Raw genomic sequence first — 56,613 nt, forward strand, 5'->3', positions numbered from 1 at the left:
GATGCGTGAGATCACCCACAGCTCCGATCGGATCGCCGATATTCTCAGCGTGATCGACGGCATCGCGTTCCAGACCAACATCCTGGCGCTCAACGCCTCGGTGGAAGCGGCGCGTGCCGGTGAGCAGGGGCGCGGTTTTGCCGTGGTTGCCAACGAAGTGCGCACCCTGGCCGGGCGCAGCGCCAGCGCCGCCAAAGAGATTCGTGAGTTGATCAGCGAATCACAGACGCGGGTCAAAGAGGGCAGTGACATGGCCACGCGCGCCGGCGAAACCATGGATGAGATCTCCAGTGAAGTGATGCGGGTCACCGCGCTGATGAAGGAGATCTCCATCGCCTCGGAAGAGCAGAGCCGCGGCATTGAACAGGTTAACCAGGCGGTGACGCAGATGGATGAAGCCGCACAGCAAAACGCCGCGCTGGTGGAACAGGCCAGCGCCGCTACGCAGTCGCTGGAAGCGCAGTCGCAGCAGTTGCAGGCATCTATGGCACAGTTCCGCGTGGCGACAGCATAATCAGGGTGGGGTCAGGGATGACCGGTAACGTTGCCTGCGTTCGCCCTGATGGATGGCGACGCGGGAGAAGATAACGCGGTAATTTACGCGGTGCGTCTTATGGTGCACCGCTGTTCAGACCGGCGGGAAATGCCAGAATCATGGCGGCCAGCCGATCATCTTCCGCCAGAAAATAGGCTGCCGGCACTTCCAGTACCTGCGCCAGTAATTGCAGCGTTAATAAATCCGGTTTATGCACGCCCAGTTCATAGCGATTAATACGCGCGCTGGCAGAAAACTCTTCAATCCCTGCGGCAATACCCAATCCTTTCTGCGACAAACCTTTCGCCAGACGCGCTTGTTTCAGGCGTCGACAAAAAGTGTCTTGCAGCGAGGAGGTCGGTTTCATGACTACGAGAATCGTAGATTTAGCGCTTGTCAGATACTACGAGTAACGTAGTATCGTTACGGGAATGGATAAGCGAACTAAGGAGAGTTGCGTGAATAATGCGAAGTCAGACTGGCATCCGGCCGATATCATTGCGGCGCTGCGTAAAAAGGGAACCTCAATGGCGGCGTTATCCCGACAGGCCGGATTATGTTCCACCACGTTAGCCAACGCGCTGGCGCGTCCGTGGCCGAAAGGGGAATTAATTATTGCCGAAGCAATTGGTATTTCGCCGGCTGAGATCTGGCCGAGTCGTTATTATGCGGAGAATGGTGAATTAATTAATCGTCAGGCAAGAATCAGAAATAAAAAATAAGTAAGCCTGGGCAACGGCGTAGTGCCGATTTAATTGCAATTAATCTCTGTATGCCGGTGCGCATAAATGCGCACCCAACATAAACCGTGCCATAGACCTGTAGGGTCGCCATTAATGGCGACCGAAAATCATTTACTGGCAAACATCACACGCAGGCATTTTAAATGCCCGCTTACTTACGCCTGATGTTCGTCCGGGAACTCACGCATAAAGCGTTCAACGTCGTCGACCATCGCATCATTACCGCAGAAGAACGGGCAGCGCTGGTGCAGCGTTTCCGGCTGAATATCGAGGATACGGTTTTTACCGTCGCTGGCTTTACCGCCCGCCTGTTCGGCGAGGAAGGCCATCGGGTTGCACTCATACAGCAGGCGCAGCTTGCCTTTCGGGTGGCTGGCGGTGCTGGGATAGAGATAAATGCCGCCCTTCAGCAGGTTGCGGTGGAAATCCGCCACCAGTGAACCGATGTAGCGCGAGGTGTAAGGGCGCTTCGTTGAAACATCTTCTTCCTGGCAGAACTTCAGGTACTTTTTCACGCCCTGCGGGAAGCGGATGTAATTCCCTTCGTTGATCGAGTAGGTGTAGCCTTTTTCCGGGAAGGTCATGCGTTCGTGGCTCAGGCAGAATACACCGAGCGACGGATCGTATGTAAAGGCATGAACGCCCACGCCGGTGGTGTATACCATCATAGTTGAGGAACCGTACACCACGTAACCTGCGGCAACCTGCTTGTGGCCCGGCTGCATGAAATCGGCTTCAGTGATTGGTGTGCCTGGCTCACTAATACGATGATAAATCGAGAAAATGGTGCCGACGGAAACGTTAACGTCGATGTTCGAAGAACCATCCAGCGGGTCCATTAATACTACGTACTTACCGTTCTCCGAACCTTCAAAGATGACAAACTCATCTTCTTCTTCGGAAGCAATCCCCGCGACCACACCGCGCGCCTTCAGTGCCGCTTTCAGCTTTTCGTTAGCGAACAGATCCAGCTTCATCTGCTGCTCACCCTGCACGTTCTCTACGCCGCTGGCACCAAGAATATCCACCAGACCCGCTTTGTTGATGTCGCGGTGGATGATTTTTGCGCCCAGCTTGATGGAGGAAATCAGCGCCGTCAGTTCACCTGTGGCGTGAGGAAAGTCGTGTTGCTTCTCGACGATGAATTCGCCTAACGTTTTCATAACACATTCCCTGAATCTACGATGGAGTGGCAGCAGCTGTAACAAGCTACCAACGTATGCGTACGCAGTTTAGCCGATTGAACTTCAAAAACCATAGTCCTAATCCGTTTCTTCCCTCCGGACTCGGCGTTACACTGTGCGCCGAACTTTTGAGTAATGGATCTTTTTATGCGCATTCACATCCTTGGGATTTGTGGCACTTTTATGGGCGGACTGGCGATGCTGGCCCGCTCGCTCGGACACGAAGTGACCGGTTCAGATGCCAATGTCTATCCGCCGATGAGCACGCTGCTGCAACAGCAAGGCATTGAATTAACTGAAGGTTACGACGCCTCGCAGCTGGATCCGGCACCGGACCTGGTGATCATCGGCAACGCCATGACGCGCGGCAACCCGTGCGTGGAAGCGGTGCTGGAACGCAACATTCCTTACCTCTCCGGACCGCAATGGCTGCACGATTTCGTGCTGCGCGATCGCTGGGTGCTGGCGGTGGCCGGTACCCATGGCAAAACCACCACAGCCGGCATGGCAGCGTGGATTCTCGAGGCCTGCGGCCTGGAACCAGGCTTTATTATTGGTGGGGTGCCGGGTAACTTCGACGTATCGGCAAAATTAGGAAAAAGTCCATTCTTCGTCATTGAGGCGGATGAGTACGACTGCGCGTTTTTCGACAAGCGTTCCAAGTTTGTACATTACTGCCCGCGCACCCTGATCCTCAACAACCTTGAGTTCGATCATGCCGACATCTTCGACGATCTGCGGGCGATCCAGAAGCAGTTCCACCATCTGGTGCGCATCGTGCCGGGTCAGGGCAAGATCCTGCTGCCGGAACACGATCACAACATTAAGCAGGTGATGGCGATGGGCTGCTGGAGCGAGCAGGAGAGCGTGGGCGACAATGGTCGCTGGCAGGCGAAGAAGCTGGTGCCGGATGCCTCGCGCTGGGAAGCGTGGCTCGACGGTGAGAAAGTGGCGGAAGTGAACTGGGCGCTGGTCGGCGAACACAACATGCACAACGGCCTGATGGCGATTGCCGCCGCACGTCACGTTGGCGTGAAGCCGTGCGATGCCGGCGAGGCGCTGAACAGCTTCATTAACGCGCGTCGTCGCCTCGAGCTACGCGGCGAAGTGAACGCGATTAAGGTGTATGACGATTTTGCCCATCACCCAACGGCGATTCTCGCTACGCTGGCGGCGCTGCGCAGTAAAGTCGGCGGCACCGCACGCATTCTGGCGGTGCTTGAGCCGCGCTCTAATACCATGAAGATGGGCGTGAGCAAGAACGAACTGGCCCCTTCGTTAGGGCGTGCCGATGAGGTATTCCTGTTCCAGCCGCACCACATTCCGTGGCAGGTCGCGGACGTTGCGGACGCCTGCATTCAGCCGGCGCACTGGAGCGCGGACATTGATACGCTGGTGGAGATGGTGGCTAAAGCGGCGCAGCCGGGTGATTCGATTCTGGTGATGAGCAACGGCGGCTTTGGCGGGATTCATCAGAAACTGCTGGAGCGGTTAGGTAAGTAATGCGTGGCCGGTTCAGGCCGGCCTCTGGCAGATAAGGGGGCTACCCTCATCCCAGCCTTCTCCCGCAAGCGGGAGAAGGGGCCGCCCGGTGCGGACGTCACATCCAGCGCTCGTCCTCAGCTACCTCAGCACTCTGCTTCAGCTACCTCAGCACTGCGCTTTAGATTCCCTCTCCCGCTTGCGGGAGAGGGTTAGGGTGAGGGCAGGGCAACCGTCCGCAGCGGACTTACGCTTCAGCCAGCTCGCGCAGGTACTGGAAAATCTGACGGGCGGCTTTTGGCGGCTTACTGGCGGCTTTCTCTTTCTGCGCGTTGCGGATCATACTGCGCAGCTGCTGACGGTCGGCGTGCGGATAGAGATTCAGCACTTCCGCCACCGCGTCATCACCCTGTTCAATCAGCCGATCGCGCAGCTGCTCCAGCTTATGGAACAGCGCAACCTGCTGGTTGTGGCGGTTCTTCAGCTTATCCAGCGCCAGGCGGATTGGCTCTTCGTCGCGCTGACGCAGCATTTTACCAATCAGCTGCAGCTGGCGGCGGCGGCCTTCCTTCTTAATGCGCTGCGCCAGTTCAATGGCGTCACGCAGCTGTTCATCAAGCGGGATCTTATCCAGGGAGTTTTTCCCTAAATCCACTAACTCGGCGCCCAGGCGTTTCAGCTCCTCGGCGTCGCGTTTAATTTCACTTTTACTGACCCAGATAATCTCTTCGTCTTCTTCTTCCTGATTATCCGGCACATCGTCGAGCCAGTCTTCGGGCTGCTTCGTCATCTGTTGGCTCCCTAAAAAAAGAGGCTAATCCTACCAGTTTATCGGGCGACTGCGAAATTGTTCTCTGAGTCTGATAGACTCAATAAATTCATACTTAAGATTAGACGGCAGGTCGATGAACGTATCTACTCAGGTTGCAGAACAACGTAAAGTGTTGGAACAGGCTGTCGCGCAGGCGCTGGAACTGGCGCAAGCCAGCACCGACGGAGCAGAAGTGGCGGTCACCAAAACCACCGGAATCGGTGTCAGTACCCGCTACGGCGAAGTGGAAAACGTCGAATTCAACAGCGATGGCGCGCTTGGCATCACCGTCTATCACCAAAACCGCAAAGGCAGTGCTTCCTCGACCGATCTCAGCCCGGACGCGATTAAACGCACCGTGCAGGCGGCGATCGATATCGCGCGCTACACCTCGCCCGATCCCTGTGCTGCGCCGGCCGAGCGCGATCTGCTGGCGTTCGAGGCGCCGGATCTCGATCTCTATCACCCGTGGGAGATCGACGCCGATCGCGCCATTGAGCTGGCCGCGCAGGCCGAGCAGGCCGCGCTGCAGGCTGATAAGCGCATCACCAATACTGAAGGTGGCAGCTTTAACAGCCACGTCGGCATCAAAGTCTTTGGTAACAGCCACGGCATGCTGCAGAGCTACTGCTCGAGCCGGCATTCGCTGTCGAGCTGCGTCATTGCCGAGCACAACGGTGACATGGAGCGCGACTACGCCTACACCATCGGCCGCGCGATGGGCGATCTGCAAAGCGCCGACTGGGTGGGCGCGGAGTGCGCGCGCCGCGTGCTGTCACGTCTTTCGCCACGTAAGCTGCCGACCATGAAAGCGCCGGTGCTGTTTGCGCCGGAAGTGGCCACTGGCCTGTTCGGCCATCTGGTGGGCATGATCAGCGGCAGCAGCGTTTACCGCAAATCCACCTTCCTGCTCGACGCGCTGGGCCAGCAGATTCTGCCGTCGTGGCTGACGATTGAAGAGAAGCCGCACCTGCTGAAAGGGCTGGCCTCGACGCCGTTCGACAGCGAAGGCGTACGCACCGAAGCGCGCGAAATCGTGAAAGATGGCGTGCTGCAGAACTGGCTGCTGACCAGCTATTCGGCGCGTAAGCTTGGCCTGCAAAGCACCGGCCACGCGGGCGGCATTCATAACTGGCGCATCGCCGGTCAGGGCCACAGCTTTGACGATCTGGTGAAGCAGATGGGGCGCGGTTTGATCGTTACCGAGATGATGGGTTCCAGCGTCAGCGCCATGACCGGCGACTACTCACGCGGTGCGGCTGGCTTCTGGGTTGAAAACGGTGAAATTCAATACCCTGTGAGCGAGATCACAATTGCGGGCAACCTCAAAGATATGTGGCTCAATATGGTAACGGTCGGTAACGACATTGAAACGCGCAGCAATATACAATGCGGATCGGTGCTGCTGCCGGAGATGAAAATCGCCGGACAATAAAGACATCGCTTGATGAAAGCAGCCCACAGCGGCTGCTTTTTTTTCGCCTGATAATAATTAAAGGAAAACGTTATGCGTAAGCATGTGATTGCTATGTTGTCTTTGTCGTTGCTGTTCTCTTCAGCCAGCCTGTTCGCGGCTGACCTGGAGCAGGATATGGATACCCTGAAAGACGGGCTGAGTGTCGTGAAGAAAACCTCTGACGCGCAGGAAATGCACGCTGCACTGGGCAAGATGCGTGCCGCTGCGCAGGATGCAAAAAAATCCACGCCGGAAAAACTGGAAGGTCAGGGCGCTGACAGCGCACAGATCAAGGATTACCACGCCGGTCTGGACTCACTGATTGCCCAGATCGACGTTGTCGACCAGCTGGCGCAGGCTAACAAGCTGGACGAGGCGAAAACCGAAGCGAAGAAACTGGAAGACATCCGTAACGCCAACCATAAGAAATTCCGCTGATAAACCGGGCCAGCCTGCAGGCTGGCCTTATTCCTGCCGCGGCCTCGCGTCATTCCACCGTTTTTATCCCGCTTTTTACCTCATTTCATGCATTTCGTGAGCGAACTCGCATAGTTCGTGCATCGTGCGATCTGGCGCACAGTCGCCCGTGGGATTTCCACTTTGAGGTGGAAATGTTGCGTCTCCACACTCCCAGGCAGACAGCGTAATTTCTTCTCAACGCGAATTATCTGACATTGTCCGCTGTAAACAGGAGTAACAAGGTGAGGAGTGATGCTGTCCCGCTGAAACCGAGCACGCCGGAGGCAATCCAGGCGCTGGCGGATAAGGTGATGAATCAAATCGCGGCGCTGTATGCCGCGCACCACATTGCAGCCAATGCGGTGCAACAGCAAATGCTGGCCTCACATGTCCGCGCCATGGCGGCTCGCTCTCTCACCGGAGAGGCGCTGCCGGACGTCGAAGCCGAACTGTTTGAGGACATCTCGCCTGAGACCATGGCGCTGGCGCAGCAGGTGGTGGATCTGTTTGGCAATTTGCCTGTCGAAGAAGCCTGGCTGCTGTCGGTGCATATCGAAGTGGCGAAATCGAACGAAGCATGAATTGAGAGAGGAACGGAATATGGTAACGGTAGTGATTGGCGATCGTCTGGGTAAAGGACAGAAAGTGGCAGCTGGCGTGGAAAAAGCCGGCGGCCGGGCAGTAGTGGTGCCGGGCGTGGCGGCGGATATGAAACTGGGCGATGTGATGAAGGCGGAAAACGCTGATTTCGGCATCTCCTTCTGCGGCAGCGGCGGTGCCGGTGCCATCACCGCGCAGAACAAGTACGGCTACAAAGCCAAACACGGCATGCGTTCGGTTGACGAAGGGGTAACCGCCATCAACGAAGGTGCCACCGTGCTCGGTTTTGGCTTCATGGATAAAGAAGAGCTGGGTGAGCGTCTGGTGCAGGCCTGGAATAAAAAACACGGCAGCTAAGCATGAAACAACAGTATGAGACGCAGGTCACGGTGCAGGGCAAAGGCGACAGCAAAGCAAAAGCCTTCGCCGATGCGCTCAGCAAGGTGCAGCAGCAGGTGCTGCGCACCAGCCAGAAAATTCTGTTGCGCATTGAACCGCTCGATGTGCGGGTGCTGCGCGCGCAGGAGAGCGTGCGGAAGGAGAAATTTCTGTTCTTCTTCCTCGCGCGTGAACGGCGGAATTACAGCGTGGAGCTGGAAATTACTGTCAGCGTCACTGTGATCGACACCGAGAGCGTGACCTTCACAGCAACGTAAGAATAACGACAACAAGGGTAACAATATGTTTTTAATCATTTTGTTTAAGTCGTTGATCATCGGTGGATTAGTCGGCGTGGGCGTTGGAGCGGGCGCGGCGCGCATGTTCCACGCGCCCGTCACGCAGGGGATGGGTGCCTTCCGTACGCTGGGCGAGCTCAACTCCTGCGAGGGCGATCCGGCTTCGCACTTCTCCTTTGGTCTCGGCTTCTTCTTTAACGCCTGGGCATCCTCCGTTGCCGCGGGCTCCTTCACGCAGGATGTGGATCACCGCATTCTGCCGAACTGGGGCGCGGCCGCACTGATGGTAAAGAACCGCAACGTCGCGGAAACGCTGCATAACCCGAAGCGCATGGCGATTGCCTGCGGCATCATCGGCATGATCGTGGTGGCCTTCCTGAACAGTACCGCTTCTGCCGTACCGGCTGCGCTGCAGGTGACCGCGGTAAAAGTGCTGGTGCCGGCGGCGAATCTGCTGGTGAACACGGTGATGCCGGTGATCTTCTGGCTGGCGGCGATAGATGCCGGTAAGAAATCGGGCTTCTGGGCAACCATTTTTGGTGGTCTGGCGCAGTTGATCATGGGTAACGCCGTGCCGGGTCTGGTGCTGGGCATTCTGATCGGTAAAGGCGTGGAAGAGAGCGGCTGGAACAAAGTCACCAAAGTGATGATGGCTGCGATTGTCCTGCTGTTTGTGCTGAGCGGCTTCTTCCGTGGCTTCGATGTGAAACTGCTGCAATCCTTCCAGCTCGGCATCCCTGGCTGGCTGGACATGATCCACAACAGCCTGAGCGGCAAATAAGGAGCCTTCAGCATGAACGAGAACGAAAACAAAGGGTTCTGGTACGCCGACTGGTCTTTCCCGCTGTTTGTCGGCCTGCTCTCCTCCGGCGTATTCGCCGGGACGCACATGTACTACCTGTACGGCATCGGTGCTTTTAACGAAGTGGCATTTGTTTCGATGCTGCGCTCCGGCATGGAAACCGGCGTGTACGGCGCGGTGGCGGCGTTTGGTGCCAGCTTCCTGTTTGCGCGCATCATTGAAGGCTCGCTGGTAGGGATTCTGGATATCGGCGGCGCGATTCAGACCGGCGTCGGCCTCGGTGTGCCGGCGCTGCTGCTGGGAGCCGGTATCGTGTTTCCGGTGGCGAACTTTGCCGCCTCGCTGGCTACCGGGCTGGTGATTGGCGTGGCGATTGGCTACGTGATTATCCTCGCGCGTAAATTCACCATCAACCAGAGCGATTCCACCTACGGCGCGGACGTAATGATGGGGGCCGGGAATGCCTCCGGTCGTTTCCTTGGTCCACTGATTATTCTGTCTGCCATGGCGGCGTCAATTCCGATCGGCCTCGGTTCGCTGGTCGGTGCGCTGCTGTTTTACCTGTGGAACAAGCCGATTACCGGCGGCGCAATTCTCGGTGCCATGGTGCTCGGCGCTATCTTCCCGGTTTCGCTGTAAGCGCGAAATGGCTGCACAATCCCGTAGCGGCGCGATTTATCGCGCAATAAATTGCGCCGCTACGGCATGTGCGCTCTGTAAATGGGGGTTTTATGTTTGATCTGATTCTGCGCCGCGCGCGTCTGTGTGATGAACAGCTGGTGGATATCGCGATTCGCGCCGGCAAAATCGCGGCGGTCGGTAAGGTGGACGGCGCCGCGCAACAGGAGCGCGATCTCGGCGGCCGCTACTACGTCAGCGCGGGCTGGATTGACAGCCACGTACACTGCTATCCCAAATCACCGATTTACCACGACGAAGCCGACGCGATTGGCGTGGCGCAGGGCGTCACCACCGTGGTGGATGCGGGCAGCACCGGTGCCGATCACATCGACGACTTTTATCAGCTGACGCGCAGCGCGAAGACCGAAGTGCGCGCACTGATCAACATCTCGCGCACCGGCATCGTCACGCAGAACGAGCTGGCCGATATGGCGCAGATCGATGGCGAAGCGGTGGTGCAGGCGGTACAGCGTCGCCCGGACTTTATTGTCGGCCTGAAGGCGCGCATGAGCAGCAGCGTGGTCGGCGACAACGGCATTCAGCCGCTGGTGCGCGCCAAAGCTATTCAGCAGGCGGCGGGCAATCTGCCGCTGATGGTGCACATCGGTAACAACCCGCCGGTGCTGGAGGAGATCGCCGCGCTGCTCACTTCCGGCGACATCATCACTCACTGCTTCAACGGCAAGCCGAACCGCATTCTGTCACCGCAGGGCGAGCTGAAAGCGGCGGTTAAGCAGGCGATCGCGCGCGGCGTGAAGCTGGATATCGGCCACGGCAGCGCCAGCTTCAGTTTTGCGGTGGCGCGCGAGGCGATTGCCCAGGGCATTCTGCCGGACACCATCAGCTCCGATATCTATTGTCGCAACCGCATCAACGGCCCGGTGCACAGCCTGGCGCACGTGATGTCGAAATTTTTCTCCATCGGCATGACGCTGCCGCAGGTGATCGCCTGCGTCACCGTTAATGCCGCAGCGGGTCTGCGTCTGGCCGGTAAAGGGCATCTGACCGCCGGTTATGACGCCGATCTGACCATTTTTACCGTCAAAGAGGAAGCCCGCCCGTTCGTCGATGCTGAAGGCGAACGGGTCACGGGTGAGCAACATTTGCTGCCGCTGGCCGTGGTGATCGCGGGCCAGTGGCATCTGACTGAGGAAGGGAAAGCACATCATGTCTTCGATTTATGAGAAATATGACCTGAAACAGGTGATCAACGCCTCCGGCCGTATGACCATTCTCGGCGTGTCGACGCCGTCCGCCGACGTGGTGGATACCGTCAGCTACGGCCTTAATCACTACTTTGAGATCAAAGATCTGGTCAATAAAACCGGTGCCTACATCGCGCGCCTGCTGGAAGTCGAAAACGCGGTGGTGGTGTCCTGCGCCTCGGCCGGTATTGCCCAGTGCGTAGCGGCGGTGATCGTTAAAGATAACGACTGGCTGCTGGATAACCTGCACGCCGCGCCGCTCAGCGTGCCGCACGACATTGTGGTGCCGAAAGGCCATAACGTGAACTACGGCGCGCCGGTGGGCAGCATGGTGGCGCTGGGCGGCGGACGCCTTATTGAGGCCGGCTACAGCAATGAGTGCTCGCCAGAACAGCTGGCGGCGGCCATCACGCCGACCACCGCGGCGCTGCTGTACGTCAAGTCGCATCACTGTGTGCAGAAAAGCCATCTCAGCGTCGAACAGGCGGCAGTAGTCGCGCGCAAACACGATATTCCGCTGATTGTCGATGCGGCGGCCGAAGAGGATTTGCAGTGCTATTACCAGATGGGGGCCGACCTGGTGATCTACAGCGGTGCCAAAGCGATTGAAGGGCCAACCAGCGGCCTGGTGATTGGCCGCAGCCAGTACGTCGAGTGGGTGAAACGCCAGAGCAACGGCATTGGCCGCGCGATGAAAGTCGGCAAAGAGGGCATTCTCGGTCTGACTCAGGCGATTGAAAACTACCTGCTGCAGAGCAAAACCAGCGGCGCCGACATGGTGGCGAAGATGACGCCCTTTATCGATAACCTCAACACGCTGAACGGCGTCAGCGCGCGCGTGGTGTGGGATGCCGCTGGTCGTGATATCGCCCGCGCTGAGATCAAATTTGATGAAGCGGTGACGGGCTGGCCGACCGGCGAGCTGGTGCAGGCGCTGAAAAACGGCGACATCGCCATCTATTTCCGCGGCTATAAAGCCAACGAAGGCATTATCGAAGCGGATGTGCGCAGCGTCAGCGCGGAACAGCTGCACATCATCTTTAGCCGCATCCAGGCGCTGCTCAGCGGAGGAAAACGCGCATGAATCTTAACCCCAATTTCTATCAGGGCCGTCTGTGCCTCAACGTGCTGGCCGGTTCAAAGCAGAATGCGCAGGCGATCTGGCAGGCGGCAGAAGGGCATGTGCTGGTCGGCGTTTTGTCGAAAAACTACGCCTCGAATGAGGCCGCGATTGCCGATATGCGCGAGTACGCGGCGCTGATTGATAATGCGCTGTCGGTCGGGCTGGGCGCGGGCGACCCGAATCAGTCGGCGATGGTCAGTGAAATCTCGGCAGAACTGCAGCCGCAGCACGTTAATCAGGTCTTTACCGGCGTGGCCACCAGCCGCGCGCTGCTCGGACAGTCACACACCATCGTGAACGGTCTGGTTTCACCAACCGGCACGCCGGGCAAGGTGAAAATTTCCACCGGTCCGCGCAGTTCGCAGGCGGCGGACGGCATTGTACCGATCGCCACGGCGATCGCCATGCTGCAGGATATGGGCGGCAGTTCGGTGAAGTATTTCCCGATGGGCGGCCTGAACGCGGTGGAGGAGTATCGCGCGGTGGCGGACGCCTGTGCGCGCCATGACTTCTGGCTGGAGCCGACCGGCGGTATCGATCTCAATAATTTCGAGGAGATCGTGCGGATTGCTCTGGAGGCCGGAGTCAGTAAAGTCATCCCGCACGTTTACAGCTCGATTATTGATAGCGCCAGCGGCGACACGCGCATTGACGATGTGCGTCAGCTTCTGGCAACGTGCAAGAAACTGCTGTAACAAATGAGTAACAGGTGAGGCTCCGTGAGATTTCCCAATCAGCGTTTAGCTCAACTCTTCGCGGCGCTGCAAAGCGAAACGCTGCCACAGGATGAGCTGGCGCGGCGTTTTTCCGTTTCAACGCGCACGGTGCGCACCGACATCACCGCGCTCAATGCGCTGCTGGAACAGCACGGCGCTCAGTTCGTGCTGGCGCGCGGCGCGGGCTATCAGCTAAAAATCGACGACGCGGTGCGCTTCGGCCGCCTGCAGCAGGAGAGTGCGGCACCGCTGCGGGTGCCGCGCACCTCGCAGGATCGGGTGCGCTATTTGCTGAGCCGCTTTCTCACCGCTGCGTATTCGCTCAAGCTGGAAGATCTGTCGGAAGAGTGGTTCGTCAGCCGCGCCACGCTGCAGAGTGACATGGCGGAAGTGCGCGAGTGGCTGGGCCGCTATCATCTCAACATCGAAACCAAGCCGCGCTACGGTATGAAACTGTTTGGCAGCGAGGCGGCGATTCGCACCTGCCTGACCGATCTGCTGTGGCAAATCGACCAGCAGACGCCGGACAGCCCGCTGCTGACGGTCGAGGCGCTGCACAGCGGCATGCTGGTGCAGCTGCAACCGCTGCTGGCGCAGTGCTTTACGCAGCACGCCATCCGGCTGAGCGATGAAGGCGAGCGCTACCTGCTGATTTACTGCGCGGTGGCGGTGCGCCGCATCAGCGAAGGCTTCCCGCTCAGCGATCCCGGCGCGGAGGATGTTGGCGAGGAGATACGCGAGGCGGCGCACGATCTGGTTAATCTGATGCGTCCGCTGGTGGGCAAAGGCATCTCGCAGGCGGAAGAGAACTGGCTGCGCGTTAATATTGCGGCGCGGCAGATTCAGGCGCTGGCCCCCAGCACCATCAACGCCGATGACGCGGATGCGCTGGTGGATTACCTGCTTAACTACATCAACACCCATTACAACTACCGGCTGCAGCAGGATGAGCAGCTGCGCGCCGATCTGCTCACGCACATCAAAACCATGATCACTCGCGTGCGCTATCAAATCCACATTCCCAATCCGCTGCTGAGTAACATCAAGCAGCACTATCCGATGGCCTACGATGTAACGCTGGCGGCCGTCACCAGCTGGGGCAAATACACGCCGTATACCATCAGCGAAAACGAGATTGGCTTTCTGGTGCTGCACATCGGCGTCGGGCTGGAGCGACATTACGATGTCGGCTACCAGCGACACCCGCAGGTGTTGCTGGTCTGCGACAGCGGCAACTCCACGCTGCGCATGATCGAGGCGCTGCTGCTGCGCAAATACCCGCAGCTGGTGGTGACGGCGCGGCTGTCGCAGCGTGACTACGAAGTGCGTGCGCACATTGATGAAGATTTTGTTATTTCAACCGCGCGGCTCAGCGAGAAGAACAAGCCGGTAGTGATGATGTCGCCATTCCCTACGGAGTTTCAGCTGGAACAGCTCGGCAAGCTGGTGCTGGTGGACCGCACCCGGCCTTACATGCTGGAGAAGTACTTCGACGCGCAGCATTTCATGGTGCTCGACCGGCCGATGAGCCAGTCGGCGCTGTTCCGCCTGCTGTGCGATCGGCTCGAGACGGAGGGCTATGTCGATGCTGATTTTTATCCTTCGGTTGAAGAGCGTGAAGCGATTGTCAGTACCATGCTGGGCGAAGGGATCGCGCTGCCACACTCGCTGGGATTACTGGCTAAAAAAACCGTGGTTTATACCGTGCTGGCACCGCACGGCGTGAGCTGGGGCGATGAGACGGCTTCGGTAATTTTTCTGCTGGCGATCAGTAAGAGTGAATACGAGGAGGCGATGGCGATTTACGATCTGTTTGTCACCTTCCTGCGCGAAAGGGCGGTGACAAGACTGCGCGACTGCGCTGATTTCGTCAGCTTTAAAGCGGTGGCGATGGATTGTCTGAGCCGGTTGTGATGGGGATGGGTGCGGTTTGTCCCTCACCCTAACCCTCTCCCGCAAGCGGGCGAGGGGACCGATCCAGCGGCGTGTGAGTTCAGGCGCTGATCCTCAGCTTCCCTCTCAAATCCTGCTCAAATAATTCTTCCCCGCATGTTGGGACCGATTCAGCGGTGTGTAAGTAGATTCCCTCTTAAAACCACGTTCGGGCGGCTCCCTCTCCCGCGTGCGGGAGAGGGCTGGGGTGAGGGCTGGGGTGAGGGCGAAAGGCCCCCAGCACCCGCAATCAGCCGCGTTTCGCCAGCAATTTTGGAATCTCACGCAGGCACCAGGCTTTGGCTTCACCCATGCTATCGCGGCGCCACGCCATAATAATATCCACCTCACGGGTGTACTCGGCGCTGACAACACGCAGGCGGCCTTCGGCGATATCTTTCTCCACCATCGGATAGGGCATGGTCGCTACGCCGAGACCGGCCAGCAGCGCGCGGCGTTTATCATCCATGCTGCTTACCGTCAGGCGCTGCTGTTTGTCCAGCAGCTGCACCGTCAACACCGGACGTTCGCGCGCGGTGTCCGCCACGGCGATGCCGCGATACTTAACGCGCGTGACCTCGGACAGCGGCTCGGCTTCCTGATGAATCGGGTGATCCGGACTGGCAACATACACGCTCATAATGCTGTACAGCTTGCGCGTGTTGATTTCGGTGGAGGCGCGAAAATGCAAATCCGGCGCGATCACGATGTCGGCGCGCCCCTGTTCCAGTCGTTCCCACGCGCCCGCCAGCACTTCGGTGACCAGCGAAATCTGCGTATTGGCTTTCTCGGCCAGCTTCTCTACCAGCGGGAACAGCAGCTCGGTCGGGATCAGCGCTTCGGCCACGATGGTCAGATGGGTTTCCCAGCCGCGCGCCAGCGCTTCGGCATCGGTGGTGAGTTTATCGGCGGCTTCCAGCAGCACGCGGCCGCGTTCCAGCAGCATTCGCCCGACGTTGGTGAATTTGGTGCGATGGCCGGAGCGGTCAAACAGCACCACATCCAGCTCCTCTTCCAGCTTCTGCATGGTGTAGCTCAGCGCCGATGGCACGCGTCCCAGCTCGTCGGCCGCAGCGGCGAAGCTGCCGCGACGGTCAATAGCATCCATCACACGTAAAGCTTCCAGGGTTAACGCGCGCTCTTTAGCCATGCCGACTCTCTGTCAGTAAATTTGAATATGCCAGGCAGATTAACTGGCTAACAATCCGGCGTCCAGCCTTTTACCATTGACGTATAAAGCCTGTGGTGGATTCTCACCGCAGTGCGTCGGAGGTAAAGCATGATGACAACCCGCTGCGCGTCCGCATGTGGCCAGGCCGATTTCGGTTGGTTGCAGGCGCGCTATAGCTTCTCATTTGGCCACTATTTTGATCCCCAGCTGATGGGCTACGCCTCGCTGCGCGTGCTAAATCAGGAAGTGCTGGCGCCCGGTGCGGCATTTCAGCCGCGCACCTATCCGCAGGTGGATGTGCTCAACCTGGTGTTGCAGGGTGAAGCCGAATACCGCGACAGCGAAGGCAATCACCTGGTGGCGCGCGAGGGCGAAGCGATGCTGCTGTCGGCCCGCCAGGGCGTCAATTACAGCGAACACAATATCAGCAAGGATCGCCCACTGACGCGCATGCAGCTGTGGCTGGCCGCCTGTCCGGAACGGGAAAATCCGCTGCTGCAAAAACGCGCGCTGCCGCAGCAAACCCATGTGCTGATTGCGTCACCGGATGGCGCGGACGGCAGTTTGCAGCTGCGTCAGCAGGTGTGGGTACATCAGGTCACGCTGGCACCGGGCGAGCAGTACAGCCTGGCGCTGCACGGACCGCGCGCCTATTTGCAGTCGATTCACGGTGCGCTTGAGGTACGGGCCAGCAGTGCGCATCAGGAGCAGCTGCGCTGTGGCGATGGGGCGTTTGTCAGTGAAGAGGCGCAGATTACGCTGCAGGCGGAAACGCCGCTGCGTGCGCTGGTAATTGATATTCCGGTGTAAAAAAGGCGGCCCTGTTGGTCGCCTGTGGCATTATTTCAGAATGGTAAAGGCGGTGGTGACGTGCTTCACGCCGCTGACACGGCTGGCGATATCCGCTGCTGCCTTCGCTTCTTCCTGCGTTACCAGACCCAGCAGGAACACTTCCCCGTTCTCAGTGGTGACTTTCACGTTGGACGATTTCACCTGATCGCTGCCCAGCAGCTGCGAGCGGATTTTGGTGGTGATCCACGTATCTGATGAAGACGTGCCGAGGCTCACTTTCTGCCCGGTGCGAATCTCGTTATACACCTCTGTCGCGCCATCAACGCCCATGGCGATCTGTTTCGCCCGGCTGGCGAGATCGGCTGACGGTGCCTGACCGGTCAGCAGTACTTTGCCCTGATACGCGGTCACGACCACGCGCGCCTGATTTTTGATCTGCTCATCTTTTGCCAGCGCGTTAGTGACGCGCAGCTCCAGCGTGCCGTCATCAACCTGCGTGCCCACGGTACGCGGGTCGGTGGCGGTTTTGGTGGCGACCGCAGCGCCGCCGGCGACAACCGCCACGCAGCCCTGCAGCAGCATGGCGGTTAACAGAATGGCGATAGCGTTCAATGCTTTCATTTGAGCTCCTTCAGTCATTCCTGGTGTGGGAACAAGGTGTTATCAATCAAATCGCACAGGCAGTTCAGCGTCAGCATATGCATCTCCTGAATGCGTGCGCTGCGATGTGACGGAATGCGAATTTCCACATCGTGCGGACCGAGCAGGCCCGCCAGCTCACCGCCGTCATGGCCGGTCAGCGCGACGATAGTCATATCGCGGGTAACCGCAGCTTCCACCGCTTTAACAATATCGCGGGTGTTGCCACGGGTGGAGATGGCCAGCAGAACGTCGCCGGCCTGTCCAAGCGCACGAACCTGCTTGGCATAAATTTCGTCGTGCAGACGGTCGTTACCGATTGCCGTCAGCATCACATTGTCCGCACTCAGCGCCAGCGCCGGCAGGCTGGGACGCTCAGTCTCAAAACGGTTAATCATGCTGGCGGCAAAATGCTGGGCGTTAGCCGCCGAGGCGCCGTTACCGCAGCTGAGGATTTTGTTGCCGTTCAGCAGTGACTGCACCAGCGTCATCGCGGCGCGGGAAATCGCATCTGGCAGCGCTTCGGCTGCGGCGATTTGCGTCTGAATACTTTCGGTAAAACACGCTTTAATTCTGTCCTGCACAAGACCACCTGGTTCTATCCATCCGCACGAAAGGCATCGGCCAGCCACACCAGTTCGCGCCCGGTGATGGCGATGATGTCAAAACGGCAATTCACCGTATCAAAACTGCCGCCGCGTGCCAGCAACCACAGCGCAGCGGTACGCAGCAGCTTTTGTTGTTTCTGGCGCGTCACGCTGGCAGCCGCGCCGCCAAAACGTGCATCGCGCCGATAGCGCACTTCAACAAACACCCAGCAATCCGCGTCGCGCATAATCAGGTCGATTTCCCCGCTGCGGCAGCGCACATTGCTGGCTTCCCACTGCAGTCCGGCGCGCTCAAGGTAGCGACGCGCCTGCTGCTCCTGCTCAGCGCCGAGGCGCTGGCGGTTTACTGCACCGGAACGATTTGTCCCTGACGATACTGGTTCCATGCCAACTTCCTGTTGATCACGCAATCCGTGTCGGCGCTCAGCTTGCCGGTGTTGCCATCAATGGCGAAGCCCGGTACCTGACGCATCTGGTTAAACTGGTTCGCCAGCGTCCAGGCATCAATGCCCATCGCATAGAGGCGTACCAGCGAATAGTCGTTGTTGAAACTGCGCGCCGCCTGCTGCATCAGGCCAGGATTGGCGCCGGACAGCAGCGGAATATCGCTGAACTGCAGGCCATCCATCTCCAGCCGGAAGTCCGGACCGGCACCGGCCTGCGCGCTGCGCGAGCTGGCATACAGGGCGATGTTATTGCGGCTGCTGGTGCGCATGGCAATCATCGGCTTGATCAGCTGCAGTTCGTCCTGGGTAGCAATAATGTAAACCGCATCAACGCTGCCGCTGCTGCTGGCGCTCTCAGGTGCAGGAGCGCTCGTCTGCGGTGCCGGAATCGTCAGACCGGCGACCGCCACGCCCTGCGGCTGGTCCGGCTGTACCGTCAGCGGCGTGCCGCTCAGTGCAATACCGGCGCCGCTGTTGATGCCCTGTTTCAGCTCGCCCACGCCGCCGAAACGCTGCTGCAGCACGGTTGCGCCGCCCAGCTTCTGCCACTCCTGCGCAAACGCTTTGCCCACGCGGTCGCCATAGCTACTGCGCGGCATCAGCAGCAACGGCTGGCGTTTGCCCTGATCCCAGATATGGTGCGCGGCATCGCGCGCTTCGTCTTCAGGAGAAAGCGCAAAATAGCAAATATTCGGATGGTTCTGGATCTGCTCTGGTTCGTTGAGCGCCAGCACGTTCAGCGGTGTCTGGCTGTTGGCGACCTGTTCCACGTTATTTTTCAGCAGCGGACCAACCACCAGGGTGGCACCATCCTGCTGCGCCTGCTGCATCACCTGAGCAATCGGCTGGCTGCTGGTGTCATACACTTTCACCTGGGCGCTGCTGGCAGGCTGCGCGACGGCTGGCTGTGCGGCGGGCTGCTGCGGCTGTGCGCTGTCTGACGGCGTGATGGCCGCGGCCGACGGACTGACTACCGCGTTGGCATCGCCACTGGCTGGTGTTGCCGTGCTGGCGGGCTGTTGCGTGGAGGCGCTGGCATCGCTGCTGGCGGGTGCGGCAGGGGCTGCCGGCGCAGTCAGCACACCGTTTTTCGCATCGTTGAAGCCTTTCTGGATGGCACTGGCGAACACCTGCGCCTGACCATTAAGCGGCAGCAGCAGCGCGATAGTGCTGGTCGAAGCTTTAGTGAAGTTCTGCACCTGGCTGAGCTGGGTCGGCAGGGTTTTCGCGCCAGGGTTTTGCGGATAGCGCGTCTGCCAGTCGCTAATGGCGGCTTTCAGCATCTGGGCATCCTGACTGTTGGCGTGCCAGGTATTCAGCAGGTCGAGCCAGCCCTGCAGCGTATTTTCGTCGGCGTTGATCACCACGCTGTTGAGCTGATCCTGGGTTAGCTGGGTCAGCGCCTGCCAGGTGGCGTCAATATTGCTCTGGTGATCGGCGCCTTTCAGCAGCGGTTCCTGAGCAATATAGGCGCGCAGCAGCGCGAGCGACGGACGATTTTGCGCAGCGGCAATCTGCAGCGCGTAGTAGCGCACCTGCTGATCCTGCGACAGGTCAGCGGCTTTTATCTGTCCCAGCAGCTGCTGAGCACCGTTGAAATCCTGCTGGGCAATTTGCAGCTGGGCGCGCAGCAGCAGCAGTTCCTGCTGTTGTACATCAGAGAGCTGCTGTGGCAGCTGACCGAGCTGGTTTTGCGCCTGTGGATACTTTCCTTCCTTCAGCAGGGCACGGATGGCAAGTAATTGCCAGTCGGTCTTGCTATCATCGCTGCTTTGCTGCACCTGCTGCAGATAATAGTCAGAGCGGCCCGTGGCAGGCCCCTGAACGTTTACGCTTGAGGTTTGCTGCGGTCCCTGGCCGCTACAGGCGGCCAGAATCAGGCCCGCGAGCAAAACAGGGACCAGGCGTCCTGCTTTATGACGTACGACTTTCGAAGGAAGCATACTGTATCCAGTGATGTTTTTTTCAAGATGCTCAATATTAAATCGGCAATTCGGATGAAACAATGAAACAACTCGATCGGGCAGAGATTTCTGCCAGCACGCTCTATATCGTTCCTACCCCGATCGGTAACCTGGGTGATATCACGCAGCGTGCGCTGACGGTGCTTGCGAGCGTCGATCTGGTCGCTGCGGAAGATACACGTCATACCGGGCTGTTGCTACAACATTTCGCCATCAATGCGCGACTGTTCGCACTTCACGACCATAACGAACAGCAGAAGGCCGACGTGCTGTTAGCGAAGCTGCAGGAGGGCCAGAGCATTGCGCTGGTTTCCGATGCGGGCACGCCGTTAATCAACGATCCGGGCTACCATCTGGTGCGCCGTTGCCGCGAGGCCGGGGTGCGTGTGGTGCCGTTGCCCGGTGCCTGCGCGGCGATCACAGCATTGAGCGCGGCGGGATTACCGTCCGATCGTTTCTGTTACGAAGGGTTTCTGCCGGCCAAAAGTAAAGGACGTTGCGATGCGCTGCGTGCACTGAGTGACGAGCCGCGCACGCTGATTTTCTACGAATCGACCCATCGCGTGCTGGATACGCTACAGGATATGGTCAGCGTATGGGGCGCGGCGCGCTACGTGGTGCTGGCACGGGAGCTGACCAAAACCTGGGAGTCATTGTACGGTGCGCCGGTCGGTGAATTGCTGGCGTGGGTGCAGGCGGATGAGAATCGCCGCAAGGGCGAGATGGTGCTAATTGTCGAAGGCCATAAAGCGGATGAAGAGACGCTGCCGGCAGAGGCGCTGCGCACGCTGGCGCTGCTGCAGGCTGAGCTGCCGCTGAAAAAGGCGGCGGCGCTGACGGCGGAAATTCATGGCGTTAAGAAAAACGCCCTGTACAAGTATGCGCTGGAGCAGCAAGAGGCGTGACAAACGCGGGCGGATCGCCTATTATCCCGCGCCGAAGCTGACCAGACAGTCGCCGCTTTGTCGTCGTCCCTTTCGGGGGAGACGGGCAGAGGGGAGGAAAGTCCGGGCTCCATAGGGCAGGGTGCCAGGTAACGCCTGGGGGGCGCAAGCCTACGACCAGTGCAACAGAGAGCAAACCGCCGATGGCCCAGTAATGGGATCAGGTAAGGGTGAAAGGGTGCGGTAAGAGCGCACCGCGCGGCTGGCAACAGTCCGTGGCACGGTAAACTCCACCCGGAGCAAGGCCAAATAGGGGTTCACATGGTACGGCCCGTACTGAACCCGGGTAGGCTGCTTGAGCCAGTGAGCGATTGCTGGCCTAGATGAATGACTGTCCACGACAGAACCCGGCTTATCGGTCAGTTTCGACTTTTTATAAAGACGCCCGCAGATGAAAATCTGCGGGCGTTTTGTTTTTGGTGAGGGTGCGTGCAGATGAATGACTGTCCACTCCTCTTTCTATGAAAAGAACGCGGCTTATCGGTCAGTTTCGACTTTTTATAAAGACGCCCGCAGGTGAGAATCTGCGGGCGTCTTGTTTTTGGGGGAGGGTGCGTGCTGCCCCTCATCCTAACCTTCTCCCGCAAGCGGGAGAAGGGACCGATTGTGCGTGGGATGAGTTGAGTATTCGGCCTCCAACACCACACTTAACTATTCCCTCTCCCCGTGGGAGAGGGTTAGGGTGAGGGCAGAAAACCGCACGTAGCCAGATAAAACAGCACAAAACCCCCATTTCTCTGCGTAAAGAAACGCAAATCCGCAAAAACATTCTTTTCCCTGTGCCAGAATAGGCGCGTGTTCAACTACTGAGGACAATTTTTCATCCACACCGGGAAAAGCAACAACGTGGATAAGTTGTAAAATTATGGATAACCATTTCGTTACACTTTACGTATTAACCTCTTCACCCACCTGCGTTTTCTCCTGCTCACTGAGCGATCGGCACTGGCGCTTCGCGCTGTAGTTTTTTCTCTCCTTCTTAGCTTTTTATCTTTTTCAGCTATCACGCTGCGGTTTGTGCGTGGATGGCGTTTATTTCTCACAGGAGAGAAATCATGCTGTACTGGATTTTATTAGCGTTAGCGATTGCTGCCGAAATTACGGGCACCGTCTCAATGAAATGGGCCAGCGTTAATGGCGGCAGCGCCGGCTATATTTTTATGCTGTTGATGATCGCCCTGTCATACATCTTCCTCACCTTTGCCGTTAAACGTATTGCCCTTGGCGTGGCTTATGCCATGTGGGAAGGCGTCGGTATTCTGTTTATCACCCTGTTCAGCGTGATGCTGTTTGACGAGGCGCTGTCGGTGATGAAGGCGGCGGGTTTGATCACGCTGATCGCGGGTATCGCGCTGATCAAAGCGGGGACATTCAGCCGTAAGGAGCTGCGTCATGACCACGCTTAACGTCGTGCATCTGGCCTGGCTGGCGCTGGCCATCGTGCTGGAAATTGTGGCGAACATCGCGCTGAAATACGCCAACGGCTTCCGTCGTCCGCTGTATGGCGTGGTATCGCTGGTGGCTGTCCTGGCGGCATTTAGCGCCCTGTCGCAGGCAGTGAAGGGGATCGATCTCTCGGTGGCCTACGCCTTGTGGGGCGGTTTCGGTCTGGTGGCTACCGTAGCGGCAGGCTGGATTCTGTTCGGGCAACGCCTGAACACCCGCGGCTGGCTGGGCGTGGCACTGCTGCTGGCCGGGATGGTGTTGATTAAATTTGCCTGAGGCAGCGCGATACTGCCTGCCTTCCTTTCCCAATGGCGGGAGAGAAGGGCAGGCATGCGTAAGCCAGCCGTTAACCGCGGCCGTGCGGCTCATCCCAGTCAAAAGCCGGTCCCAGCGAAATAACGCCGTTCGGATTGATGGTCTTGTGGCTGCAGTAGTAGTGATGGCGGATGTGCGGCAGGTTCACCGTATCGGCAATGCCCGGCATTTGATAAATATCGCGCAGGAAGCCGTTCAGGTTACGGTAATCGCTGATGCGATGACGATCGCACTTAAAGTGGGTCACGTAGACCGGGTCAAAGCGCACCAGCGTGGTCCACAGGCGCAGATCGGCTTCGGTGAGGCGATCGCCGGTCAGATAGCGATGCTGACCCAGAATCTGCTCCAGCCGTGCCAGCGAATGGAACAGCGCGGTTACGGCTTCATCATAGGCCGACTGTGACGTGGCAAATCCGCTTTTGTAGACGCCGTTATTGACGGTGTCATAAATCCAGCCGTTGAGTTCGTCGATCTTGTCACGCAGCTCGGGCGGGTAGTAATCGCCGGCGCGAGCGCCCTGCGCGTCGAAGGCGCTGTTAAACATACGGATGATATCGGCGGATTCATTACTGACAATCGTGTGCTGCTTTTTATCCCACAACACCGGCACGGTCACGCGCCCGCTGTACTGCGGATCGGCATGCAGATAGAGCTGATAGAGGAATTCGTTCTGATACAGCGAATCGCCGGTCGCGGCGGGGAAGTCATCGTCAAAGGTCCAGCCGTTCTCCAGCATCAGCGGGTGCACCACTGACACCGAAATCATCTCTTCTAACCCCTTCAGCTGACGCATCAGCAGGGTGCGATGCGCCCACGGGCAGGCCAGCGAAACGTATAAATGGTAACGATCGCGCTCGGCGGCAAAGCCGGCTTTCCCGGTTGGCCCGGCGCTGCCGTCTGCCGTGATCCAGTTACGCCAGACTGCTTCTGTGCGTTTGAAGCGGCCACCGGTTGACTTCGTATCGTACCAGGTGTCATGCCAGACACCGTCAATCAGTTGTCCCATAAGCCCTCCATAAAAAAACGGGGCGAGGAAAATCCCCGCCCCTGCTATTCAGTATATGTGCTGTTGCACGGCTTGTGTGCTTAGCGTGCGGTTGCTGGCATAAAGCGCTGACGAATCAGGCGGTCAATGCTGTAGGCGCCCGGACCCACCAGACCCAGCACCAGGAAACCACCGGCGATGGACAGGTTTTTCATGAACATCAGCTGGTTAACTCCTTCCGCAAAGTTACTGTGGAACAGGAACGCGGTCAGCAGCGTGAAGCCGGCGGTGAACAGCGCGGTGAAGCGCGTCAGGAAGCCGAACAGAATCGCCAGGCCGCCGCCCAGTTCCAGCAGAATCACCAGCGGCAGCAGGAAGCCGGGCACGCCCATCGCCTGCATGTACTGTGCGGTGCCCGCATAGGCGGTGATTTTGCCCCAGCCGGCAGTAATAAACAGGATGGTCATTAATACGCGTGCCAGCAGCAGGCCTGAGTCTTCGAATTTTTTCATCATTTACTCCAACAAGGTTTTTGGCGCAGGTTGTTGGCCTGCCGGGTTATTTTCCCTTTAAACCGCGTTAAACAGTTCGTCGGGCTGATGGAGGGAGATGATAGTCGCGCGCAGCAATAGTTGTAAGCGAGATAAACTGTCGATGTTATTCAGGAATTCTGAAGGAGGAAAACCGAACCTTTTCGATCCGGTTTAAAGTGGGGAAGTTAGCGTGGCGGCATCGCCGATTTGATCATGCGCCAGGTGCTCCACAGGCCGAGTCCGCGTTTGGCCCAGCGCATGATGCGGTTGGGGCTGCGGATCGACCAGATGGCGAGCGCGCTGCTGCCAATCGCCAGATAGCGGCGCAGGCTGAGAAACGTCAGCCAGCCGCGATCGTACTGCGCGGTGCTTTCCAGCCAGTCGCGGCGGGCAGCGCTGAGATCCAGCCGCTGCTGCTGTACCTGATTAAGCAATTCATGAATGCGTGCTTCACGTTCACGCTGACTCATGAGCGATGCTCCTCGAGTAAGGTGCGATCGGTGTCCAGCTCTTTGCGCGTATGGCGCAACAGCGTGGACTGCCGGGATTTACGCAACGTCCATAAACCAAAAATCAGCGCCAGCGCAAATAGCACGCCGGTGGTGATGGCAATCGCCATCAGCCGGTACTGCGCATCCACCGCCCAGATAATCAGCACCATCAGGCTCATCAATCCGAAAGCGGTAAACAGCATGGTCAGGCCTATCATGATCAGCATCTGGATCAGATTGGCTTTTTCCTCTTCCAGCTCGGCAACGGCCAGCCGCACGCGTGTCTCGACCATGCCAACCAGCGTTGTCACCACGCGCTGACCTACATTGAAGACCCCTTTGCCTGGGCCGTGGCTCTGATTCTCGCTCATATCAACGACGTGAAATCAGGATGCCGATCAGCACGCCGACTGCTGCGCCGATACCCACGCCGTGCCACGGATTTTCACGCACGTAGACGTCCGCTTTCTCCGCCGCTTCACGCGTGGTCTGCGCGATGCGTTCGCCGGATTCGCCCAGCCGCTCGCGTGAACTCTCAATGGCACCGCGTGCTTTGTGACGCAGTTTATCCAGCTCGCTTTTCGACTTATCAGCCGAGCTGCTCAGCACTTCTTCCAGGGTGTCGGCAAGGTTTTTCAGTTCCGCACGCAGATGTTCAGATGTGGTGTCTTTAGCCATGGTGTTCTCCATTACATCATTTATTTAAGTCCGATTAATAAGGCTCGGCCTGCAGCTTTTTCAGCTCCTGGCGTGCCTCTTCCAGCTTCCGTTCGCGCTTACCAATCTTCTCCTGGTCTTTGCCTTCCTGGCGATCTTGCTGCAGTTCGCGCTCGCGCTCCGCCACTTTATGCTGCTGGGCTTCAATGCGTTCAGCGTGGGCGGATTTCAGTTTCTCGTCAGTGCAGTTGGCGCGGACTTCAGTCAGTGCGCGTTCCAGTCCGGTGACCCGGCGCTGGTTGTCGTGCTGTTTCGCCATCTCAATTTCACGCTGAATATCCTGCTGTTTTTGCTGACACAGCGATTCCGCTGCCAGCAGTGAACCCGAGAGAGAGAAAAGAATCGCACCCAGCAGTAGTTGTTGTTTCATCAGGTTTTTACCTTCCATTGTTGACGACCTGTCGCAAACCGGACAGGAGGGGCATCCCAGCTTGTCGTCTGCTCGCGCTTACTTAAGAATAGACAGCAGACGAAAAAATTCAAAAAACACGCGGGGATAGCGAGGATTGAGGTGCCGCCGGGCGATGAACCCGACGGCGGGGATCAGCTATAGGTGGGGCGATTAGCGTCCACCACCTGCTGTGACGCCTGCGGACCCGCCGCCACGACAAAGCCCTGTGGCAGCAGGCGGCGCAGTACTTTCTGCGCGGCCAGGCTCTGCTCTTCATTCTCAAAATGAATGACCAGCGCATCGCCTGCCGAGGTAATGCTTTTAATCCGCACGCCCTGCGCCGAAAGCTGCTGGTAGAGATAAAAGCCGTCCGGCAGATTGGTGCCGCTGTGTGCCACGCGGATCTTCACCACCGTTTCATGCTGCATCAGTTTGGGCACAATGCCGATAGCCAGCAGCGCCAGCACACCAGCGCACAGCCAGGGGAGTAAACGCCTGGGGAAATTACGCAACCCTGTCATTACTGTGACTTCCCGTTCTGACCCGCCTGACGTTTACGCCACAGCACTACCAGTGAACCCACCAGACCGATGACCAGCAGCACCAGCGGCAGCAGCATCAGGCAGAACATCAGCTCATCTTCATAGCGGCGGAAAATGGGGGTTTTCCCCAGCGCAAAGCCGAGCACGGTAAGAATCAGCACCCACAGGAAGCCGCTCATCCAGTTAAAGAACTGGAAGCGGGCATTGCTCAGGCCAGAGAGGCCGGCAATGGTCGGTAGCAGGGTACGGACAAACGCGATAAAGCGGCCAATCAGCAGCGCAGACAAGCCGTGGCGGTGGAACAGACTATGGGCGCGCTGATGATACTGCGCGGGCAGATGGGAGAGCCATTTCTGCACCGTCGGCGTATTGCCAAGCCAGCGGCCCTGAATGTAACTGACCCAGCAGCCAAGGCTGGCGCCGGTGGTCAGCACCAGCAGGGTCAGCGGAAAGCTCATGGTGCCTTTCGCGATCAGCACGCCGACCAGAATCAGCAGACTATCACCGGGCAGAAACGCGGCGGGCAGCAGGCCATTTTCGAGAAACAGAATCATGAACAACACGCCATAAATCGCCCACACCAGCGTGGGGTCGGAGAGCATTTCGTAATCCTGCTGCCACAGGGCATGCAGCAATGCTTGCAAAATATCCATCAATCATTCCTGAACATCATTGTTAAACGTGCCCGTGAGGGGCTTAGGCGCAGGCGGGTTAAGTTATACATTTTAGGTATGCCACCTGAGCAGGATTTCCGGATCCATCCAGAATTGATTGTTAAATCAGCGACTTTTTATAGCCCTGTCGCAAAGGGTAAGAAAAGGGCGATAACTGTAACAAAAATCGCGGGATTCAGACAGTGTAAAGTCGCGGTCGCACAGGAGTTTTACCTTTTGACGCAGATGGTCAAAAGGAGCTTTACACGAGCTGACACTATTGCAGATTAACTGACTTTTTAGCCTGAAAATGCAGCGTTTCTGCCATTGCGGCTTCAGGGCAGGATCACCGGATTTTCTGCGAACATGTAGCGGTCGACGTTGAATTCGAAATCATCGGCGGTGGCGTCGAACAGCATCTGTTTAGTATTTTCCAGATGCTGCCACATCGCCAGTTTGCTGGCGGCGGGATCTTTGCGCATCAGTGCTTTTAAAATCTGATCGTGATCGTCGCACCAGCTGGTGATATGGCTCGCGTCAATGTGTTCGTGCAGCTTGAGCCAGTAAGGATTATGCAGCCGGTGCCGCCACATTTTCTCTACGATGGCGGCCAGCGCGCTGTTTTGGGTGGCCTGGGCAATGCGCACGTGAAACTCCATGTCCCATGTCGAATCGCGCGCATGATCTTCCTGCCGGGCTTTTTCCTGAATTGCCAGCAGTGCCACGATGTCCTGTGGACGGATCTGCGTGGCGGCAAATTCGGCGACATTGCTCTCAATCAACTGGCGCGCCTGCAGCAGTTCAAAGGGGCCATAGCTGGCAAACTCCAGCTGTTCGGCGGCGCTGTCGCGCGGTTGTGGCTGGTCGCTGATCACATGAATGCCCGACCCTTTGCGCACCTCGACGTAGCCTTCCACCTCCAGCATGATGATCGCTTCCCGCACCACGGTGCGGCTCACCTGGTGCGCCTCCGCAATCATCCGCTCTGCCGGTAACTTTGCCCCCACGGCATAACTGCCCGCTTCGATGCGCTGCTTGAGTTCGCTGGCGAGTTGCTGGTAGAGGCGGCGGGATTCGTTCAGGTCCATGATTTTTCGGTTCTGTGAAAGACGGTAAGTTGTTATACCACTTACCCTGCGATGTCGCAAAGCGCTGAAGCTGTTATACCATCTGGCAAGTTAAGAACCTGCGCGCCTGCTCAGGTTTGATATTTAATTGATAGAATATACATATGCTTAAGTCGATGGAAATCAGTGGTACGCCGGCTTTCGCCGTATGGCAATGATGGATAATGTGACGCAGTTGGCAAACAAATCTCCCTGTTGCTGAAATTGGTATGATAACTTTTGCGCATTAGCTGACCGATTTCATCTTCAAGGAAGCGACATGTTGCGACTCAACCGCCGCGATTTCCCCGGCGCACGCTATAGCGAACGCGTGATCCAGTTCGGCGAAGGCAACTTTTTACGTGCCTTTATCGACTGGCAGCTCGACTGGCTCAATGAACATCAGGGCACCGATGCCGGCGTAGTGGTGGTGCGACCGCGCAACCGGATGCAGACGGAGACGCTCAATCAGCAGGATGGCCTCTACACCACGCTGCTGCGCGGGCTGAATGACGCCGGGGAAGCGCTCAGTGAAACCCGGCTGATCCGCAGCCTTAATCGTGAAATTCAGCCTTATCAGCAGTTCGAAGAATTCCTGGCTCTGGCACGCGCGCCGCAGATGCGTTTTGTGTTCTCCAACACCACCGAGGCCGGCATCGCGTATGCCGAACAGGATCGGCTGGAAGATCAACCTGCGTCGTCTTTTCCCGGCAAACTGACGCAGCTCTTGTGGGCGCGTTATCAGCACTTTGCCGGTGCCGCCGATAAAGGCTGGCTGATCGTGCCGTGTGAACTGATCGACCATAACGGCGACACGCTGCGCGCGTTAGTGCTGCGTTATTGCCAGCAGTGGCAGCTGCCAGCGACCTTTGCGCAGTGGGTGACGCAGCACTGCGCCTTTTACAACACGCTGGTGGATCGCATTGTCAGCGGCTATCCGCCGGATGGCGCACAGATTGCAGCCCAACTGGGCTATGACGACCGCTATCTGGTGGCCGGGGAGCGCGACTACCAGCTGGTGCTTCAGGGACCGGATACGCTGATGCACGAGCTGCAGCTGACGGCGCTGGCGCCTGCCGTCAGGCGGGTGGATGACATCACGCCATACAAAGCGCAAAAGGTGGCGATACTTAACGGGGCGCACACTGCGCTGGTGCCGGTGGCGTTTCAGGCCGGGCTGGCGAGCGTGGGCGAGGCGATGAACGATGCGCAGCTGGCCGCTTTTGTCGACGCCCTGCTGCGCGAAGAGGTGATCCCGACGCTGGATTTGCCGCGCGCCGAGCTGCACGCCTTTGCGGATGCGGTGCAGCGCCGCTTTCGCAATCCGTTTATTCACCATGCGCTGCTGGCGATTGCGCTCAACGGCATGACCAAATTCCGTACGCGCCTGCTGCCGGCGCTGTTGCAGGCGCAGCAGCAGCGTGGCGACTGGCCGCCGCGCCTCACCTTTGCCTTTGCCGCGCTGCTGGCGTTTTATCGCGGCCAGCAGGATGACCGGCAGTGGCCACTGCAGGATGACGCGTACTGGCTGCAGCGTTTTGCCCGGCTGTGGCCGGCGGTCCTCACCGATCAACTCACCCCGCAGCAGCTGGTGAGCGACGTACTGAGCGACGCGCAGCACTGGGGCGAAGATTTAACCCAGCGGCCCGGTCTGGTTACGGCGGTCAGCCAGCAGCTGCACAACATTCTCGTCCACGGCATGCGGACGGCCCTTAGCCAACTGAGATAACGCGATGCATCAGGCAATCAAAATACATTCCCGCGACAACGTCGCCGTGGCGCTGCAGGATCTGGCGGCTGGCACCCAGGTTATCGTCGCAGAACAGCGGATTACGCTGCAGCAGGATATCGGGCGCGGCCACAAGTTTGCGCTGCAACCGCTCATCAGTGGCGAGCAGGTGATTAAGTATGGGTTGCCGATTGCCCATGCCACTCAGCCGATCGCCGTAGGCGAGCTGATTCACTCCAGCAACGCGCGCACCAATCTGAGCGATGTCGACGAGTACGTATACCAGCCGGAACACCTCACGCTGCCACCGCAGGCGGCGGATCGTGAGGTGCAGATTTATCGTCGCGCCACGGGCGAGGTTGGCATTCGTAACGAGCTGTGGATTTTACCGACCGTCGGCTGCGTTAACGGTATCGCCTGGCAGATTGTGTCACGTTTTCTGCGGGAAAGTGACGACGCGGCTGACATCGACGGCGTGCACCTGTTCAGCCACCCTTTCGGCTGTTCACAGCTGGGTCAGGATCATGAAAATACCCGCACCATGCTGCAAAATATGGTGCGCCATCCTAACGCCGGCGCGGTGCTGGTGATTGGACTCGGCTGCGAAAACAATCAGGTCGATATCTTTCGCGACACGCTGGGCGACTTCGACAGTCAGCGCGTGCAGTTTATGGAGTGTCAGAAACAGGATGATGAAGTGGAAGCCGGCCTGCAGCGATTGCATGCGCTGTACAACGTGATGCGTCACGACCGCCGCCAGCCGGGCAAACTGAGCGAGCTGAAGTTTGGTCTCGAATGCGGTGGCTCGGACGGCTTTTCCGGCATCACCGCCAATCCGCTGCTCGGCTGTTTCTCTGATCAGATGATCGCCAACGGCGGCACCACGGTGCTGACCGAAGTGCCGGAGATGTTTGGTGCCGAGCGCATCCTGATGAGCCGCTGTCGTGATGCGGCGATTTTCGACAAAACGGTGGCGATGATTAACGACTTCAAGCGCTACTTTATCGATCATCAGCAGCCGATTTATGAAAATCCATCGCCGGGCAACAAGGCGGGCGGCATCACCACGCTGGAGGAGAAGTCGCTGGGCTGTACGCAAAAAGCCGGGCAGAGTCAGGTGGTGGATGTGCTGAAATACGGTGAGCGGCTGCGCACGCCGGGGCTCAATTTGCTCAGCGCGCCCGGTAATGATGCGGTCGCCACCAGCGCGCTGGCCGGAGCCGGCTGCCATATGGTGCTGTTTACCACCGGACGCGGCACGCCGTACGGTGGCTTCGTGCCCACCGTGAAAATCGCCACCAACACGCCGCTGGCGGAGAAAAAGCCGCACTGGATTGATTTCAATGCCGGACGACTGCTGGAGGGCACCAGCATGGAGACGCTGCTGGCGGAGTTTGTTGAGACTATTGTGGCGATTGCGAACGGCCAGCCGGCGCGTAATGAAGCGAATGATTTCCGCGAGCTGGCGATTTTCAAAAGTGGCGTGACGCTTTAATGCGTCAGCGGTTAAAGCGCGGCACCGGAGCGTGCCGCGACGAGGATTAACCGGCAGTACGCGGCTGACGTTCCGCTTCCGCCTGACATACGGCGGCGGTAAACAGAATGTCGGTTGAGGAGTTCAGTGCGGTTTCGGCGGAATCCTGCAGTACGCCGATGATAAAACCGACCGCAACCACCTGCATCGCCAGATCGTTAGGAATGCCAAACATGTTGCAGGCAACCGGAATCAGCAGCAGTGAACCGCCCGCCACGCCGGACGCGCCACAGGCACACAGCGAGGCGACAAGGCTCAGCAGAATAGCGGTGGGCACGTCCACGGCAATGCCCAGCGTGTGCACCGCAGCCAGCGTCAGTACGGTAATGGTGATTGATGCGCCCGCCATGCTGATGGTCGCGCCCAGCGGAATCGATACCGAATAAGTGTTTTCATCCAGATTCAGGCGTTTGGCCAGCGCCATGTTGACCGGAATATTCGCCGCCGAGCTGCGGGTAAAGAACGCCGTTACGCCGCTTTCGCGCAGGCAGGTAAACACCAGCGGATAAGGATTGCGGCGGATTTTCTGAAACACCAGCATCGGGTTGACCACCAGCGCCATAATCAGCATGCAGCCAATCAGCAGCGTCAGCAGGTGGGCATATTGCCACAGCGCGCCGAAGCCGGTGGAGGCCAGAATCGATGCCACCAGGCCAAAAATGCCCAGCGGCGCGCAGCGAATCACACAGCGCACCACCCAGGTCGCGGCATTCGACGCGTCGTTCAGGAAGGCTTTGCTGCTCGGGCTGGCATGACGAAACGCCAGGCCAAGACCAATCGCCCACACCAGAATGCCAATGTAGTTGGCGTTCATCAGCGCTTCAATCGGATTGGCGACCATGCTCATCAGCAGGCCGTGCAGCACTTCGGTGATGCCGGACGGCGGGGTAATTTCGGTCGCGCCGACGTCCATCGACAGCGTCTGCGGGAACAGATGGCTGAAAATTACCGCGACCACCGCCGCGAAGAAGGTACTGAGCAGATACAGCATAATGATCGGGCGAATTCTGGTTTTTTGCCCCTGCTGATGGTTGGCAATCGAAGAGATCACCAGCACCAGCACCAGCAGCGGTGCCACGGCTTTCAGCGCGCGCACGAACAGTTCGCCCAGCAGACCGACGGCTAACGCGGCATCGCGTGAAAGCCACGCCAGCGCCACGCCGGCAACCAGGCCAATCATGATTTGTTTTACCAGACTGCCTGAGAACAGGATGCCCAGCGGTCGAAGAAGATTATTTAGCATATTACGGTCTTTTTATTGCGGTATGAGTGTTGTGCGCGGTTGCTCCGCGCCAAACGGTTTGCCCGGCGGAGTATAAGGAAAAGTCCTGGCGAGAAAAGAGATAATTCTGTCGGTGCGCGCCAGATCGGTTTTTTGATCTGCTGATGACGGGAAGTGTGACAGAGATATGAAACGCGAAGGTTGGCGCTGGCGAAACAAAGCAGGGGCGATTAGCGCCCCTGCAGAAGATTATTGTGAGATGCCTTTCTGGTCGTTTCTGTGGTTTACCCAGGCGTTAATCAGCAGCGTACCGCCGAGAATCACGCCGACCACCGTCAGCGAGATCGCCACCGGAATGTGATAGAACTCGACAATCAGCATCTTGATACCGATAAACACCAGCACGATCGCCAGACCGTACTTCAGCATCGAGAAGCGCTCTGCCACGTTGGCCAGCAGGAAGTACATAGCGCGCAGGCCAAGGATGGCGAACAGGTTAGAGGTCAGCACGATGAACGGGTCGGTAGTGACGGCAAAAATAGCCGGAATACTGTCGACAGCGAAAATAACATCGCTCAGCTCCACCATAATCAGCACCAGCAGCAGCGGTGTGGCAAACAGCACGCCGTTTTTGCGGGTGAAGAACTTTTCGCCGTGCAGTTCATCGGTCATGCGCAGATGCTTACGCAGCCAGCGCACCACCGGCTTATCGCCGACAGCAGCATCATCGTCCTCTTTCGCGAAGGCCATTTTGATGCCGGTAAACAGCAGGAAAGCGCCGAAGATGTAGAGGATCCAGCTGAACTGTGTGACCAGCCAGCTGCCGGCAAAGATCATGATGGTACGCAGCACAATCGCGCCCAGCACGCCGTAAATCAGCACGCGGCGCTGAAGATTAGACGGAATGGCGAAGTAGCTGAACAGCATCAGCCAGACGAAGACGTTATCGACCGCCAGCGCTTTTTCCAGCACGTAACCGGTGAGGAACGCCAGGGTTTGTGCCGTCGCGACTTCGCGCCCGGCGCTGCCGTCGAGATACCACCAGAACGCGGCGGCAAACAGCAAAGAAACGGAGATCCACACCAGCGACCAGACGGCGGCCTGTTTGAATGACATGGTTTGTGCGCCGCGTCGTCCCTGTAAGAAGAGATCGATCGCCAGCATGATGAGCACGACGACAGCGAAGCTGCCCCAGAGTAACGGTGTGCCTACAGAGTGCATAGTCGTATCCTGTCCTGAAAATGAAAAAACGGCTGAGTCAGAAGACGTCAGCCGCTTTATAGAGCTGCAAGCAAACCTCGCCTTCCGGCAAGGTCTCACTTACAACACAGAATCAATTCCGGGTTGCCTGACGACCGGATGCGCTACGCATCGTAATGACGATCGGTCAGCTTACAAGTTACTCCCCTTTGCTGCCGCCAACATACGTGCAAGCGCGAGCAGATTCAATGGGGGAGTTGTAATATTTTGCAATATTTACACTTCTTTCCGATCCGCCGGAAACACCACGCCGGTCTGGCGACGAATCTCTGTCAGCAACCGGGCGGTAATGCGTGAAACCTCCAGCGCAGGGTGCTCCACCTGGCGCGTTTCCACCAGCCGGGCAAAGGTCTCTGCTTCATACAGCATAGTATTGATGTGCTGTGGCTGCGTCAGGTTCTGGCTCTCGCCGCCGCGCGGAATCAGGCGCAGCTGCTGGCACTCGGAAATTTTCTCTATCACCAGCGAGCCGGCTTCGCCCTGGATTTCGCTGGGAATCAGGGAATCACTGACTTTCGAGTGCAGCAGCGTGACGTCGAAATCGCCGTAGTCCAGCACTACCACGCCGTGCGCATCGACGCCGCTTGCCAGCAGCGAGGCCTCAGCTTTCACCTGCTGCGGCGCGCCCCACAGGGTAACGGCAGCGGCGAGGCAGTAGTAGCCGATATCCATGATCGAACCGTTGGACCAGCGCGGGTTAAAGGTATTCGGGTTCTCACCGTCGAGATAGCGCTGATAGCGTGACGAGTACTGACAGTAGTTGAACAGCGCTTTGCGCAGGGTGCCTAACTGCGGCAGCGCCTGTTGCAGGCGCAGGAACGTCGGCAGACTGGCGGTTTTGAACGCCTCAAACAGCACCACCTGATGCTGACGCGCACAGGCAATCATCGCCTCAGCTTCACGCAGGTTAGAGGCCAGCGGTTTTTCGCAGATGACGTGTTTGCCGTGCGACATGAACAGCAGTGCCTGCTCACAGTGCAGCGCATTGGGGCTGGCGATATACACCGCGTCGATTTCCGCACTTGCCGCCAGCGCCTCCAGTGAGGTAAAGGTCAGCGGACAGGGATAATCCGCGACAAAGGCGTCGGCCTGCTGCTGACTGCGTGAATAGACGGCGCTCAGTTTCATTTTGACGCTCTCATGCGCGGCGTCGATAAACTGGCGGGTGATCCAGTTGGTTCCCACAATGGCAAAACGTATCACGGCTGGTTCTCCTGCACTCTGAAAGCGGCAGAGTAGCATGTTCCCTGGCGGCGCAGGCAGGCGAAATTTGATCCTGCGATCCGCATTCCAATATGATGATGCTAAACCCTTTTTTAACCGACATGCGGGGACGCCGGGTGAGCGGAAGCAAACACGCACTGAACTGGACCACACTGCTGATCGCCATTCCGGTGGGCCTGGTGGCCTCGCTGGTCACGCTGGCGTTTCGCGGCATCATCGATCTCATCAATCATCTGCTGTTTCACAGCGACAGCGAAATCACGGTCGCGATGCACGTCTGGCCGTGGATCTTCTGGCCGATGCTGGTGGGGGCGGGCGGGCTGCTGGCCGGCTGGTTCCTGCGCTACGCGGTGGCGATTGAGCAGCAGGAGACGGTGAAAACCGATTACCTTGAAGTGATTAACGCGCGGCTGGATGCGGTGCCCACCAAAACCTCGCTGTTTCGCGCACTGTCGTCGATTGCCAGTATCGGCAGCGGGGCGTCGATTGGTAAAGAGGGGCCGATGGTGCAGTTGTCGGCGCTGAGCGGCAGCCTGCTGGGGCGCTGGCTGCCAGCGTCCCTCAATATGCGCAACAGCGACATCGTCGCGATGGCCGCCGCCGCCGGTCTGTCGTCGGTGTATCACGCCCCGCTGGCGTCGGCGATTTTTGTCGCGGAAATTGCGTTTGGTATCTCTGCGCTACAGCGGCTGATTCCGCTGATTATCGCCTCGGCAGTGGCGGTGATGACCATGTGGTCACTGGGCTTTCGCAGCGCGCTCTATCCGCTCTCCGACACGCTGTTTCAAATGGATCTCACCAGCCTGCTGATGACGATAATCATTGGTTTTGCTGCGGGCGTGGCAGGCTGGCTATTGATCAAGCTGATTTCACGCAGCAAAGCGTTATTCAGCCGCGTGCGCTCGCTGCCGCTCAGGCTGGGCGCAGGCGGCTTTGCGGTTGGCTTACTGGCGCTGATCTCCACCGATATCCTCGGTAACGGCTATGAAGTGATCGTGAAAATCATTGAAGGCAACTATCTGCTGGCGGGTCTGCTCGGCCTGCTGGTGCTGAAAATGCTGGCGACCACGCTCTCGGTCGGCTCGAACGCGGTAGGCGGCCTGTTCACGCCCTCATTATTGATTGGTGCGCTGCTCGGCGTGGCGCTGGCACAGACTGGCGTGCTGCTGCATCTGCCGGTGGGCAATACACTGCTGTATGCGGCGGTGGGCATGGCTGCGGTGCTGGCGGCGGTCAGTCAGGCGCCGCTGATGGCGATGCTGATGGTGCTGGAGATGACGCTCAACAGCAGCCTGCTGTTCCCTCTGATGATCGCCTCGGTACTGGCGTCAATGCTGGTCTACCGGCTGCAGTCCGCCAGCACCTATCCGGTGGTAAGCCATCACCTTAATCGTTCAGAAGCGAAATATGATTTTGATAATATGCGGGTTGATCAGCTGATCATCCCCGGTGCGGCGCTGCAGCCGGCGGAATCGGTCGGGCAGGCGCTGGCGGTGAGTTCACTCAAGCGCGAGCGCTACGTTTACGTCATTAATCAGGCCGGTCAGTTTCTTGGCGTGGTATCAATTCATGACATTTCGCGCAAAGTGCTGGCACAGGAGATCACGCTGGATTCGCCGGTCAGCAGCGTGATGGATGATAATTTCCCCTGCATTTACCAGCACCAGAGCATGCGTGAAGGCTGGGAGGCGTTTGCGCGCGTGACGCTGGAGCGTTTACCGGTGCTGAATAATGCGCAGGAGCGTCGCTTCCTTGGCGCATTGACCAAAACCAGTCTGATCCAGAAAGCGCAGGAGTTTCTTTAGGCTGCGTTGCCGCGCAGCGCCTGTTCGGTCATCCACAGGCGTGCGTCGAACTCCAGCTGGTGGTAGTCCGGTTCCATGTGGCAGCACAGCTGATAAAAGGCTTTGCTGTGATCTTTCTCTTTCAGGTGCGCCAGTTCGTGCACCACGATCATGCGCAGAAAGGGTTCCGGCGCGAGGCGGAAAAAGGTCGAGATGCGAATTTCGGCCTTGGCTTTCAGGTTACCGCCTTGCACGCGGGAAATGGCGGTATGCAGGCCAAGTGCATGCTTCATCACTTTGATTTTATTATCCCAGATGACCTTGCTCACCGGCGGCGCGCTGCGCATATAGCGGTTTTTCAGCGCCTGCGTGTAGTCATAAAGCGCGCGGTCGCTGACGACGTCGTGCGTATCGGGATAGCGCTGCTGCAAAAAGGCGGCTAATCGCTGATTATCAATCAGCACTTGCACCTGTTCGAGGATGTTTTCAGGGTAACCCTGCAGATAGATTAATGACATTGGGATTCCCGACGAAAGACAGTATACTGCGCCCCCTTTTCAGGGCGAAAATCGCGCAAAGTGTACCACGCCGGAGATTCCATGAGCCAACTTGAACTGACCGATCGCACGCTGACGCTTCAGCGCTTCCCGCCGATGCGCGAAGAGAGCCCGCTACAGGCGTGGGACGCCGCAGATGAATATTTGCTGCAGCAGGCGCTGCCGGCAGGCCCGGTGCTGGTATTCAATGACAGCTTTGGCGCGCTGACCTGCGGGCTGAACGATCGGGAAATCTGGCACGTCAGCGACTCGTGGCTCAGCCAGCAGGCCGCCCGGCAGAATCTGCGTCTCAACGGTCTGGATGAAGCGTCGGTACACTTTCTTGATAGCCTGGCGCCGTTGCCGGCTGGCCCGGCGGCGGTACTGATTAAGCTGCCCAAAGCGCTGGCGCTGCTTGAGCACCAGCTGCGCGCGTTGCGGACGGTCGTCACGCCGGATACCCTGATTCTGGCGGCCGGTAAAGCCAAAGATATCCATAATTCCACGCTGCAGCTGTTTGAACGCATTCTTGGTGAGAGCAAAACCTCGCTGGCGTGGAAAAAAGCGCGTCTGATTTACAGCCATTTCAGCGCCCCGGCGCTGGCGGACGTGCCGGCGACCACCGTGTGGCCGCTCGACGAGACGCCGTATCACATCCACAATCACGCCAATGTGTTCGCCCGCGCGGCGCTGGATATTGGCGCGCGCTTCTTTCTGCAACACCTGCCGCACGATATTGAGGGCGAAATCGTCGATCTCGGCTGCGGTAACGGCGTGATCGGCCTGCAGGCGCTGGAACAGAATCCGCAGGCCGAGGTGCTGTTCGTCGATGAATCTTACATGGCGGTGGCTTCCAGCCAGCTTAACGTTGAGCTCAACCGGCCACAGGATCTGGCGCGCTGCCAGTTTCGGGTTAACAACGTGCTGAGCGGTTTTCCGTCGGACCGGCTGCATGCGGTGCTGTGCAATCCGCCGTTCCATCAGCAGCACGCGGTGACCGACCACCTGGCGTGGCAGATGCTGCGTGACGCCAAACGCTGCCTGCAGTATGGCGGCGAGCTGCGCATCGTCGGCAACCGCCACCTTGGCTATCATCAGAAAATGAAGAAGCTGTTTGGCAACTGCGAACTGGTGGCCTCTAACGCCAAATTTGTGGTACTGCGTTCGGTCAAGCTGCGTTAATCACAAGCTGAGCGCCAGTTTGGTGGCCTGAGCAATGGCGCGCCGTGCATCCAGCTCCTGCGCGACGTCGGCGCCGCCGATCAGCCGCACGGCTTTGCCGCGTGCGGTCAGCGCCTGCGCCAGCGTACGCAGCGGTTCCTGACCGGCGCAAATCACGATGTTATCTACCGCCAGCGTCAGCGCTTCCCCCTGATGGCGCAGGTGCAGCCCGTCATCATCAATCTTCAGATACTCGACATCGCCCCACATCTGCACGCCGTGCGCCTGCAGGCTGGCGCGATGGATCCAGCCGGTGGTTTTCGCCAGCCCGGCGCCCGGTTTGCCGGATTTACGCTGCAGCAGCCAGATCTGGCGGTCGGCAGGAGCCGGCTGTGGACGCATTAAACCGCCGCGCGCCTGCAGGCTGCGATCGATGCCCCAGTTTTGGTAGAAGTCTTCCTCGCGACCGGCGTGCTGCAGCAGAAACTCCGCGGTGTCGAAACCAATGCCGCCGGCACCGATAATCGCCACGCGCCGGCCAACCGGTTTTTTGTCGCGTATCACCTCGAGATAGCTCAGCACGCTGGGGTGATCGATGCCCGGAATCGCCAGCTGGCGCGGTGTGATGCCGGTCGCGATGATGACTTCATCCGCCTGTTCCAGTTCGTCGGCGCTGACGCGATGATTCAGGCACAGCTCAACACCTGCGGCTGCCAGCTGATGGCGGAAATAGCGCAGCGTTTCGCTGAACTCCGCCTTGCCGGGGATCTGGCGGGCGATATTAAACTGGCCGCCAATCTGCGCATTGGCTTCATACAGGGTGACGTGATGGCCGCGCTGCGCCGCCTGCAGCGCGAACGCCATACCGGCCGGACCGGCACCTACCACCGCCAGGCGTTTTGGCTGCGCGGCGGCGATGACCGGCATCAGCGTTTCATGACAGGCGCGCGGATTGACCAGGCAGGAAGTGACCTTACCGGCAAAGATTTGATCGAGACAGGCCTGATTACAGGCGATGCAGGTATTGATGGCGTCGGGCTGGCCCGCCTGCGCTTTGCTGACAAACGCGGCATCGGCAAGAAATGGCCGCGCCATCGACACCATGTCGGCAATACCGTCGCGCACAATCTCCTCCGCTACCTGAGGATGATTGATACGGTTGGTAGCGATAACCGGTACGCTGACGTGCTGGCGCAGATGCTGCGTGACCCAGGCGAAACCGGCACGCGGCACGCAGGTGGCAATGGTGGGAATGCGGGCTTCATGCCAGCCAATGCCGCTGTTGAACAGCGTCACGCCGCGCTGCTCCAGCGCCGTGGCAAGCTGCAGCGTCTCCTGCAGCGAGCTGCCGTTATTCACCAGGTCGAGCATCGACAGGCGAAAAATAATGATGAAGGCTTCACCGACGGCGGCGCGCACCGCCTGCGTCACTTCCAGTGCAAAGCGCTGCCGTCGCGCCACATCACCGCCCCAGCCGTCGTCGCGCTGATTGGTATGGGCGACCAGGAACTGATTAATCAGGTAGCCTTCGGAACCCATGATTTCGACGCCGTCGTAACCGGCCTGCTGCGCCAGCCGGGCGCAGCGCGCGAAATCCGCGATGGTTTGTGCAATCTGCGCTTCGCTCAGTGCCTGCGGTGTAAACGGGTTGATGGGCGCCTGTAACGCCGAGGGCGCCACCAGATCGCGCTGATAGCTGTAGCGTCCGGCGTGCAGGATCTGCAGCGCAATTTTGCCCCCCTGTGCATGTACCGCATCGGTTATCTGGCGGTGCCAGCCGCACTGGGTTTCGTCTGTGAGCATGGCTCCGCCCTGCGCCACCACGCCCTGCGCATTGGGCGCGATGCCGCCGGTCACAATCAGCGCAACGCCTTCCCGGGCGCGCTCGGCGTAGAAGGCAGCGAGGCGCTGAGCGCCATCAGCATGCTCTTCCAGACCGGTGTGCATTGAGCCCATCAGGAAACGGTTTTTCAGTTGCGTAAAGCCCAGATCCAGCGGGGCAAACAGATGCGGATAACGCTCAGTCATGATCACTTACTCAGTGAGTGGTCGGATGAGTGAACTCTAGCGGGAAAAGTGCGGGCTGGAAATTTGCGGCGCTCAGCCTGTGAGAAACATCAAAAAAAAGCAGGGCGGCAAGTCGCAGACGAAAGTATCGGACCACTTTCGCCAGGCACGGGAAGAAACCTGCGCGCCCTGTAATGGCATGAAGATTGGGCTAATAAATTAGCTCTGTGGTTATAAATTCCTGTATGACTCAATCTCTATAACAATCCCGGGTGAGGACGAGGTGATGATGCCATGCCTCAGTCGAATTAATCCGCAAGACTGGTCTTGATTTTGGCTTCAGCAGGCACCGTTTCGCCGTGCCAGTTCGATAATATCGACCAGATTCTTTGATTCGAGCTTTTGAAAAATCTTAGTTTTATAAGTACTGATAGTTTTGTTATTTAATCCTAATTCACAGGCAATGATTTTATTGGATTTTCCCTGCGCCAGCTGACGTAAAATAAGCGTTTCCCGCTCGGTCAGGCGCGACAACATATCCTGTTCATTCACATAGCGCTGGCGCCGGTCAAGAATATCGCCGGGCAGATAATTTACATTGTTAAATACGCAGCCAATGGCAGCGATCAGCGTCTGAATCGGATCGTATTTCGACACGAAGCCGTTAGCGCCCTGACTAAGCGATTGTATAAGCAGGTGATTGTTACTGCTCTGACTGAGCAGAATGACTTTCATCCAGGTTTTAGATTTTACGATATCGCGTAAAAAGGCGATGCCATTTTTCTCTTTAAAATCAGGATCTAAAATCAGGATGTCGATGTGCTGATGAATAACATCGTCAATACCATCATTAATTGTGTTTGCTGTAGTGACACAATTAAAGCCATTCATTAATAATAAAGCCTGCACCCCAGCCGCAACAAGGCGATGCTCATCAACGATGAGAATTTTTGCATTAAACATAGATCTCCCTTTTACGACACCGATATGATGGCGCTGGCGGACATTATGTCTGGCGGCTTATCCCGGCGAACCGAGAAATGTCTTGATAAGATTATGTTTTTATAAAACCTGCTGATTTTTCAGCCGATATTGTTCAAAGATAATTAATGTTTCATTGACGGTGTTAATTTCGCACGCGATGGCGGCAATCAGTTGCGCGACATCGTGTCCTTCCTGCTGGTGTTTCTCCAGCTTGCGCCCCAGCTCCATCAGCGCGCTGGCGTTAAGAATGCTGGCACCGCCTTTCAGCTTATGGCCAAGCTGTGACAGCGCGTGAGTATCAGTGGTTTGCTGCAGTGCTGCCAGTAATTCATCGTGGCTGGTGCGAATGCTCTCCAGCAGGGTGATGCAGCTGGCGGGATCGCGCTCAGCCAGCTGCATCAGCAGCGGCGCAAAAGTCGGAACCGCCACAGGGGCCGGCAGCGCGGCGACGGGGATGTCAGCAGCAGGTTGCCCGGTCAAGCCGGCTGCAGCCTCGCTGTCAGGCGCGTTTGGCGTGCGGCGCGGACAGTGGGTGATTTGCGCCAGCAACGTATCCAGATTCAGCGGTTTGAACAGACAGTCGTTCATGCCAGCCTGCAGGCAGCGCTGCATGATGTGCTGCTCGGCGGAGGCGGTCAGGCCGTATAGCGTGATCGGCGGCAGATGATGGTGGCGTTCATGCTGGCGCAGCGCCTGGGCAAATTCAAACCCGTTCATGCCGGGCATATTGCAGTCGGTAATGATTAAGTCAAAGCGCAGCGGATCCTGCTGCCACAGCTTCAGCGCTTCGACGGCGCTTTCGCTCACCACCACCTGATGGCCCGCCAGCTCCAGCTGTTTACCCAGCAGCAGGCGATTAGGCGCATGATCATCAATCACCAGCACCGACAGCTTGTCGGTGACCAGCGGCTGTGACAAATGCGGTTGAGTTTGATCGCGCGGTTCGCCGGCCGGCGCGCGGAAGTAGAAGGAGAACACCGATCCTTCACCTGGCGTACTCTCCACAATCAGTTCGCCATCCAGCAGCTCTGCCAGATTGCGGCAGATGCTCAGGCCAAGACCGGTGCCAATCTGCTGCTGCTGACGTTCACCGACCTGGACAAACGGCTCAAAGATAGCCTGCTGCTGCTCCTCAGTCATGCCGCAGCCGTCATCGCTCACTTCTATGACGAACTCACAACCTTCCTCATCCTGGCCAATCCCCTGCATCAGCACCACGGTTACGCTGCCGCGATCGGTAAATTTAATGGCGTTACTCAACAGGTTAGACAGGATCTGGTTGATCATCAGCGGATCGGTCTGTACCCAGTAGGCCGCGATGTCCATTTCTACGCGCAGATCGATCCCTTTGCTTTCGGCCTTGTTGCGAAACAGCGTCACCGCCTGATCGATCACATCCGGCAGGTAGACGGTTTCCGGCGTGGGTTGATACTGACCAGATTCGATCTTCGACAGATCGAGAATATCGCCAATCAGCGACAGCAGCGCGCGCGCCGAGCTGTAGGCGACGCGAATATTCTCTGACAGCGTCTCACACGGCTGCGAGCGGGTTTCCAGCTCCAGCAAACCAATGATGGCGTGCAGCGGCGTGCGGATCTCATGGCTCATGCTGGCGAGAAACTCACTTTTGGAGCGGTTGGCTTTGTCTGCGGTGTCCTTGGCCAGCTGCAGCTCCTGCAGCAGCGCGTTACGTTCGGTGACATCGACCCAGCCGCCGATCACCCCGGCAACTTCCCCCAGCCGATCGCGAAACGGCAGCGTCCAGTGATACAGATGGAAGGCCTGCTGGCCAAACATCAGCTGGACGTCGCGCATTACCGCTTCTCCATCCAGCAGCGTCTGCTGGTAACCATCTTCAATGGTATGAATGCTGGCGTTATTGGTGTTGAACACGTCCGACAGTCGTTTACCGATTACCTCGTCGCGTTTGATGTGCAAAAAGCGCAGATAGGCATTGTTACAGTCCACCAGCCGCGTTTGCTTATCGCGGATGTACATTGCCACCGGCGAGTCATTAAACAGCGTGTGGGTAAAATTGAGCTGATTTTTCAGCGCATTCTCTGCCTGCATACGCTGCTGAATCACTTTGCGCAGATGGTGGTTCCACAGCAGGATCAACAGAATCAATCCCAGCGATACCGAAACGATCAGCAGAATCGTTTGCTTGTAATTCTGCCACGAGCTGCTGAGAAACGGCGGTTCCGCCTGACGCCACTGCGCCATTAGCTTAAACAGCGTTTCCGGCGGGATGGCCAGCAACGCTTTATCGAGAATGCTGATCAGCGTCTCATTGCCGGGCTCTACGCGCATCACAAAGCGTGCGGGATCGGCGCCCAGCGTACCCTCGACGATCAGCCCGCTGCCAAAATGGTTGCGCAGATGGTAGTCGGCAAAAATTTTCGGCACGATCACCGCATCGACCTTGCGCGCCAGCAGCTGGCGCAGCGCATCCAGCGGACGATCGGTATCGCTGACCGACAGGTGCGGATAGTGCTCCTGCAGCCAGCTTTTCATCAGCGGATTTTTTAGCATCAGCGCCGAACCAAACGGAAAGGTGTCGCGCGCCATAATGTTTCCCGGCTGCTGATTGCGGATGATCACCCAATGCGAAACCAGCCACGGACGCGTAATCAGAGCCGGTTGTGCTTCGAACTGTGGCTCCAGAATTTCCAGCGGAAACAGCTTTGGCAAAGGACGTCCGCCGGGGTGTTCATGACTGGCGTGCGCTACAAAATTCAGGCCGGTCTGGCTGGTGATCAGCTCCAGCACGTCCGGTGCCATGCCGCGAAACTGCTCTGCCGGCGTCCGGCTGCTGAGCGGTGCCTGCGCCAGCGGCAAGGTGGTCTCGATGTGAATGTTGTTTTGCAGCCACTGCTCTTCGTCGGCGGTGAGCGCCAGCGGATTGCGTTGCAGTACATGATGGGGATCGAGCTGCCAGCGTTTGGCAATCTGCATGCGGATAGACAGCGGAATCTGCGGCAGCGCCTGGTTGATGGCCTCGGCCAGCGCAGGATACAGTGGACTGATGCCGAAACCGACGTTGAGCGGAATCGTATGCTCGTCGGCGAGAATTGTGAGCGCGTTGGCAAACAGATAGCGATTGAGGTGCGTCAGCGTTGCCGCGTTTCCCCAGACGCGCGCCGTCTGGCCATAAACGGTGGCGGCGACGGCATCATAGTAGCCCGGGAAACGCACCAGCTGCGCGTTTTCGTATGTCTCTTCCAGGTACTGGCGCTGCAGCGGCGTGCCTGACCAGGCGATTTGCTCGGGCATGCCGTTATTGAGAAAAAGGTCGCTGTCGGTCTTCAGTCCCATCACGCTGTAATCCAGCATCCACGGGGCGCTGGCCAGCAGCGGCTGCGACTGTGACGACGGCTGGGCGACGTAAATCGCCAGCATATGCATTTCGCCTTTCAGCACCGCCTGCTGCGCGGCGCTATGACTGGGGAAGTGATAAAGCTCAATGCTGGTCTCCAGCATGCTTTGAATCAGCGACAGGTAGTCGGCGCTCAGGCCTTCGAAGCGGCGCGTATCGGTATCCATATATATCGGTGGCTGTGATTTACCGGCCACTGCGACTTTAATCACTTTATTTCGAAAGGCAGAAGAGATGGGCTCAGCCAGCTGCAGCGCGGGCTGTGCGGTATCGTAACGCGCTAAAAGCTGCAAAGGTTTGACCTGCGCCTGCAGCGCGCCGCAAAAAAAAATAAACAGGACCACGCCCGCCAGACGGATGAAATTAACAGGATTAAACACCGTGCGTTCCTGAAGAAAATAAAGTCATTAATGCCGATAAGGGAAAAGGAGTATAAAGAGATTTTTCCCGCCTGCCTGATCTAATGCCGCATTAAGGATATTTTGCGACCATTCTCGAATGTTTAACTTATTATTAACATTCATGATTTTTTTTAGATGTTGCTTTTGCTTTGATTTCAAATATTTCAACGATTTATCCATAAAATGACCTTTCAAGACAATTCTTATGTGGTCCATTCGCAGAGTTACGTCAGAATTTTCGCAGTTTTTCCGGGGCCGCTCACCGCTGCTGTCCATTCATCCGGTAAAACTACCTTTTAATTAGCGGTAATAAGTTAAACGCGTAAGCAAAATTCTAATTTTTGTTAACCTGGTGACGTTTGGTTTAAACCGCTGCAGGCGATTTTCTCAGCAGCGGTCAGCGCATACTTTCAGGTCATTTTCACTGGTGTGGTTATCAGTACTGGACAAAATTGAGACTGTAATAAAGGAATAAAAGAATGGTATATGCACATAATAAACAGGTGCGTGTCGCTGTCCTTGATGATCACCCGATGGTTCGTACCGTTTTCGAGTTATGCCTGAAACACGAACCCGATATTCATCTGGTCGGGACCTGGTCTTCAAGTAATGAACTGTTTAGTCAGCTGCGCAGCACCACGGTGGATGTGCTGGTGCTGGATTTTTTGCTGGGCGAGCGGGAACTGGATGGCCTGGCCCTGGTGAAACAGCTGCGAAATCACTATCCGCAGCAAAAGATTTTGATCTCATCGTCCATGGAGAGTCCGGCGATTGTCAAAATGGTGCTGAGCGCCGGCGTTAAGGGCTTTATTGGAAAAAGCCACAATATGCAGGAGATCGTCCAGGCGATTCGTCAGGTGGCGCAGGGGCGGCTATTCCTGTCGCAGGAAGTGGCGTACGAGGTGGAAAACCTCTACGTGATGAATGAAGACGCCATCAACGAAAACCTCGATCTCTCCAGCAAAGGCAATATGTACGAGAAGGTCAAAACCCTTAGCCCGCGCGAAGTAGAAGTGGTGCGCTGTTTTCTGGATGGGCTCAGCGTGTCGCAAATTGCCGTGAAGTTTAAACGCAGCCGCAAAACCGTGAGCGGACAAAAGCAGTCGGCGCTAAAAAAGCTCGGCCTGCGCTCGGATTCGGAATTGTTCAAATACAGCCACGACCTGATGTCGGGTAGCTAATCCTTGTTTAAGGCGGTCAGGAATGGCCGCCGTCTCCTTTTCCGCCTCTCTGCATCACGTTCCCGGTAACAGCCGTTTTGTAACATCGCTTTGAGTGATGTCCGTCACAGTTTCGCCGGCCGTATCCCGCTGTGATAGCCCCCATTGCTACAGCACTGAAGGGGCTACAATGAACATTGAAACGCAATCCTGCGTCATTACCGGCAAAAAACAGGTCAGCGTCGCACAGCAGCAGGTGCAGTGGGACGGCACCGGCACGCTGGTGCGCATCACGCGCGGCGGCATCTGCGGGTCCGATCTGCACTACTATCAGGAAGGTAAAGTCGGCAGCTTCGAAGTGAAGATGCCGATGATCCTCGGCCATGAAGTGATCGGCTACGTGGTGGAGAGCGACGATCCGCAGCTCCAGCCCAACCAGAAAGTGGCGGTCAATCCCTCAAAGCCGTGCGGCAGTTGTAAATACTGCCTGCGCGAGCAGCAAAATCAGTGCACCTCAATGCGCTTTTTCGGCAGCGCCATGTATCTGCCGCACGTGGATGGCGGCTTCACGCAATACAAAGTGGTCGATAGCGCGCAGTGCGTGCCGTTTCCGCAGGAGGCAGATGACAGCGTAATGGTGTTTGCTGAACCACTGGCCGTGTGCATCCACGCCACGCAGCAGGCGGGCGATCTGAGCGGCAAAACCGTGTTCATTTCCGGCGTCGGGCCGATTGGCTGTCTGATTGCCGCCGCTGCCAAAGCCCGCGGAGCCGCGGAGATTATTTGCAGCGATATCAGTGAACGCTCGCTCAGCCTGGCACAGCAGATGGGTGCGACCGGCGTGATCCACGCGGCTAACGGTGATTTCACGCCCTACCTTGCAGATAAAGGCTTCTTTGATGTCGCTTTCGAGGCTTCCGGCCATCCATCTTCGCTGCAGCGCTGTCTCGACGTGGTGTGCGCCAAAGGCACGCTGGTACAGGTTGGCATGGGCGGCACCATTCCGGATTTTCCGCTGATGACGCTGATCGCCAAAGAGATCAATCTGGTCGGTTCTTTCCGTTTCACCCACGAATTCAACACGGCGGTTGACTGGCTGGCACGCGGCGTGGTCAATCCGCTGCCGCTGTTCAGCGGGGAGTATGACTTACAGGATATCGACGCGGCGCTGCAGTTTGCCGGTGATAAAACCCGGGCGGCGAAAGTCCAGTTAACGTTTTAAGGAGTCAGTATGAGTCAGCTATTTTCCCTGGCGGGCAAGCGTGTGCTGCTCACCGGTTCGGCGCGCGGCATCGGTTTTCTGCTGGCGCGCGGTCTGGCGGAGGCGGGCGCGGAAGTGATCATCAACGCCACCACCGAGGGCGGCGCAGAGCAGGGCGCGGCGAAACTGCGCGAGCTGGGTTATCACGCGCGGGCGAAGGCCTTCGACGTCACGCAGTCGGCGCAGGTTCAGCAGGCGGTGGAGGAGATTGAAAGTCAGTGGGGCGCGATTGATATCCTGGTGAACAATGCCGGCATTCAGCGCCGCCGGCCGTTTCTCGAGTTTCCCGAGCAGGACTGGAACGACGTGATTGCCGTCAACCAGACAGCGGTGTTTCTGGTGTCACAAACCGTGGCGAAAAGAATGGTGCAGCGTCAGCGCGGAAAAATCATCAACATCGGCTCGATGCAGAGCGAACTGGGGCGCGACACCATCACGCCATATGCCGCCTCCAAGGGCGCGGTCACCATGCTGACGCGCGGCATGTGCGTGGAGCTGGCGCGCCACAATATTCAGGTTAACGCCATTGCACCGGGCTATTTCGTCACCGAGATGACCCAGACGCTGGCTGACGATCCGGCCTTCACCGGCTGGCTGACCAAACGTACGCCGGCCGCACGCTGGGGCAAGCCGGAAGAGCTGATTGGCGCGGCGGTGTTCCTGGCGTCGGGCGCATCTGATTTCGTCAATGGCCACCTGTTGTTTGTTGATGGCGGTATGCGCGTCGCCGTGTAATGCCGTGGCGCGGCTGGCGTAATTGCCGGCGCGCGCCTAAACCTTAAACACCCCTCTGTCTTCCTAAGGATAATAAAAAATGCCAATAACCATAATTGTGCTGGGTGTGATACTGCTGCTGGTTCTGATGATTGTCTTCAAGGTCAACGGCTTCATTGCGTTGGTGTTTGTCTCGGCGGTGGTAGGTATCGCCGAAGGCATGACGCCGCTCAATGTGATGGCCTCGATTCAGAAAGGCATTGGTTCCACGCTCGGCGGCCTGGCGATGATCCTCGGCTTTGGTGCCATGCTCGGGCGGCTGGTGTCCGATACCGGCGCTGCCCAGCGGGTGGCCACCACGCTGATTGCCGCGTTCGGTAAACAGCGGCTGCAGTGGGCGCTGGTGGTCACCGGGCTGATCGTCGGCCTGGCGATGTTTTACGAAGTCGGCTTTGTGCTGTTGCTGCCGCTGGTGTTCACCATCGTTGCGGCGGCCGGACTGCCACTGCTGTACGTCGGCGTGCCGATGGTGGCAGCGCTGTCGGTGACGCACTGCTTCCTGCCACCGCATCCCGGTCCAACCGCCATTGCCACCATCTTTGGTGCTAATCTCGGCACCACGCTGCTGTACGGCTTAATCATTACCATCCCGACGGTGATCATTGCCGGCCCGATTTTCTCAAAATTCCTCAAAAGCTTCGAAAAGTCGCCGCCGGAAGGGCTGTATAACCCTAAAATCTTCACCGAAGAGGAGATGCCAGGCTTCTTTATCAGCATCTTTGCCGCGGTGATTCCGGTAGTGCTGATGGCGATTGCGGCAGTCTGCGAACTGACGATGCCGAAAGAGAATGCGCTGCGCCAGTTCTTTGAATTTATCGGCAACCCGGCGGTGGCGCTGTTTATCGCCGTGGTGATTGCGGTGTTTACCTTGGGTCTGCGCAACGGGCGCAAAATGGAGCAGGTGATGGATATGTGTGGCGATTCGATTGCCGCTATCGCCATGATCGTCTTTATCATTGCCGGCGGCGGTGCCTTTAAGCAGGTGCTGGTGGATAGCGGTGTCGGTAATTACATCGCCGATCTGATGAAAGGATCGTCGCTGTCACCGCTGCTGATGTGCTGGACGGTGGCGGCAATGCTGCGCATCGCGCTGGGATCGGCCACCGTCGCGGCGATCACCACCGCCGGCATCGTGACGCCGATCATTGCCGCCACCCATACCGATCCGGCGCTGATGGTGCTGGCCGTTGGTTCGGGTAGCGTGATCGCCTCGCACGTGAACGATCCGGGTTTCTGGCTGTTCAAAGGCTATTTCAACCTGAGCGTGGTTGAAACGCTGAAAACCTGGACGGTAATGGAAACGCTGATCTCCATCCTCGGCCTCGCCGGTGTGCTGGCGCTCAACGCCATCATTCACTAAGGCCCGCGCTTCACAGGGAGGTGAAGCGTGCTTACGCGCGGCGGCGAATCCACGAGAAACGTGACTGATAGCCGCTGTCAAAATGGGTGTTATAACGATAGCTCGATCCCGCCTCCGCCATGCAATAAGTACACACCGCCACGCGATCAATCTGCGCCGCCGGGATGCCGCGCTGTAACAGCAGGTCCTGCGCCAGTTGAGGCAAATCAAACCATACTCCCTGATGATGCGCCTGTGCCTGAGGTCGGATTGCCTGCGGATTATGCGGCTGTTGCTGTGACCAGCTTAACGCCGGCAGATCCGGGCGCTGCTGCATCTGTGCGATGCGATCAACGCCCAGCTCATAGCAGCACGGGCCGATCGCCGGACCGATCGCCACCAGCAGGGATGCCGGCGTCGCGCCACCCGCCAGCAGCTGATCGAGGGCACTGCTCAGCACGCCGCCGAGCGTACCCTGCAAGCCGGCATGCACCGCCGCCACCTGATGCGTTTTCACATCGGCAAACAGCACCGGCAGACAGTCAGCGGTGTAAACCGCAACCGGCCGATGATCGTCACCGATCACCCCATCGGATTCACAACTTTTCGGCGGCCGGTTTTGTCCGGCCAACACCACTTTTGCGCTGTGCCGCTGCTGTCCGTACGCCGCAGCGGCCGGTGCCGGCTGACCGGCAGGCTGAAAGGCATACTCCAGCCAGCGTTGACTCTCCAGCAGCGCCGAGCGCGGCCCGCGATTATCCATAAGTGTCTCCTGTGACCTGACCCCGGTTTTCCTCTGCCCACAGCTTACGTTAACTGCTACATTTTTAAAGCTTTACAAAAACTGACCATAATCACTTAAGGACGACATGATGAAAAACACCTCCTGGCTGGCCGCGGCGGGCCTGATTGCCCTGACGCTCACCGGCTGTGCCCAACCGCAAAAACAGCAGGCTCAGCAGCAACTCGGTCAGCAGTCGGTGCTGGCAGTCAACTGGTTCCAGCAGTCTGGCGAATATCAGGCGCTGAGCTGGCAGGCGTTCAACACGGCACGCATGGCGTTTGATAACGCTCCTTCGCTCACCGGCAAACCCAAAGCGGTGATTGTTGATCTGGATGAAACCATGATCGATAACAGCGCCTACAGCGCGTGGCAGGCAAAAAACGGCCAGCCGTTCTCCGGTAAAACCTGGTCAGCGTGGACGCAGGCGCGCCAGGCGACCGCAGTGCCCGGTGCCGTCGAATTTGCCAATTACGTGAATAGCCACGGCGGCACCATGTTCTACGTCTCGAACCGCGATCAGAAAGACTACGCGGCCACGGTCGATAACCTCAACAAGCTGGGCTTCAGCGGCGTAAGCGACAAAACCGTGCGTCTCAGTACCGGCAATTCCAATAAACAGGCGCGTTTCGACGCAATTAAAAATGCCGGCTACAACGTGGTGCTGTATATCGGCGATAACCTGAATGACTTCGGCGGCGCCACCTGGCATCAGGGTAACGCGCAGCGCCAGCAGTTTGTCACGCTCAACCATCAGCGTTTTGGCACCCAGTTCATTGTGCTGCCAAATCCACTGTACGGCGACTGGGAGAGCGGCATGGCTGAAAACTACAATAAGTTAACCCCGGAACAGCAGCTGCAGGTGCGTGAATCCCGCATGAAAGCCTGGAACGGTAAATAATTCGTCAAGCGAAATAGCGCCTGCCCTGGCGGGCGCTTATCGCAGGCGGTTAGCGCCAGTGATATTTACGTTTCTTTGTAATTATTATTCTGCTTATCATTTTCCCGATCTCTTACTTAATCCTTCCGCCGTCTTCAGTGAAATATCATCGCGAATAACGTTAAAACCAGCGAATATCACTATTCATAAATTTAGTAATTAGGATTTTTCTCAGCGAGCAGAGTGTAATCCACCATACCAGCGTAAAGGCGCAAAAGTTTTACGTGTATATATTTGTCAGTGCATCCGAAATGCGTTTTAAAAAATATTATTAATAGACTGATTATATTTATTTTTAATGAAATTCCTGCTGATTGCGTCACTTGCATTAACTTACTTTTTCATGACATTTGCTGACACTTATTTTACATAAGGTCGCTTCTTCTGCCGGGCTGAAATATTCCTGGTGCAAATCAATTCATAAGCGTCTATAACCAATTTCTGTGAGAAAGCGCCGTATTCACCTGCCACAGAACGCTAAAACCGTGCTGCGCCATGCATTTATTTGCCCGGAAGCGCTATTTGCGGATACAGAGAGAAGATAATTGTGACGACCCTTAAACCCTTATTAGCGAAAAATCGCAGTTGGGCACTCCAGCGCCGCGAGCGTAATCCAGATTACTTTGAACAATATCTGCATCAGCAGAAACCCCACTCCTTATGGATTGGCTGTTCCGACAGTCGCGTACCGGCAGAAGTGCTGACCGGCTCGCATCCGGGCGAGCTATTCGTGCACCGCAATATCGCCAATATGGTACTACCCGATGATGACAACTTTATCAGCGTGCTGCAGTACGCGATTTTTTATCTCGGCGTCGAGCGCATTGTGCTGTGCGGTCACTACGGCTGCGGCGGCGTGCAGGCGGCGCTGGGTCTGCCTGCCAGCCCGTTAGCGCAGGAGGATTCGGCGCTCGCCAGGCGCATTGCCGCGCTGCGGCGCGCATTGCAGCACGGGCTGGTGGCCTATCACGCCAGTCCCGCGCAGGAAGAGGAGAGCAGCAAGCTTAACCGGCTGATTGAAGCCAATGTCATCGCCCAGTTTAGCCAGCTGGTGCGCTGCGAGCCGGTGCAACAGGCCTGGCAGGCCGGACAGCAGCTGGATGTATTTGGCTGCGTTTATGACCTGCAGTCCGGCCATCTGAAAGAGTTAATCCAGCAATCGTCAGAGGAACCCTCATCATGAATCTGCAAACGCTTCGTCAGGATATTCCTGCTGGTCTGGTGGTGTTTCTGGTGGCGCTGCCACTGTGTCTGGGCATCGCGCAGGCCAGCGGTCTGCCGCCCTTTGCCGGTCTGCTCACCGGGGTGATCGGCGGTCTGCTGGTTACCGCGCTCAGTCCCTCGCGCTTTGCCGTGAGCGGCCCGGCGGCGGGGCTGGTGACCATTGTTGTGGCCTCAATCCAGACGCTCGGCAGCTTTTCCGCGTTTCTCACTGCGCTGATTCTGGCTGGCGTGCTGCAGTGCATGCTCGGCCTGCTGCGCGCCGGTCGTTTTATCTCGCTGGTGCCGGGCAGTGTCATCAAAGGGATGCTGGCGGCCATTGGCCTGCTGTTGATTATGCAGCAGATTCCGGTAGCGCTGGGCGCCGCGAGCGATGCCGGTCTGCAGTCGCTGGTCAGCGGGGAGTTTGCGTTTTCGCTCAGCGCGATGCTGGTGGCCGGTAGCGGGCTGCTGATTCTGTGGCTGTGGACCACGCCCGCGATCAAAGCGGTTAAAGCGCTGAGCTGGATCCCCGGCCCGCTGGTGGCGGTGCTGTTTGGCTGCCTCGCCACGGTGTTAGGCGATCGCCTGTTTCCCAGCCTCGGCGAAGGCCTGCCGCGTATCGTACTGCCGGCGTTTGACAGTATGTCGGCGCTGGTGGCGGAGCTGGAAACTCCTGACTGGCTGGCGTGGCAGAATCCGTCGGTGTGGGTGGTAGCGATTACGCTGGCGCTGGTGGCCAGCCTTGAAACGCTGCTCAGCCAGGAGGCGCTGAAAAAACTGCGTCCGCAGCACCCGGCGCCGTCACCGAATAAAGAGATGTTCGCGCAGGGCATCGGTAACCTGACCGCCGGCTTACTCGGGGCGATGCCCATTACCGCGGTGATTGTGCGCAGTTCGGTCAACGTCAGCGTGGGTGCCCAAACCAAACTGTCGATTCTGCTGCACGGCGTGCTGCTGCTGATTTGTGGCTTGTGGTTCAGCGCTCTGCTTAACGCGATTCCGCTCGCCAGCCTGGCGGCGGTGCTGCTGTATACCGGCTATAAGCTGGCAACGCCGCGCCTGTTCGTCGAACAGATTCGCATGGGCGCGCAGCAGTACGTGCCGTTTCTTGCCACCATCGGCGGTATCATTGTGTTTGGCATGCTGGCCGGGATTGGTATCGGTATCGCGACGCAGATTCTGTGCAGCATCTACCAAAGCCATCGCAACGCGCTGCAACTTACCCGCTATGACGACCATTACGTGCTGCGCTTTCAGCAAAACCTGACCTTTATGCACAACCCGAAGTTGCAGGGGCTGCTGGCGGAGATCCCGGAAAATAGCGTGGTGATTGTCGATCACGATAACGCCGAGTATATGGATCCGGACGTGAAAGCGGTGCTGCAGGATTTCGGGGATAGCGCCGGTGAGCGCGGCATCCGGCTGAGCCAGTGGCCGGTGGCGGTGAAATAACGTTCCCGCGCGCAGTCATGCAGTTTTTTTCGCCAGAATCGGATATCCCGGATATCCGATTTTTTTATTTATACGGCATAATTGCCGCTCACTGCGCCTGCCTGTTTCACATGCTGCCGGCGGGGCTGGTAGCTCGTCTCTGGCTTTCATGGCAGAGTGAGCGCCGCTCAGTCGCAGAGCAGGGCGACGAATACCGGGTTAATTAGCGAATTATCGCACGGATTTTTCAGGTTAAATGATTGCTGATGCCAGCGACGGATGGCAGCGATTTCAGGTTACAGGGTTCAGACGTATGCGCGTTAAGCTGTTTGAAGAGAATAATGTTAAAAAGAATGCTCTTTCGCTGTGTCTTATTACGCTGTTCTTCTGCTTTATTGGCAGCCACCTGCGTATTCCCGAAGAGTTTTCCCTGTTCTGGCCGGTGAATGCCCTCATCGCCGGTTTAATGGTGCGCAACCCGTTTTTACACACCACCTCCAGTTATCTGGTGTGTTTTGCCGCCATGATTTTCAACGATACGGTTTTTTCCGGCTGGGCACTGCCAGCGGTGACGATTAATTTTGCCAATATCCTGTTTATTCTGGTGTCAGTCAGCATGCTGATTAAGCATCTGCAATCGCCAACTGCAAACAGCCAGGTGTTCAACGCCATGCGCATCTTTCCGGCGTGCCTGCTCGGTGCAGCAGCCTGCGCCACCTGGGGTGCGTGGGCGCAGGATATCGACTTCAACGCGCGCTTTGTGGTGGCGTGGGCCGACTGGTTCAGCGAGCAGTTCTCCACCTCGCTGATGCTGCTGCCGGTGATGCTGACGCGTCCGCTGCGCAGCGTGCCGCTGCGGACGCTGGTGCACCCGGCCAGGCTGCTGCCGCTGCTCGCCGTGGCGCTGTCGCTCACGGTGGGGGCGCTGATTGGTGGCGCGGGCAGTCTGACCTTCCCGGTACCGGCGCTGATCTGGTGTGCCATTGTTCTGCCGATTCCGATCACCAGCCTGGTGATTCTGTTCACCGGCATCACCGAGATCGTGCTGGTCTCGCACGGCGTGATGAATATTCAGGGCGATGATTCGCTGCTGCCCATCAGCCATCTCACTTCTGCACGGCTGGGCGTGGCCACCGTGGCGCTCAGCCCGCTGCTGGTGGCGGTGAGCATGGACGCCATTCGCCAGCTTAACCATCGCCTGGCATTGCGCGCCAATTACGATTTCCTCACCCAGCTACTGTCGCGCTCCGGCCTGTATGAAAACCTGCGCCAGCAGCCGTTTTCCCTGCAGCGTGAAGCCGGCGTGATTATGCTGGATGTCGACTACTTCAAAGCCATTAATGACAATTTCGGCCATGATGCCGGCGATGGCGTGCTGGAGGAGATTGCGCGCCGTATTCAGCACGTGGTCGGCAGTCGCGGCCTGGTGTGCCGCTTTGGCGGCGAAGAGTTCGTGGTGGTGGTATTTGATTACACCCACAGCCAGCTGTTTCAGCTGGCCGAAGTGATTCGTCAGGCAATGGTGAAAGAGAAGTTCTGGATTCAGGGCAACACCGTGACCGTGACGGTCAGCCTCGGCCTGGCGCGCGGCGGTGCGGTTAACGAACGTGAATGGCCGGGGGTAATCAACCGGCTGGTGTCAGCGGCGGATAAACACCTTTACGTTGCCAAGCGCAATGGCCGCAATCAGACCTCACCGGCAATCGCGCCGCGCAGCATGGCGCATGACGTGGCCTGAGCCACGCCATCGCAGGTTACACGCTGCTTTTCAGCTGGCTGGATTGCTGATGACGCTGCTGCGCCAGTTCAATCAGGCGGGTAATCAGATCGCTGTAACTCAGGCCGGCCGCCTGCCACAGTTTGGGATACATGCTGATGTTGGTGAAGCCGGGTAAGGTATTCACTTCGTTGACAATAATGTCGCCCGTATCGGTGAGGAACACATCGACGCGCGCCATGCCAAAGCACTCCAGCGCCTGGAACGCGGTAATCGCTACAGCCCGAATGGCCTCGCTGGCTTCCGCACTGATGTCAGCCGGTACCACCACCTGCGCGCCGCTCTCGCTGATATATTTGGTGTCATACGAGTAGAAGGCGTCGTGCACCACAATTTCACCGCACGGGCTGGCTTCTGGCGCCTCGTTACCCAGCACCGCGCACTCAATCTCACGGCCACTGATGCCCTGTTCAATCAGGACCTTGCGGTCAAAGCGGAACGCCAGATCCAGCGCCGCGTCGAATTCATCCGGCTGCGTCACTTTGCTCACCCCAACGGATGATCCCTGATTGGCTGGCTTGATAAACAGCGGCAGGCCAAAGCGCGCAATCACCGCCTGCACATCCAGCGCCGCGCGCTG

56 protein-coding genes and 1 other RNA gene (2 of these 57 running past the window's edge) are annotated in these 56,613 nt (G+C 57.9%); 31 read left to right on the forward strand and 26 right to left on the reverse strand.

From position 1 onward, the window contains the following. On the forward strand, positions 1 to 514 hold the 3' portion of the coding sequence (locus C1N60_RS02180; RefSeq protein WP_058759892.1) for a methyl-accepting chemotaxis protein. The gene continues 1,046 nt to the left of window position 1, outside the view; 514 of the gene's 1,560 nt are visible here — the last part of the coding sequence; the start codon falls outside the window, past its left edge; it ends in the stop codon at positions 512 to 514. A gap of 97 nt (positions 515 to 611) precedes the next feature. Here the strand turns inward: C1N60_RS02180 and C1N60_RS02185 are convergent, their stop codons facing one another. Then, positions 612 to 902: a helix-turn-helix domain-containing protein gene (locus C1N60_RS02185; protein WP_021509733.1), complete on the reverse strand. Its 291-nt coding sequence runs from the start codon at positions 900 to 902 to the stop codon at positions 612 to 614. 91 nt (positions 903 to 993) lie between these two features. On the opposite strand from C1N60_RS02185, the gene C1N60_RS02190 reads away from it, so the two are divergent. After that, positions 994 to 1,257, forward strand: coding sequence for a helix-turn-helix domain-containing protein (locus tag C1N60_RS02190; RefSeq protein WP_021509732.1), 264 nt, complete (start codon positions 994 to 996; stop codon positions 1,255 to 1,257). 176 nt (positions 1,258 to 1,433) lie between these two features. Here the strand turns inward: C1N60_RS02190 and fbp are convergent, their stop codons facing one another. Beyond that, positions 1,434 to 2,441, reverse strand: coding sequence for a class 1 fructose-bisphosphatase (gene fbp, locus C1N60_RS02195; protein WP_021509731.1), 1,008 nt, complete (start codon positions 2,439 to 2,441; stop codon positions 1,434 to 1,436). A gap of 168 nt (positions 2,442 to 2,609) precedes the next feature. On the opposite strand from fbp, the gene mpl reads away from it, so the two are divergent. Continuing rightward, a complete protein-coding gene (gene mpl, locus C1N60_RS02200) occupies positions 2,610 to 3,965 on the forward strand; it encodes a UDP-N-acetylmuramate:L-alanyl-gamma-D-glutamyl-meso-diaminopimelate ligase (RefSeq protein WP_058771333.1) in 1,356 nt (451 codons plus the stop codon). 226 nt (positions 3,966 to 4,191) lie between these two features. Here the strand turns inward: mpl and yjgA are convergent, their stop codons facing one another. After that, positions 4,192 to 4,734, reverse strand: a complete 543-nt coding sequence (gene yjgA, locus C1N60_RS02205; protein WP_058759857.1) for a ribosome biogenesis factor YjgA — start codon at positions 4,732 to 4,734, stop codon at positions 4,192 to 4,194. A gap of 115 nt (positions 4,735 to 4,849) precedes the next feature. Here yjgA and pmbA point away from each other — a divergent pair, with 115 nt between their 5' ends. The 11 genes from pmbA (at position 4,850) to C1N60_RS02260 (ending at position 14,388) form a co-directional block, all read left to right on the forward strand. After that, a complete protein-coding gene (gene pmbA / locus C1N60_RS02210; RefSeq protein ID WP_058771332.1) occupies positions 4,850 to 6,190 on the forward strand; it encodes a metalloprotease PmbA in 1,341 nt (446 codons plus the stop codon). A gap of 72 nt (positions 6,191 to 6,262) precedes the next feature. Next, positions 6,263 to 6,649: a cytochrome b562 gene (gene cybC / locus C1N60_RS02215; RefSeq protein ID WP_021509728.1), complete on the forward strand. Its 387-nt coding sequence runs from the start codon at positions 6,263 to 6,265 to the stop codon at positions 6,647 to 6,649. Between the two features lie 263 nt (positions 6,650 to 6,912). Next, on the forward strand, positions 6,913 to 7,251 hold the full coding sequence (locus C1N60_RS02220) for a glycine dehydrogenase (RefSeq protein ID WP_010617110.1): 339 nt from the start codon (positions 6,913 to 6,915) through the stop codon (positions 7,249 to 7,251). 19 nt (positions 7,252 to 7,270) lie between these two features. Continuing rightward, on the forward strand, positions 7,271 to 7,627 hold the full coding sequence (locus tag C1N60_RS02225; RefSeq protein WP_021509727.1) for an SFCGS family glycine-rich protein: 357 nt from the start codon (positions 7,271 to 7,273) through the stop codon (positions 7,625 to 7,627). A 2-nt stretch (positions 7,628 to 7,629) separates the two neighbouring features. Then, the gene (locus C1N60_RS02230; protein ID WP_021509726.1) at positions 7,630 to 7,926 is read left to right on the forward strand and encodes a DUF4312 family protein; all 297 of its coding nucleotides are present in this window, start codon (positions 7,630 to 7,632) and stop codon (positions 7,924 to 7,926) included. Positions 7,927 to 7,951: 25 nt separating this feature from the next. After that, a complete protein-coding gene (locus tag C1N60_RS02235; protein ID WP_021509725.1) occupies positions 7,952 to 8,728 on the forward strand; it encodes a DUF4311 domain-containing protein in 777 nt (258 codons plus the stop codon). A 12-nt stretch (positions 8,729 to 8,740) separates the two neighbouring features. After that, positions 8,741 to 9,388 carry a DUF4310 family protein gene (locus C1N60_RS02240; protein ID WP_021509724.1) on the forward strand — a complete coding sequence of 216 codons (648 nt, stop codon included), beginning with the start codon at positions 8,741 to 8,743 and terminating at the stop codon, positions 9,386 to 9,388. A gap of 92 nt (positions 9,389 to 9,480) precedes the next feature. Continuing rightward, positions 9,481 to 10,614, forward strand: coding sequence for an amidohydrolase/deacetylase family metallohydrolase (locus C1N60_RS02245; protein WP_021509723.1), 1,134 nt, complete (start codon positions 9,481 to 9,483; stop codon positions 10,612 to 10,614). Beyond that, on the forward strand, positions 10,598 to 11,719 hold the full coding sequence (locus tag C1N60_RS02250; protein ID WP_136546551.1) for a DgaE family pyridoxal phosphate-dependent ammonia lyase: 1,122 nt from the start codon (positions 10,598 to 10,600) through the stop codon (positions 11,717 to 11,719). Before C1N60_RS02245 ends, C1N60_RS02250 begins: the two co-directional genes overlap by 17 nt. Then, entirely contained in the window at positions 11,716 to 12,453 is a 738-nt protein-coding gene (locus C1N60_RS02255; RefSeq protein WP_348879831.1) for a 2-dehydro-3-deoxy-phosphogluconate aldolase, read from the forward strand. Before C1N60_RS02250 ends, C1N60_RS02255 begins: the two co-directional genes overlap by 4 nt. 24 nt (positions 12,454 to 12,477) lie before the next feature. Beyond that, positions 12,478 to 14,388 (forward strand): BglG family transcription antiterminator, encoded by a 1,911-nt coding sequence (locus tag C1N60_RS02260; RefSeq protein ID WP_348879830.1) that lies wholly within the window; start codon positions 12,478 to 12,480, stop codon positions 14,386 to 14,388. A 268-nt stretch (positions 14,389 to 14,656) separates the two neighbouring features. Here the strand turns inward: C1N60_RS02260 and C1N60_RS02265 are convergent, their stop codons facing one another. Beyond that, the gene (locus C1N60_RS02265) at positions 14,657 to 15,556 is read right to left on the reverse strand and encodes a LysR family transcriptional regulator (protein ID WP_021509719.1); all 900 of its coding nucleotides are present in this window, start codon (positions 15,554 to 15,556) and stop codon (positions 14,657 to 14,659) included. Between the two features lie 129 nt (positions 15,557 to 15,685). On the opposite strand from C1N60_RS02265, the gene C1N60_RS02270 reads away from it, so the two are divergent. Continuing rightward, positions 15,686 to 16,387 carry a pirin family protein gene (locus C1N60_RS02270; RefSeq protein WP_031280148.1) on the forward strand — a complete coding sequence of 234 codons (702 nt, stop codon included), beginning with the start codon at positions 15,686 to 15,688 and terminating at the stop codon, positions 16,385 to 16,387. 30 nt (positions 16,388 to 16,417) lie between these two features. On the opposite strand, the gene dolP is transcribed toward C1N60_RS02270, so the two are convergent. Genes dolP through C1N60_RS02290 form a run of 4 tightly spaced genes read right to left on the reverse strand, consistent with a single transcriptional unit; the run spans position 16,418 to position 20,005 of the window. Next, complete coding sequence (gene dolP, locus C1N60_RS02275) at positions 16,418 to 16,990, reverse strand: division/outer membrane stress-associated lipid-binding lipoprotein (RefSeq protein WP_021509717.1); 573 nt, start codon at positions 16,988 to 16,990, stop codon at positions 16,418 to 16,420. Between the two features lie 14 nt (positions 16,991 to 17,004). Then, on the reverse strand, positions 17,005 to 17,592 hold the full coding sequence (diaA, locus tag C1N60_RS02280; protein ID WP_021509716.1) for a DnaA initiator-associating protein DiaA: 588 nt from the start codon (positions 17,590 to 17,592) through the stop codon (positions 17,005 to 17,007). Positions 17,593 to 17,606: 14 nt separating this feature from the next. Beyond that, positions 17,607 to 18,002: a YraN family protein gene (locus C1N60_RS02285; RefSeq protein ID WP_021509715.1), complete on the reverse strand. Its 396-nt coding sequence runs from the start codon at positions 18,000 to 18,002 to the stop codon at positions 17,607 to 17,609. Then, positions 17,960 to 20,005: a penicillin-binding protein activator gene (locus C1N60_RS02290; RefSeq protein ID WP_059012417.1), complete on the reverse strand. Its 2,046-nt coding sequence runs from the start codon at positions 20,003 to 20,005 to the stop codon at positions 17,960 to 17,962. Before C1N60_RS02290 ends, C1N60_RS02285 begins: the two co-directional genes overlap by 43 nt. Before the next feature lie 62 nt (positions 20,006 to 20,067). On the opposite strand from C1N60_RS02290, the gene rsmI reads away from it, so the two are divergent. The 4 genes from rsmI to mdtI all read left to right on the forward strand — a co-directional run bounded on the left by rsmI (position 20,068) and on the right by mdtI (position 22,692). After that, positions 20,068 to 20,931 (forward strand): 16S rRNA (cytidine(1402)-2'-O)-methyltransferase, encoded by an 864-nt coding sequence (rsmI, locus tag C1N60_RS02295; protein WP_058759850.1) that lies wholly within the window; start codon positions 20,068 to 20,070, stop codon positions 20,929 to 20,931. 33 nt (positions 20,932 to 20,964) lie between these two features. Continuing rightward, positions 20,965 to 21,341, forward strand: an RNA gene (gene rnpB, locus C1N60_RS02300) — RNase P RNA component class A. Positions 21,342 to 22,025: 684 nt separating this feature from the next. Further along, a complete protein-coding gene (mdtJ, locus tag C1N60_RS02305; RefSeq protein WP_058759849.1) occupies positions 22,026 to 22,376 on the forward strand; it encodes a multidrug/spermidine efflux SMR transporter subunit MdtJ in 351 nt (116 codons plus the stop codon). Continuing rightward, complete coding sequence (gene mdtI, locus C1N60_RS02310; RefSeq protein WP_021509711.1) at positions 22,363 to 22,692, forward strand: multidrug/spermidine efflux SMR transporter subunit MdtI; 330 nt, start codon at positions 22,363 to 22,365, stop codon at positions 22,690 to 22,692. Before mdtJ ends, mdtI begins: the two co-directional genes overlap by 14 nt. A 70-nt stretch (positions 22,693 to 22,762) precedes the next feature. Here the strand turns inward: mdtI and C1N60_RS02315 are convergent, their stop codons facing one another. From C1N60_RS02315 to exuR, 9 genes are all read right to left on the reverse strand, one after another. Next, on the reverse strand, positions 22,763 to 23,737 hold the full coding sequence (locus C1N60_RS02315) for a glutathione S-transferase family protein (RefSeq protein ID WP_021509710.1): 975 nt from the start codon (positions 23,735 to 23,737) through the stop codon (positions 22,763 to 22,765). 80 nt (positions 23,738 to 23,817) lie between these two features. After that, positions 23,818 to 24,228 (reverse strand): DoxX family protein, encoded by a 411-nt coding sequence (locus C1N60_RS02320; protein WP_010618799.1) that lies wholly within the window; start codon positions 24,226 to 24,228, stop codon positions 23,818 to 23,820. Positions 24,229 to 24,434: 206 nt separating this feature from the next. After that, positions 24,435 to 24,719, reverse strand: coding sequence for a YqjK-like family protein (locus tag C1N60_RS02325; protein ID WP_010618800.1), 285 nt, complete (start codon positions 24,717 to 24,719; stop codon positions 24,435 to 24,437). Further along, on the reverse strand, positions 24,716 to 25,111 hold the full coding sequence (locus C1N60_RS02330) for a phage holin family protein (protein ID WP_021312955.1): 396 nt from the start codon (positions 25,109 to 25,111) through the stop codon (positions 24,716 to 24,718). Before C1N60_RS02330 ends, C1N60_RS02325 begins: the two co-directional genes overlap by 4 nt. Position 25,112: 1 nt before the next feature. Further along, positions 25,113 to 25,418 (reverse strand): DUF883 family protein, encoded by a 306-nt coding sequence (locus C1N60_RS02335; protein ID WP_021509708.1) that lies wholly within the window; start codon positions 25,416 to 25,418, stop codon positions 25,113 to 25,115. Positions 25,419 to 25,452: 34 nt separating this feature from the next. Continuing rightward, positions 25,453 to 25,827 carry a DUF1090 domain-containing protein gene (locus tag C1N60_RS02340; protein WP_136546454.1) on the reverse strand — a complete coding sequence of 125 codons (375 nt, stop codon included), beginning with the start codon at positions 25,825 to 25,827 and terminating at the stop codon, positions 25,453 to 25,455. 173 nt (positions 25,828 to 26,000) lie between these two features. Next, positions 26,001 to 26,369, reverse strand: a complete 369-nt coding sequence (gene mzrA / locus C1N60_RS02345) for an EnvZ/OmpR regulon moderator MzrA (protein ID WP_031280145.1) — start codon at positions 26,367 to 26,369, stop codon at positions 26,001 to 26,003. Then, a complete protein-coding gene (locus tag C1N60_RS02350; protein ID WP_021509705.1) occupies positions 26,369 to 27,043 on the reverse strand; it encodes a DedA family protein in 675 nt (224 codons plus the stop codon). The genes mzrA and C1N60_RS02350 overlap by 1 nt, the downstream gene beginning before the upstream one ends. A gap of 335 nt (positions 27,044 to 27,378) precedes the next feature. After that, positions 27,379 to 28,131, reverse strand: a complete 753-nt coding sequence (gene exuR / locus C1N60_RS02355; RefSeq protein ID WP_394521320.1) for a transcriptional regulator ExuR — start codon at positions 28,129 to 28,131, stop codon at positions 27,379 to 27,381. A gap of 298 nt (positions 28,132 to 28,429) precedes the next feature. Here exuR and C1N60_RS02360 point away from each other — a divergent pair, with 298 nt between their 5' ends. After that, a complete protein-coding gene (locus tag C1N60_RS02360) occupies positions 28,430 to 29,878 on the forward strand; it encodes a tagaturonate reductase (protein WP_394521321.1) in 1,449 nt (482 codons plus the stop codon). Positions 29,879 to 29,882: 4 nt separating this feature from the next. Further along, positions 29,883 to 31,373, forward strand: coding sequence for a UxaA family hydrolase (locus C1N60_RS02365; RefSeq protein WP_394521322.1), 1,491 nt, complete (start codon positions 29,883 to 29,885; stop codon positions 31,371 to 31,373). A gap of 46 nt (positions 31,374 to 31,419) precedes the next feature. Here the strand turns inward: C1N60_RS02365 and sstT are convergent, their stop codons facing one another. The 3 genes from sstT to C1N60_RS02380 all read right to left on the reverse strand — a co-directional run bounded on the left by sstT (position 31,420) and on the right by C1N60_RS02380 (position 35,097). Beyond that, positions 31,420 to 32,655, reverse strand: coding sequence for a serine/threonine transporter SstT (gene sstT, locus C1N60_RS02370; protein WP_394521323.1), 1,236 nt, complete (start codon positions 32,653 to 32,655; stop codon positions 31,420 to 31,422). A gap of 228 nt (positions 32,656 to 32,883) precedes the next feature. Then, a complete protein-coding gene (locus tag C1N60_RS02375) occupies positions 32,884 to 33,855 on the reverse strand; it encodes a TerC family protein (protein ID WP_104188223.1) in 972 nt (323 codons plus the stop codon). Positions 33,856 to 34,110: 255 nt separating this feature from the next. After that, positions 34,111 to 35,097, reverse strand: a complete 987-nt coding sequence (locus C1N60_RS02380) for a Gfo/Idh/MocA family protein (RefSeq protein WP_394521324.1) — start codon at positions 35,095 to 35,097, stop codon at positions 34,111 to 34,113. 137 nt (positions 35,098 to 35,234) lie between these two features. Between C1N60_RS02380 and C1N60_RS02385 the strand changes: the two genes are divergently transcribed. Next, positions 35,235 to 36,923, forward strand: coding sequence for a chloride channel protein (locus C1N60_RS02385; RefSeq protein WP_394521325.1), 1,689 nt, complete (start codon positions 35,235 to 35,237; stop codon positions 36,921 to 36,923). On the opposite strand, the gene C1N60_RS02390 is transcribed toward C1N60_RS02385, so the two are convergent. Further along, positions 36,920 to 37,420 (reverse strand): M48 family metallopeptidase, encoded by a 501-nt coding sequence (locus C1N60_RS02390; RefSeq protein WP_021509697.1) that lies wholly within the window; start codon positions 37,418 to 37,420, stop codon positions 36,920 to 36,922. The two genes, C1N60_RS02385 and C1N60_RS02390, sit on opposite strands and share 4 nt — an antisense overlap. A gap of 81 nt (positions 37,421 to 37,501) precedes the next feature. Here C1N60_RS02390 and rlmG point away from each other — a divergent pair, with 81 nt between their 5' ends. Then, entirely contained in the window at positions 37,502 to 38,620 is a 1,119-nt protein-coding gene (gene rlmG / locus C1N60_RS02395) for a 23S rRNA (guanine(1835)-N(2))-methyltransferase RlmG (protein ID WP_394521326.1), read from the forward strand. Here the strand turns inward: rlmG and C1N60_RS02400 are convergent, their stop codons facing one another. The 3 genes from C1N60_RS02400 to C1N60_RS02410 all read right to left on the reverse strand — a co-directional run bounded on the left by C1N60_RS02400 (position 38,621) and on the right by C1N60_RS02410 (position 45,346). Then, the gene (locus tag C1N60_RS02400; protein ID WP_394521327.1) at positions 38,621 to 40,627 is read right to left on the reverse strand and encodes an oxidoreductase; all 2,007 of its coding nucleotides are present in this window, start codon (positions 40,625 to 40,627) and stop codon (positions 38,621 to 38,623) included. A 318-nt stretch (positions 40,628 to 40,945) separates the two neighbouring features. Continuing rightward, entirely contained in the window at positions 40,946 to 41,569 is a 624-nt protein-coding gene (locus C1N60_RS02405; RefSeq protein ID WP_021509694.1) for a response regulator transcription factor, read from the reverse strand. Between the two features lie 99 nt (positions 41,570 to 41,668). Next, complete coding sequence (locus C1N60_RS02410; protein ID WP_394521328.1) at positions 41,669 to 45,346, reverse strand: ATP-binding protein; 3,678 nt, start codon at positions 45,344 to 45,346, stop codon at positions 41,669 to 41,671. Positions 45,347 to 45,846: 500 nt separating this feature from the next. On the opposite strand from C1N60_RS02410, the gene C1N60_RS02415 reads away from it, so the two are divergent. From C1N60_RS02415 to C1N60_RS02430, 4 genes are all read left to right on the forward strand, one after another. Beyond that, entirely contained in the window at positions 45,847 to 46,548 is a 702-nt protein-coding gene (locus C1N60_RS02415; RefSeq protein WP_058759838.1) for a response regulator transcription factor, read from the forward strand. 169 nt (positions 46,549 to 46,717) lie between these two features. Further along, positions 46,718 to 47,749, forward strand: coding sequence for an L-idonate 5-dehydrogenase (gene idnD, locus C1N60_RS02420; RefSeq protein WP_058771317.1), 1,032 nt, complete (start codon positions 46,718 to 46,720; stop codon positions 47,747 to 47,749). 9 nt (positions 47,750 to 47,758) lie between these two features. Further along, complete coding sequence (gene idnO / locus C1N60_RS02425; protein WP_058759836.1) at positions 47,759 to 48,523, forward strand: gluconate 5-dehydrogenase; 765 nt, start codon at positions 47,759 to 47,761, stop codon at positions 48,521 to 48,523. A gap of 79 nt (positions 48,524 to 48,602) precedes the next feature. Further along, a complete protein-coding gene (locus tag C1N60_RS02430; RefSeq protein WP_058771315.1) occupies positions 48,603 to 49,922 on the forward strand; it encodes a gluconate:H+ symporter in 1,320 nt (439 codons plus the stop codon). A 31-nt stretch (positions 49,923 to 49,953) separates the two neighbouring features. On the opposite strand, the gene C1N60_RS02435 is transcribed toward C1N60_RS02430, so the two are convergent. Then, positions 49,954 to 50,664 carry a polyphenol oxidase family protein gene (locus tag C1N60_RS02435; protein WP_104093850.1) on the reverse strand — a complete coding sequence of 237 codons (711 nt, stop codon included), beginning with the start codon at positions 50,662 to 50,664 and terminating at the stop codon, positions 49,954 to 49,956. A 109-nt stretch (positions 50,665 to 50,773) separates the two neighbouring features. On the opposite strand from C1N60_RS02435, the gene C1N60_RS02440 reads away from it, so the two are divergent. The 4 genes from C1N60_RS02440 to C1N60_RS02455 all read left to right on the forward strand — a co-directional run bounded on the left by C1N60_RS02440 (position 50,774) and on the right by C1N60_RS02455 (position 55,994). Then, positions 50,774 to 51,583, forward strand: coding sequence for a 5'-nucleotidase, lipoprotein e(P4) family (locus tag C1N60_RS02440; protein WP_058771313.1), 810 nt, complete (start codon positions 50,774 to 50,776; stop codon positions 51,581 to 51,583). Between the two features lie 580 nt (positions 51,584 to 52,163). Continuing rightward, positions 52,164 to 52,805 (forward strand): carbonic anhydrase, encoded by a 642-nt coding sequence (locus tag C1N60_RS02445; RefSeq protein WP_104188443.1) that lies wholly within the window; start codon positions 52,164 to 52,166, stop codon positions 52,803 to 52,805. A gap of 2 nt (positions 52,806 to 52,807) precedes the next feature. Continuing rightward, positions 52,808 to 54,277, forward strand: coding sequence for a SulP family inorganic anion transporter (locus C1N60_RS02450; protein WP_104188445.1), 1,470 nt, complete (start codon positions 52,808 to 52,810; stop codon positions 54,275 to 54,277). A gap of 292 nt (positions 54,278 to 54,569) precedes the next feature. Beyond that, a complete protein-coding gene (locus tag C1N60_RS02455; RefSeq protein WP_058776404.1) occupies positions 54,570 to 55,994 on the forward strand; it encodes a GGDEF domain-containing protein in 1,425 nt (474 codons plus the stop codon). A 16-nt stretch (positions 55,995 to 56,010) separates the two neighbouring features. Here C1N60_RS02455 and ddlA read toward each other — a convergent pair whose 3' ends face one another. Then, positions 56,011 to 56,613 carry the 3' portion of a D-alanine--D-alanine ligase gene (gene ddlA, locus C1N60_RS02460; RefSeq protein WP_104188233.1) on the reverse strand. Its footprint extends 492 nt past the window's final position, so 603 of the gene's 1,095 nt are visible here — the last part of the coding sequence; its start codon lies off the right edge, out of view; its stop codon occupies positions 56,011 to 56,013.

The sequence above is a fragment of the Pantoea sp. SGAir0184 genome, from assembly GCF_043544755.1.

Bases quoted from the DNA above. Each gene is read 5' to 3' on its own strand.
- C1N60_RS02185 (WP_021509733.1), bottom strand. From the start codon at position 902: ATGAAACCGACCTCCTCGCTGCAAGACACTTTTTGTCGACGCCTGAAA.
- fbp (WP_021509731.1), bottom strand. From the start codon at position 2,441: ATGAAAACGTTAGGCGAATTCATCGTCGAGAAGCAACACGACTTTCCT.
- mpl (WP_058771333.1), top strand. From the start codon at position 2,610: ATGCGCATTCACATCCTTGGGATTTGTGGCACTTTTATGGGCGGACTG.
- yjgA (WP_058759857.1), bottom strand. From the start codon at position 4,734: ATGACGAAGCAGCCCGAAGACTGGCTCGACGATGTGCCGGATAATCAG.
- pmbA (WP_058771332.1), top strand. From the start codon at position 4,850: ATGAACGTATCTACTCAGGTTGCAGAACAACGTAAAGTGTTGGAACAG.
- cybC (WP_021509728.1), top strand. From the start codon at position 6,263: ATGCGTAAGCATGTGATTGCTATGTTGTCTTTGTCGTTGCTGTTCTCT.
- C1N60_RS02225 (WP_021509727.1), top strand. From the start codon at position 7,271: ATGGTAACGGTAGTGATTGGCGATCGTCTGGGTAAAGGACAGAAAGTG.
- C1N60_RS02230 (WP_021509726.1), top strand. From the start codon at position 7,630: ATGAAACAACAGTATGAGACGCAGGTCACGGTGCAGGGCAAAGGCGAC.
- C1N60_RS02235 (WP_021509725.1), top strand. From the start codon at position 7,952: ATGTTTTTAATCATTTTGTTTAAGTCGTTGATCATCGGTGGATTAGTC.
- C1N60_RS02240 (WP_021509724.1), top strand. From the start codon at position 8,741: ATGAACGAGAACGAAAACAAAGGGTTCTGGTACGCCGACTGGTCTTTC.
- C1N60_RS02245 (WP_021509723.1), top strand. From the start codon at position 9,481: ATGTTTGATCTGATTCTGCGCCGCGCGCGTCTGTGTGATGAACAGCTG.
- C1N60_RS02250 (WP_136546551.1), top strand. From the start codon at position 10,598: ATGTCTTCGATTTATGAGAAATATGACCTGAAACAGGTGATCAACGCC.
- C1N60_RS02255 (WP_348879831.1), top strand. From the start codon at position 11,716: ATGAATCTTAACCCCAATTTCTATCAGGGCCGTCTGTGCCTCAACGTG.
- C1N60_RS02265 (WP_021509719.1), bottom strand. From the start codon at position 15,556: ATGGCTAAAGAGCGCGCGTTAACCCTGGAAGCTTTACGTGTGATGGAT.
- C1N60_RS02270 (WP_031280148.1), top strand. From the start codon at position 15,686: ATGATGACAACCCGCTGCGCGTCCGCATGTGGCCAGGCCGATTTCGGT.
- dolP (WP_021509717.1), bottom strand. From the start codon at position 16,990: ATGAAAGCATTGAACGCTATCGCCATTCTGTTAACCGCCATGCTGCTG.
- C1N60_RS02285 (WP_021509715.1), bottom strand. From the start codon at position 18,002: ATGGAACCAGTATCGTCAGGGACAAATCGTTCCGGTGCAGTAAACCGC.
- C1N60_RS02290 (WP_059012417.1), bottom strand. From the start codon at position 20,005: ATGCTTCCTTCGAAAGTCGTACGTCATAAAGCAGGACGCCTGGTCCCT.
- rsmI (WP_058759850.1), top strand. From the start codon at position 20,068: ATGAAACAACTCGATCGGGCAGAGATTTCTGCCAGCACGCTCTATATC.
- mdtJ (WP_058759849.1), top strand. From the start codon at position 22,026: ATGCTGTACTGGATTTTATTAGCGTTAGCGATTGCTGCCGAAATTACG.
- mdtI (WP_021509711.1), top strand. From the start codon at position 22,363: ATGACCACGCTTAACGTCGTGCATCTGGCCTGGCTGGCGCTGGCCATC.
- C1N60_RS02315 (WP_021509710.1), bottom strand. From the start codon at position 23,737: ATGGGACAACTGATTGACGGTGTCTGGCATGACACCTGGTACGATACG.
- C1N60_RS02320 (WP_010618799.1), bottom strand. From the start codon at position 24,228: ATGAAAAAATTCGAAGACTCAGGCCTGCTGCTGGCACGCGTATTAATG.
- C1N60_RS02325 (WP_010618800.1), bottom strand. From the start codon at position 24,719: ATGAGTCAGCGTGAACGTGAAGCACGCATTCATGAATTGCTTAATCAG.
- C1N60_RS02330 (WP_021312955.1), bottom strand. From the start codon at position 25,111: ATGAGCGAGAATCAGAGCCACGGCCCAGGCAAAGGGGTCTTCAATGTA.
- C1N60_RS02335 (WP_021509708.1), bottom strand. From the start codon at position 25,418: ATGGCTAAAGACACCACATCTGAACATCTGCGTGCGGAACTGAAAAAC.
- C1N60_RS02340 (WP_136546454.1), bottom strand. From the start codon at position 25,827: ATGAAACAACAACTACTGCTGGGTGCGATTCTTTTCTCTCTCTCGGGT.
- mzrA (WP_031280145.1), bottom strand. From the start codon at position 26,369: ATGACAGGGTTGCGTAATTTCCCCAGGCGTTTACTCCCCTGGCTGTGC.
- C1N60_RS02350 (WP_021509705.1), bottom strand. From the start codon at position 27,043: ATGGATATTTTGCAAGCATTGCTGCATGCCCTGTGGCAGCAGGATTAC.
- exuR (WP_394521320.1), bottom strand. From the start codon at position 28,131: ATGGACCTGAACGAATCCCGCCGCCTCTACCAGCAACTCGCCAGCGAA.
- C1N60_RS02360 (WP_394521321.1), top strand. From the start codon at position 28,430: ATGTTGCGACTCAACCGCCGCGATTTCCCCGGCGCACGCTATAGCGAA.
- C1N60_RS02365 (WP_394521322.1), top strand. From the start codon at position 29,883: ATGCATCAGGCAATCAAAATACATTCCCGCGACAACGTCGCCGTGGCG.
- sstT (WP_394521323.1), bottom strand. From the start codon at position 32,655: ATGCTAAATAATCTTCTTCGACCGCTGGGCATCCTGTTCTCAGGCAGT.
- C1N60_RS02375 (WP_104188223.1), bottom strand. From the start codon at position 33,855: ATGCACTCTGTAGGCACACCGTTACTCTGGGGCAGCTTCGCTGTCGTC.
- C1N60_RS02390 (WP_021509697.1), bottom strand. From the start codon at position 37,420: ATGTCATTAATCTATCTGCAGGGTTACCCTGAAAACATCCTCGAACAG.
- rlmG (WP_394521326.1), top strand. From the start codon at position 37,502: ATGAGCCAACTTGAACTGACCGATCGCACGCTGACGCTTCAGCGCTTC.
- C1N60_RS02400 (WP_394521327.1), bottom strand. From the start codon at position 40,627: ATGACTGAGCGTTATCCGCATCTGTTTGCCCCGCTGGATCTGGGCTTT.
- C1N60_RS02405 (WP_021509694.1), bottom strand. From the start codon at position 41,569: ATGTTTAATGCAAAAATTCTCATCGTTGATGAGCATCGCCTTGTTGCG.
- C1N60_RS02415 (WP_058759838.1), top strand. From the start codon at position 45,847: ATGGTATATGCACATAATAAACAGGTGCGTGTCGCTGTCCTTGATGAT.
- idnD (WP_058771317.1), top strand. From the start codon at position 46,718: ATGAACATTGAAACGCAATCCTGCGTCATTACCGGCAAAAAACAGGTC.
- idnO (WP_058759836.1), top strand. From the start codon at position 47,759: ATGAGTCAGCTATTTTCCCTGGCGGGCAAGCGTGTGCTGCTCACCGGT.
- C1N60_RS02430 (WP_058771315.1), top strand. From the start codon at position 48,603: ATGCCAATAACCATAATTGTGCTGGGTGTGATACTGCTGCTGGTTCTG.
- C1N60_RS02435 (WP_104093850.1), bottom strand. From the start codon at position 50,664: ATGGATAATCGCGGGCCGCGCTCGGCGCTGCTGGAGAGTCAACGCTGG.
- C1N60_RS02440 (WP_058771313.1), top strand. From the start codon at position 50,774: ATGAAAAACACCTCCTGGCTGGCCGCGGCGGGCCTGATTGCCCTGACG.
- C1N60_RS02455 (WP_058776404.1), top strand. From the start codon at position 54,570: ATGCGCGTTAAGCTGTTTGAAGAGAATAATGTTAAAAAGAATGCTCTT.